The 51,961-nt window shown below is 63.7% G+C and carries 68 protein-coding genes (1 of these 68 cut by a window edge); 30 read left to right on the top strand and 38 right to left on the bottom strand.

Going from position 1 to position 51,961, the window contains the following annotated elements; translation table 11 throughout:
• The 3 genes in view from KUL97_RS08710 to KUL97_RS08700 are tightly spaced (at most 2 nt apart) and all read left to right on the top strand, a layout consistent with a single transcriptional unit that may run on beyond the window.
• Positions 1–131: the end of an amidohydrolase gene (locus KUL97_RS08710; protein ID WP_217796594.1), read on the top strand. Its footprint begins 1,564 nt before the window's first position; the window shows 131 of its 1,695 coding nt (coding positions 1,565–1,695); the start codon falls outside the window, past its left edge; the stop codon is at positions 129–131.
• Positions 128–1,000, top strand: coding sequence for a GTP-binding protein (locus tag KUL97_RS08705; RefSeq protein WP_217796593.1), 873 nt, complete (start codon positions 128–130; stop codon positions 998–1,000). Before KUL97_RS08710 ends, KUL97_RS08705 begins: the two co-directional genes overlap by 4 nt.
• Positions 1,001–1,002: 2 nt before the next feature.
• Positions 1,003–2,523, top strand: a complete 1,521-nt coding sequence (locus tag KUL97_RS08700) for an MFS transporter (RefSeq protein ID WP_368656128.1) — start codon at positions 1,003–1,005, stop codon at positions 2,521–2,523.
• Here the strand turns inward: KUL97_RS08700 and KUL97_RS08695 are convergent.
• On the bottom strand, positions 2,520–2,879 hold the full coding sequence (locus KUL97_RS08695; RefSeq protein WP_217796592.1) for a hypothetical protein: 360 nt from the start codon (positions 2,877–2,879) through the stop codon (positions 2,520–2,522). The two genes, KUL97_RS08700 and KUL97_RS08695, sit on opposite strands and share 4 nt — an antisense overlap.
• 62 nt (positions 2,880–2,941) lie before the next feature.
• Here KUL97_RS08695 and KUL97_RS08690 point away from each other — a divergent pair, with 62 nt between their 5' ends.
• Positions 2,942–3,334 (top strand): DCC1-like thiol-disulfide oxidoreductase family protein, encoded by a 393-nt coding sequence (locus tag KUL97_RS08690; RefSeq protein ID WP_217796591.1) that lies wholly within the window; start codon positions 2,942–2,944, stop codon positions 3,332–3,334.
• A 19-nt stretch (positions 3,335–3,353) separates the two neighbouring features.
• Here KUL97_RS08690 and KUL97_RS08685 read toward each other — a convergent pair whose 3' ends face one another.
• Positions 3,354–3,872 (bottom strand): phycocyanin subunit beta, encoded by a 519-nt coding sequence (locus tag KUL97_RS08685; protein ID WP_217796590.1) that lies wholly within the window; start codon positions 3,870–3,872, stop codon positions 3,354–3,356.
• Between the two features lie 65 nt (positions 3,873–3,937).
• Between KUL97_RS08685 and KUL97_RS08680 the strand changes: the two genes are divergently transcribed.
• Together KUL97_RS08680 and KUL97_RS08675 are read left to right on the top strand one after the other, a co-directional pair.
• Entirely contained in the window at positions 3,938–4,387 is a 450-nt protein-coding gene (locus KUL97_RS08680; protein ID WP_217796589.1) for a hypothetical protein, read from the top strand.
• Between the two features lie 28 nt (positions 4,388–4,415).
• Positions 4,416–5,498, top strand: a complete 1,083-nt coding sequence (locus tag KUL97_RS08675; protein ID WP_254896367.1) for a methyltransferase domain-containing protein — start codon at positions 4,416–4,418, stop codon at positions 5,496–5,498.
• Between the two features lie 21 nt (positions 5,499–5,519).
• Here the strand turns inward: KUL97_RS08675 and KUL97_RS08670 are convergent, their stop codons facing one another.
• From KUL97_RS08670 to KUL97_RS08655, 4 genes are all read right to left on the bottom strand, one after another.
• Positions 5,520–5,672 carry a hypothetical protein gene (locus KUL97_RS08670; protein WP_217796588.1) on the bottom strand — a complete coding sequence of 51 codons (153 nt, stop codon included), beginning with the start codon at positions 5,670–5,672 and terminating at the stop codon, positions 5,520–5,522.
• A gap of 20 nt (positions 5,673–5,692) precedes the next feature.
• Positions 5,693–6,364 (bottom strand): NAD(P)H-dependent oxidoreductase, encoded by a 672-nt coding sequence (locus KUL97_RS08665; RefSeq protein ID WP_217796587.1) that lies wholly within the window; start codon positions 6,362–6,364, stop codon positions 5,693–5,695.
• Between the two features lie 168 nt (positions 6,365–6,532).
• Entirely contained in the window at positions 6,533–7,042 is a 510-nt protein-coding gene (locus tag KUL97_RS08660; protein WP_217796586.1) for a L,D-transpeptidase, read from the bottom strand.
• Positions 7,043–7,132: 90 nt separating this feature from the next.
• On the bottom strand, positions 7,133–7,465 hold the full coding sequence (locus KUL97_RS08655) for a hypothetical protein (protein WP_217796585.1): 333 nt from the start codon (positions 7,463–7,465) through the stop codon (positions 7,133–7,135).
• Between the two features lie 87 nt (positions 7,466–7,552).
• Between KUL97_RS08655 and KUL97_RS08650 the strand changes: the two genes are divergently transcribed.
• Positions 7,553–8,440 carry a polyphosphate kinase 2 family protein gene (locus tag KUL97_RS08650; protein WP_217796584.1) on the top strand — a complete coding sequence of 296 codons (888 nt, stop codon included), beginning with the start codon at positions 7,553–7,555 and terminating at the stop codon, positions 8,438–8,440.
• A 22-nt stretch (positions 8,441–8,462) separates the two neighbouring features.
• On the opposite strand, the gene KUL97_RS08645 is transcribed toward KUL97_RS08650, so the two are convergent.
• On the bottom strand, positions 8,463–9,551 hold the full coding sequence (locus tag KUL97_RS08645; protein ID WP_217796583.1) for a hypothetical protein: 1,089 nt from the start codon (positions 9,549–9,551) through the stop codon (positions 8,463–8,465).
• 221 nt (positions 9,552–9,772) lie between these two features.
• Here KUL97_RS08645 and KUL97_RS08640 point away from each other — a divergent pair, with 221 nt between their 5' ends.
• On the top strand, positions 9,773–10,654 hold the full coding sequence (locus KUL97_RS08640; protein WP_217796582.1) for a DUF4912 domain-containing protein: 882 nt from the start codon (positions 9,773–9,775) through the stop codon (positions 10,652–10,654).
• A gap of 13 nt (positions 10,655–10,667) precedes the next feature.
• Here KUL97_RS08640 and rpaB read toward each other — a convergent pair whose 3' ends face one another.
• Both rpaB and KUL97_RS08630 read right to left on the bottom strand, forming a co-directional pair.
• Positions 10,668–11,432, bottom strand: coding sequence for a response regulator transcription factor RpaB (gene rpaB / locus KUL97_RS08635; RefSeq protein WP_217796580.1), 765 nt, complete (start codon positions 11,430–11,432; stop codon positions 10,668–10,670).
• 68 nt (positions 11,433–11,500) lie between these two features.
• Complete coding sequence (locus KUL97_RS08630) at positions 11,501–11,746, bottom strand: hypothetical protein (RefSeq protein ID WP_217796578.1); 246 nt, start codon at positions 11,744–11,746, stop codon at positions 11,501–11,503.
• A 322-nt stretch (positions 11,747–12,068) separates the two neighbouring features.
• On the opposite strand from KUL97_RS08630, the gene KUL97_RS08625 reads away from it, so the two are divergent.
• Positions 12,069–12,569 (top strand): hypothetical protein, encoded by a 501-nt coding sequence (locus KUL97_RS08625; RefSeq protein WP_217796577.1) that lies wholly within the window; start codon positions 12,069–12,071, stop codon positions 12,567–12,569.
• Between the two features lie 5 nt (positions 12,570–12,574).
• Entirely contained in the window at positions 12,575–13,243 is a 669-nt protein-coding gene (locus tag KUL97_RS08620) for a DUF1345 domain-containing protein (RefSeq protein ID WP_217796576.1), read from the top strand.
• Here KUL97_RS08620 and KUL97_RS08615 read toward each other — a convergent pair.
• The 4 genes from KUL97_RS08615 to KUL97_RS08600 are packed head-to-tail and all read right to left on the bottom strand — an operon-like array spanning position 13,240 to position 18,659.
• A complete protein-coding gene (locus KUL97_RS08615; RefSeq protein ID WP_217796575.1) occupies positions 13,240–15,270 on the bottom strand; it encodes a hypothetical protein in 2,031 nt (676 codons plus the stop codon). The genes KUL97_RS08620 and KUL97_RS08615 overlap by 4 nt on opposite strands.
• 7 nt (positions 15,271–15,277) lie before the next feature.
• Positions 15,278–15,799, bottom strand: coding sequence for a hypothetical protein (locus KUL97_RS08610; RefSeq protein ID WP_217796574.1), 522 nt, complete (start codon positions 15,797–15,799; stop codon positions 15,278–15,280).
• Between the two features lie 3 nt (positions 15,800–15,802).
• Positions 15,803–18,277, bottom strand: a complete 2,475-nt coding sequence (locus KUL97_RS08605) for a heavy metal translocating P-type ATPase (protein ID WP_368656126.1) — start codon at positions 18,275–18,277, stop codon at positions 15,803–15,805.
• 49 nt (positions 18,278–18,326) lie between these two features.
• Positions 18,327–18,659, bottom strand: coding sequence for a hypothetical protein (locus tag KUL97_RS08600; protein ID WP_217796573.1), 333 nt, complete (start codon positions 18,657–18,659; stop codon positions 18,327–18,329).
• A gap of 124 nt (positions 18,660–18,783) precedes the next feature.
• Between KUL97_RS08600 and KUL97_RS13900 the strand changes: the two genes are divergently transcribed.
• Positions 18,784–19,791 carry a hypothetical protein gene (locus tag KUL97_RS13900; protein ID WP_217796571.1) on the top strand — a complete coding sequence of 336 codons (1,008 nt, stop codon included), beginning with the start codon at positions 18,784–18,786 and terminating at the stop codon, positions 19,789–19,791.
• On the opposite strand, the gene KUL97_RS08590 is transcribed toward KUL97_RS13900, so the two are convergent.
• Positions 19,744–20,217: a hypothetical protein gene (locus KUL97_RS08590; RefSeq protein WP_217796570.1), complete on the bottom strand. Its 474-nt coding sequence runs from the start codon at positions 20,215–20,217 to the stop codon at positions 19,744–19,746. The genes KUL97_RS13900 and KUL97_RS08590 overlap by 48 nt on opposite strands.
• Complete coding sequence (locus KUL97_RS08585; RefSeq protein WP_217796569.1) at positions 20,214–20,504, bottom strand: hypothetical protein; 291 nt, start codon at positions 20,502–20,504, stop codon at positions 20,214–20,216. The genes KUL97_RS08590 and KUL97_RS08585 overlap by 4 nt, the downstream gene beginning before the upstream one ends.
• Before the next feature lie 142 nt (positions 20,505–20,646).
• Between KUL97_RS08585 and KUL97_RS08580 the strand changes: the two genes are divergently transcribed.
• Positions 20,647–21,531: a hypothetical protein gene (locus tag KUL97_RS08580; RefSeq protein WP_217796568.1), complete on the top strand. Its 885-nt coding sequence runs from the start codon at positions 20,647–20,649 to the stop codon at positions 21,529–21,531.
• Here KUL97_RS08580 and KUL97_RS08575 read toward each other — a convergent pair.
• The gene (locus KUL97_RS08575) at positions 21,500–22,111 is read right to left on the bottom strand and encodes a carbonic anhydrase (protein WP_217796566.1); all 612 of its coding nucleotides are present in this window, start codon (positions 22,109–22,111) and stop codon (positions 21,500–21,502) included. The two genes, KUL97_RS08580 and KUL97_RS08575, sit on opposite strands and share 32 nt — an antisense overlap.
• 104 nt (positions 22,112–22,215) lie before the next feature.
• Here KUL97_RS08575 and KUL97_RS08570 point away from each other — a divergent pair, with 104 nt between their 5' ends.
• Positions 22,216–22,818: a DUF1345 domain-containing protein gene (locus KUL97_RS08570; RefSeq protein WP_368656125.1), complete on the top strand. Its 603-nt coding sequence runs from the start codon at positions 22,216–22,218 to the stop codon at positions 22,816–22,818.
• 116 nt (positions 22,819–22,934) lie between these two features.
• Positions 22,935–23,483 (top strand): manganese efflux pump, encoded by a 549-nt coding sequence (locus tag KUL97_RS08565; RefSeq protein ID WP_217796565.1) that lies wholly within the window; start codon positions 22,935–22,937, stop codon positions 23,481–23,483.
• A 70-nt stretch (positions 23,484–23,553) separates the two neighbouring features.
• On the opposite strand, the gene KUL97_RS08560 is transcribed toward KUL97_RS08565, so the two are convergent.
• Positions 23,554–23,973, bottom strand: a complete 420-nt coding sequence (locus KUL97_RS08560; RefSeq protein ID WP_217796564.1) for a nuclear transport factor 2 family protein — start codon at positions 23,971–23,973, stop codon at positions 23,554–23,556.
• A gap of 77 nt (positions 23,974–24,050) precedes the next feature.
• Between KUL97_RS08560 and KUL97_RS08555 the strand changes: the two genes are divergently transcribed.
• Complete coding sequence (locus KUL97_RS08555; RefSeq protein ID WP_217796563.1) at positions 24,051–25,349, top strand: DUF2252 domain-containing protein; 1,299 nt, start codon at positions 24,051–24,053, stop codon at positions 25,347–25,349.
• A 49-nt stretch (positions 25,350–25,398) separates the two neighbouring features.
• Positions 25,399–25,626: a chlorophyll a/b-binding protein gene (locus tag KUL97_RS08550; protein ID WP_217796562.1), complete on the top strand. Its 228-nt coding sequence runs from the start codon at positions 25,399–25,401 to the stop codon at positions 25,624–25,626.
• Between the two features lie 62 nt (positions 25,627–25,688).
• Here the strand turns inward: KUL97_RS08550 and KUL97_RS08545 are convergent, their stop codons facing one another.
• From KUL97_RS08545 to KUL97_RS08525, 5 genes are all read right to left on the bottom strand, one after another.
• Positions 25,689–25,925, bottom strand: a complete 237-nt coding sequence (locus tag KUL97_RS08545) for a chlorophyll a/b-binding protein (RefSeq protein ID WP_217796561.1) — start codon at positions 25,923–25,925, stop codon at positions 25,689–25,691.
• Between the two features lie 4 nt (positions 25,926–25,929).
• Positions 25,930–26,073: a chlorophyll a/b-binding protein gene (locus KUL97_RS08540; RefSeq protein WP_217796560.1), complete on the bottom strand. Its 144-nt coding sequence runs from the start codon at positions 26,071–26,073 to the stop codon at positions 25,930–25,932.
• 344 nt (positions 26,074–26,417) lie between these two features.
• Positions 26,418–26,612, bottom strand: coding sequence for a hypothetical protein (locus tag KUL97_RS08535; RefSeq protein WP_217796559.1), 195 nt, complete (start codon positions 26,610–26,612; stop codon positions 26,418–26,420).
• Between the two features lie 96 nt (positions 26,613–26,708).
• A complete protein-coding gene (locus KUL97_RS08530) occupies positions 26,709–26,876 on the bottom strand; it encodes a hypothetical protein (protein ID WP_217796558.1) in 168 nt (55 codons plus the stop codon).
• A gap of 64 nt (positions 26,877–26,940) precedes the next feature.
• Positions 26,941–27,198 (bottom strand): hypothetical protein, encoded by a 258-nt coding sequence (locus KUL97_RS08525; RefSeq protein WP_217796556.1) that lies wholly within the window; start codon positions 27,196–27,198, stop codon positions 26,941–26,943.
• 84 nt (positions 27,199–27,282) lie between these two features.
• Here KUL97_RS08525 and KUL97_RS08520 point away from each other — a divergent pair, with 84 nt between their 5' ends.
• Entirely contained in the window at positions 27,283–27,486 is a 204-nt protein-coding gene (locus KUL97_RS08520; protein WP_217796555.1) for a hypothetical protein, read from the top strand.
• Here the strand turns inward: KUL97_RS08520 and KUL97_RS08515 are convergent, their stop codons facing one another.
• Entirely contained in the window at positions 27,487–28,008 is a 522-nt protein-coding gene (locus KUL97_RS08515) for a cytochrome b/b6 domain-containing protein (protein WP_217796554.1), read from the bottom strand.
• On the opposite strand from KUL97_RS08515, the gene KUL97_RS08510 reads away from it, so the two are divergent.
• The gene (locus tag KUL97_RS08510; RefSeq protein WP_217796553.1) at positions 28,007–28,255 is read left to right on the top strand and encodes a hypothetical protein; all 249 of its coding nucleotides are present in this window, start codon (positions 28,007–28,009) and stop codon (positions 28,253–28,255) included. The genes KUL97_RS08515 and KUL97_RS08510 overlap by 2 nt on opposite strands.
• A gap of 190 nt (positions 28,256–28,445) precedes the next feature.
• Here the strand turns inward: KUL97_RS08510 and KUL97_RS08505 are convergent, their stop codons facing one another.
• The 5 genes from KUL97_RS08505 to KUL97_RS08485 form a co-directional block, all read right to left on the bottom strand.
• On the bottom strand, positions 28,446–30,062 hold the full coding sequence (locus KUL97_RS08505) for a glycosyltransferase family 39 protein (protein ID WP_217796552.1): 1,617 nt from the start codon (positions 30,060–30,062) through the stop codon (positions 28,446–28,448).
• Positions 30,063–30,144: 82 nt separating this feature from the next.
• Positions 30,145–31,461, bottom strand: coding sequence for a HAMP domain-containing sensor histidine kinase (locus KUL97_RS08500; protein WP_217796550.1), 1,317 nt, complete (start codon positions 31,459–31,461; stop codon positions 30,145–30,147).
• A 17-nt stretch (positions 31,462–31,478) separates the two neighbouring features.
• Positions 31,479–32,162, bottom strand: coding sequence for a response regulator transcription factor (locus KUL97_RS08495; protein ID WP_217796549.1), 684 nt, complete (start codon positions 32,160–32,162; stop codon positions 31,479–31,481).
• 84 nt (positions 32,163–32,246) lie between these two features.
• The gene (locus KUL97_RS08490; protein WP_217796548.1) at positions 32,247–32,684 is read right to left on the bottom strand and encodes an EamA family transporter; all 438 of its coding nucleotides are present in this window, start codon (positions 32,682–32,684) and stop codon (positions 32,247–32,249) included.
• A 54-nt stretch (positions 32,685–32,738) separates the two neighbouring features.
• Positions 32,739–32,918, bottom strand: a complete 180-nt coding sequence (locus tag KUL97_RS08485; RefSeq protein ID WP_217796547.1) for a hypothetical protein — start codon at positions 32,916–32,918, stop codon at positions 32,739–32,741.
• A gap of 149 nt (positions 32,919–33,067) precedes the next feature.
• Between KUL97_RS08485 and KUL97_RS08480 the strand changes: the two genes are divergently transcribed.
• The gene (locus tag KUL97_RS08480) at positions 33,068–33,805 is read left to right on the top strand and encodes a 16S rRNA (uracil(1498)-N(3))-methyltransferase (protein ID WP_217796546.1); all 738 of its coding nucleotides are present in this window, start codon (positions 33,068–33,070) and stop codon (positions 33,803–33,805) included.
• Here KUL97_RS08480 and KUL97_RS08475 read toward each other — a convergent pair.
• Positions 33,802–34,053, bottom strand: coding sequence for a hypothetical protein (locus KUL97_RS08475; RefSeq protein ID WP_217796545.1), 252 nt, complete (start codon positions 34,051–34,053; stop codon positions 33,802–33,804). The genes KUL97_RS08480 and KUL97_RS08475 overlap by 4 nt on opposite strands.
• A gap of 214 nt (positions 34,054–34,267) precedes the next feature.
• Here KUL97_RS08475 and KUL97_RS08470 point away from each other — a divergent pair, with 214 nt between their 5' ends.
• Positions 34,268–34,834, top strand: coding sequence for a hypothetical protein (locus KUL97_RS08470; RefSeq protein ID WP_217796544.1), 567 nt, complete (start codon positions 34,268–34,270; stop codon positions 34,832–34,834).
• 81 nt (positions 34,835–34,915) lie between these two features.
• Here the strand turns inward: KUL97_RS08470 and KUL97_RS08465 are convergent, their stop codons facing one another.
• On the bottom strand, positions 34,916–35,854 hold the full coding sequence (locus tag KUL97_RS08465) for an alpha/beta fold hydrolase (RefSeq protein ID WP_217796543.1): 939 nt from the start codon (positions 35,852–35,854) through the stop codon (positions 34,916–34,918).
• Positions 35,855–36,525: 671 nt separating this feature from the next.
• Between KUL97_RS08465 and KUL97_RS08460 the strand changes: the two genes are divergently transcribed.
• A complete protein-coding gene (locus KUL97_RS08460) occupies positions 36,526–37,695 on the top strand; it encodes a site-specific integrase (protein WP_368656124.1) in 1,170 nt (389 codons plus the stop codon).
• Positions 37,696–37,699: 4 nt separating this feature from the next.
• Here the strand turns inward: KUL97_RS08460 and KUL97_RS13750 are convergent, their stop codons facing one another.
• The gene (locus KUL97_RS13750) at positions 37,700–37,891 is read right to left on the bottom strand and encodes a hypothetical protein (protein WP_254896365.1); all 192 of its coding nucleotides are present in this window, start codon (positions 37,889–37,891) and stop codon (positions 37,700–37,702) included.
• A 252-nt stretch (positions 37,892–38,143) separates the two neighbouring features.
• Between KUL97_RS13750 and KUL97_RS08450 the strand changes: the two genes are divergently transcribed.
• Positions 38,144–38,431, top strand: a complete 288-nt coding sequence (locus KUL97_RS08450; protein ID WP_217796540.1) for a galactose oxidase — start codon at positions 38,144–38,146, stop codon at positions 38,429–38,431.
• A gap of 17 nt (positions 38,432–38,448) precedes the next feature.
• Positions 38,449–38,745 carry a DUF1651 domain-containing protein gene (locus KUL97_RS08445; protein WP_217796539.1) on the top strand — a complete coding sequence of 99 codons (297 nt, stop codon included), beginning with the start codon at positions 38,449–38,451 and terminating at the stop codon, positions 38,743–38,745.
• Positions 38,746–39,168: 423 nt separating this feature from the next.
• On the opposite strand, the gene KUL97_RS08440 is transcribed toward KUL97_RS08445, so the two are convergent.
• The 5 genes from KUL97_RS08440 to KUL97_RS08420 all read right to left on the bottom strand — a co-directional run bounded on the left by KUL97_RS08440 (position 39,169) and on the right by KUL97_RS08420 (position 42,030).
• The gene (locus tag KUL97_RS08440; protein ID WP_217796537.1) at positions 39,169–39,330 is read right to left on the bottom strand and encodes a hypothetical protein; all 162 of its coding nucleotides are present in this window, start codon (positions 39,328–39,330) and stop codon (positions 39,169–39,171) included.
• A gap of 128 nt (positions 39,331–39,458) precedes the next feature.
• Entirely contained in the window at positions 39,459–39,935 is a 477-nt protein-coding gene (locus KUL97_RS08435; RefSeq protein ID WP_217796536.1) for a hypothetical protein, read from the bottom strand.
• A gap of 51 nt (positions 39,936–39,986) precedes the next feature.
• Complete coding sequence (locus tag KUL97_RS08430) at positions 39,987–40,352, bottom strand: hypothetical protein (RefSeq protein ID WP_254896364.1); 366 nt, start codon at positions 40,350–40,352, stop codon at positions 39,987–39,989.
• A complete protein-coding gene (locus tag KUL97_RS08425) occupies positions 40,352–41,419 on the bottom strand; it encodes a hypothetical protein (protein WP_217796535.1) in 1,068 nt (355 codons plus the stop codon). Before KUL97_RS08425 ends, KUL97_RS08430 begins: the two co-directional genes overlap by 1 nt.
• Positions 41,420–41,589: 170 nt before the next feature.
• Positions 41,590–42,030, bottom strand: coding sequence for a sigma factor (locus KUL97_RS08420; RefSeq protein WP_254896363.1), 441 nt, complete (start codon positions 42,028–42,030; stop codon positions 41,590–41,592).
• A gap of 483 nt (positions 42,031–42,513) precedes the next feature.
• On the opposite strand from KUL97_RS08420, the gene KUL97_RS08415 reads away from it, so the two are divergent.
• Positions 42,514–42,969 carry a hypothetical protein gene (locus tag KUL97_RS08415; protein ID WP_217796534.1) on the top strand — a complete coding sequence of 152 codons (456 nt, stop codon included), beginning with the start codon at positions 42,514–42,516 and terminating at the stop codon, positions 42,967–42,969.
• Here the strand turns inward: KUL97_RS08415 and KUL97_RS08410 are convergent.
• Together KUL97_RS08410 and KUL97_RS08405 are read right to left on the bottom strand one after the other, a co-directional pair.
• Positions 42,866–43,660 (bottom strand): DNA-binding response regulator, encoded by a 795-nt coding sequence (locus KUL97_RS08410; protein WP_217796533.1) that lies wholly within the window; start codon positions 43,658–43,660, stop codon positions 42,866–42,868. The genes KUL97_RS08415 and KUL97_RS08410 overlap by 104 nt on opposite strands.
• A 117-nt stretch (positions 43,661–43,777) precedes the next feature.
• A complete protein-coding gene (locus KUL97_RS08405; protein WP_217796532.1) occupies positions 43,778–44,716 on the bottom strand; it encodes a sigma-70 family RNA polymerase sigma factor in 939 nt (312 codons plus the stop codon).
• Positions 44,717–44,850: 134 nt separating this feature from the next.
• On the opposite strand from KUL97_RS08405, the gene KUL97_RS08400 reads away from it, so the two are divergent.
• The 6 genes from KUL97_RS08400 (at position 44,851) to KUL97_RS08375 (ending at position 50,292) form a co-directional block, all read left to right on the top strand.
• Positions 44,851–45,057, top strand: a complete 207-nt coding sequence (locus tag KUL97_RS08400) for a 2-oxoisovalerate dehydrogenase (RefSeq protein ID WP_217796530.1) — start codon at positions 44,851–44,853, stop codon at positions 45,055–45,057.
• On the top strand, positions 45,054–45,299 hold the full coding sequence (locus KUL97_RS08395; RefSeq protein ID WP_217796529.1) for a type II toxin-antitoxin system HicA family toxin: 246 nt from the start codon (positions 45,054–45,056) through the stop codon (positions 45,297–45,299). Before KUL97_RS08400 ends, KUL97_RS08395 begins: the two co-directional genes overlap by 4 nt.
• 3 nt (positions 45,300–45,302) lie before the next feature.
• Complete coding sequence (locus tag KUL97_RS08390; protein ID WP_217796527.1) at positions 45,303–45,497, top strand: DUF433 domain-containing protein; 195 nt, start codon at positions 45,303–45,305, stop codon at positions 45,495–45,497.
• A 354-nt stretch (positions 45,498–45,851) separates the two neighbouring features.
• Positions 45,852–46,898 (top strand): hypothetical protein, encoded by a 1,047-nt coding sequence (locus tag KUL97_RS08385; RefSeq protein WP_217796526.1) that lies wholly within the window; start codon positions 45,852–45,854, stop codon positions 46,896–46,898.
• 35 nt (positions 46,899–46,933) lie between these two features.
• Positions 46,934–48,643: a DnaB-like helicase C-terminal domain-containing protein gene (locus KUL97_RS08380; RefSeq protein WP_217796525.1), complete on the top strand. Its 1,710-nt coding sequence runs from the start codon at positions 46,934–46,936 to the stop codon at positions 48,641–48,643.
• Positions 48,640–50,292 (top strand): DNA primase, encoded by a 1,653-nt coding sequence (locus KUL97_RS08375; RefSeq protein WP_217796524.1) that lies wholly within the window; start codon positions 48,640–48,642, stop codon positions 50,290–50,292. The genes KUL97_RS08380 and KUL97_RS08375 overlap by 4 nt, the downstream gene beginning before the upstream one ends.
• The last annotated feature ends 1,669 nt before the right edge of the window (positions 50,293–51,961 follow it).

Here is a 51,961-nt window from a genome sequence, read left to right as displayed (position 1 = left end):
CTGATCTGGTGGTGCTGGATCACGACCCCACTGCCCTCACTCCCGAGGAGCTGCTCTCGATCAACGTGGTGGCCACCGTCAAGGACGGCGTCTGCGTGTATGGCGATCTCGCTGGAGCTGTCGCCGGATGAACGCCTCCTCTCCCCTGGCTGCGCTGAACGGTGTGCCCGCCACCGTGGTGGGCGGCTACCTCGGATCCGGTAAAACCACCCTGATCAATGGCTGGCTCCAGGATCCGGCCCACCGGCGCTGGGCGGTGCTCGTGAATGATCTCGGCAGCATCAACGTGGATGCCGAGCGGCTGCGCCGCGGTGACGGCCGCGTGCTCGAACTCACCGATGGCTGCGTCTGCTGCACCCTGCGTGATGGCCTGGGGGCAGCGCTGCTGGAGCTGGCGCGGCGGCCCGATCCCCCCGCTCACGTGCTGATCGAAACGAGCGGCATGGCGATTCCCGAGCGGGTGGCCGCCCAGCTGCAGCTGCATGGGCTCACGCTGGCGCGCACCCTGTTGGTGGTGGATCTGGAGCGGATCGAGGCCCTCTGGGCTGATCCCTGGGTGGGCGAACTGGTGCAGCAGCAGTTTGCGGGGGTGGATGTGCTGCAGTTCAGCAAGGGCGATCGGCTGGAGCCCTCCGTGGTGGCTGAGCGCCGCCGGTGGCTGGAGCAGCGCCTGGTGGAGCTCAGCGAGCACCCGCTGCCGCCCGTCCATGAGGAGCGCCAGCTGGCCCGCAGTGATCTGTGGCTGCAGCAGGTGCCGATCAGCCGCGCTCAGCTCCGGGCCTGGGCTTCGAACCTGCCGGCGGAGGTGCTGCGGGTGAAGGGGGAGGTGTGGCTGGCCGAAACCCCCGAGGGTCCTGTGCGTTTCGATCGCGTCGGCGATCGGATCGAGCTGGCGTCTGCCCCGCAGCGGCCCTGGCGCTCCGCCCTCCAGCGCCGCGGACAACTCGTGGCCATCAGCCGTGCCACGGCCCCTTCTCCTTCCTGGCCCCTCGCCGCCTGACTGTGAAACCCAGCAATCTCGTTGTTCCCTACCTGGGGGTGTTGGCCAGCCTGCAGCTGATCGACCCCACCGTGGCCAACACCGCCCTGGTGCAGGCCGGCCGCGCCCTCGACATGCACGGCTCCACCCTGGCCTTCGCCGCCAGCATCTCCACGCTGGCCCAGGCGGCCACGGTGCTGCTGATGGGCTTTCTGGGCGATCGCCTCGGCCGGCGCCGGGTGCTGGCGGCCTCGTTGCTGCTCACCATCGCCGGTGATCTGATCGCTCTGCTGGCGCCCACGGCTGGCCTGTTCCTGCTCGGCCGTGCCCTGGTGGGCATTGCCCTGGGCTCGATCCTCGCGGCGTCGTTTGCGGCGGTGCGTTTTGTCAGCCGCCCCGAGCAGCTGGGCCGGGCTCTGGGCCTGTGGAACCTGTTGATCGTGGCGGGCTTCATCCTCGGCTCGCTGCTGGGGGGCGTGTTGGCCGACAGCAGCTGGCGCCTGGCGCTTGGCCTGGTGCCCGTGATCGCGCTGCTCTGTCTACCGCTGCTGCCGGTTCTCGTGCCTGAGATGCCGGCCAACCGCGACCTCAAGGCCGATGTGCCGGGGCTGATCACGATCGCGGCGGCGATGGTGCTGGTGCTCACCGGTGTGAGCCATGCCGTCACCGGGTTCAAGGCGCCGGCCTTCTGGGCGCCCACCGGCGCTGGTTTGGTGATGTTCGCCGTGCATCTGGCGATTGAGCGCCGCCGCAGCGAACCGATCTTCCCGGTGGCCCTCTATAGCCGCGGCTGTTTCGCCGCCGCGATCGTGAGCGGCATCGCCTGGAACTTCGCCCAGGCCGTGGTGCAGCTGCAAACCAGCAACTTCTGGCAGCTGGTGCAGCACTACAGCACCAGTCAGGTGGCTCTGGCTCAGCTCCCACTGCTGATCTGTTTTGGTGCCGGCGGCGTTGTGGTGGGCCGGTTGATGGCGCCCGGTCGCCGCACCACGCAGCTGATGGCCGGCGGTTGCATCACCCTGGTGGTGGGTGTGATCTGGCTGGGCTGGATTCAGCCCGAGAGCACCTATCTGTCGCTGGTGCCTGGGCTGCTGCTGGTGGGGTTGGGGCTGGCGTTCGTGGCGGTGCCTCAATCGGCCCTGTTTGTGCAGGAGGCTCCTGCCCGCTATTTCGGTGCGGTCACCGCCTTCCGTACCACCTCCGGCCAGCTGGGGTTCGCCCTGGGCTTTGCCGCCAGCGGCGCCATGGTGAATGGCTTCGGTTTCGCCAGCCTGCGGGAGCGCTTGCTGAAGCTGGGGGCCAGCCCCGCTGAGATTCCGGCCTTGGAGGCCAAGGCCCGCGCGGCCCTGAGCAGCGGCGTGCTGAGCCACGGCAAGGCATCGGCTTCCACCGTGGAGAAGGTTCTCGCCGGTGCTTACGCCAACGGACTCACCGGAACCATGGTGGTGGTGGGTCTGCTGGTGGGATTGCTGGGGGCGATCAGCCTGTTGCTGCTCGTGATCGGCCACCAGCAGCAACGCGCAGAGCAGGAGCAGGCGGCCTAACGGGGCCGCTCGCAGCGATAGCTCTCCCAGTCGCCACGCCGCTGGGCGAAGTCGGGCTGGTCGGGATCGAGGGCCTGCCACCACCAGCGGCCATCGCTGTAGCTGGGTACGCCGGCGTTGTTGGTGCGCGGTAGCTGCAGGCTCACGCCGCGCCACTGCAGCACGATGAAGGCTCCCGGAACGGTGCCCCCGCTGCTGTTGGGAATGCCTGGGGCATCCACGGCACCGGCAACCACCTCCGCGCTGAGGGGATCACCGGCGCAGAGGTACTGCTCGGCGGCTTCGGCGCTCGCTGGGTGGAGCAGCGGTAGCAGGGGGATGAGCACGACCAGCAGCGCAGCCAGCAGTGTTTGCATGGCTGGCTGGAGCCGGGGCTGGCGGGTCACATCAGATCGGCGGCGACCGTCAGGATGGCGGAATGTCCCTGGTGCTCGTTTACGACGGCGGCTGTCCGTTCTGCCGCCACTTCGCGCTCCGCAGTGAGCTGGTGGGTGGTTTGCCGGAGCTGCAGATCTGCGATGGTCGCGCCGATCACAGCCTGCGGACCCAGCTGAAGGCGCGTGGTTTGGATCTGGCGCGCGGTGCGGTGCTGCTGGAGGGAGATCAGGCCTGGCATGGTGCCGAGGCGATTGCGGAGCTATGCCAGCGTCTGCAGCCCAGCGACCCATTGCTGGCGTTGCTCGGCCAGCTGTTTGCGGCGCCGCCGCGCTCCCGGCAGCTCTATCCGCTGTTGCTCTGGGCGCGGCGCACCGCTCTGCAATGGAAGGGCCTGCCGGAGGATCCCGATCAAACGGGACTCCGGCAGGCCTGAGGGGGCGTGTTGGCCTGAATCAGGCAACAGCGGCAGCAGCGCGATCGAAGTAGGTGCCGATCTCGCTCATCAGAGCGGAGCAGTCGCCGGGGGTGATGCCGTTGCGGTCGTTGGCGATCGCGATGGCGGCGTCCTTCATCTTGCGCACGCCTTCAGCCACGGAAGCGCCAGGCACGCCCAGGGCCAGATAGGTCTCACGCAGGCCGTTCAGGCAGCGGTCTTCCAGCACGGACGCATCGCCGGTGAACACGGCGTAGGTCACGTAGCGGAGGATGATCTCCATGTCGCGCAGGCAGGCAGCCATGCGGCGGTGGGTGTAGGCGTTGCCGCCGGGGGCGATCAGGGCGGGCTGCTGATCGAAGAGATCACGGGCTGCGCCAGTGACGATCTTGGACGCATTGGAGGTGATGCGGTTCACGGCATCCATGCGCTTGTTGCTCTCGGCCACCATGGCGGCGAGGGCATCGATCTGACCAGCGTTCAGGAATTCGCCGCGGGCGTCGGCCTGGGCAACAACCTTGGTAAAGGCGTCGAACATGAAGAACTGTGTTCTCGAGGTTATGAATCTAGGAACCGGCATGCTGACCCCGCGAGCGTGTGGTGATGAACGCACCTCGCTTGCCGCTGCTGCCCGTCTTGGGCGCCATCGCCCTGGGCTGGTTGCCCAGCGCTCACGCTGAGCTGCCCCCCTGGGTGTATGGCCAGGAGCAGCGCCAGGCGCCTTACGTGTTGGAGCTGCTGGTGCGCAGCGTGCACACCATGGCCGCCGGCGCTGAGCCCGAGCAGCTGCGGGCCCAGGCCCAGGTGCTGGAGGTGAAGCGGCAGCCGGCCGCGTCCCGGCTCCGGGCCGGTGACGCGATCACGCTGCGTTACGCCCTACCTGTCAGCCGTCCCGCCGGCTGGGCTGGCCCCGCCCCGCTGCCATTGCTGAAGGCGGGTGAGCGCCTGCCCGCCTGGCTGGCTCCCGATCCGTCGTTGCCTGGCGTTTATCAACCGGCCGCGGGTGGGCGCTCCTTTGGGCCTTCCCTCGAAAGCGTGCAGGATCCCGGCTGATCCCTTCGCACAGCCCCTTTCCCTACGGTTGAGCCAAAGCCCCGATCAGCCTCAGGAACCGATGCAGGAGTTGGTGCAGGCCTACTACGGCCAGGAGCTGCAGAGCAGTGCCGATCTCAAAACCAGCGCCTGCTGTGATGCCGATGCGGTGCCTGCTTGGCTGAAGCCACTGCTGGCCCGGGTGCATCCGGAGGTGAGCAGCCGCTATTACGGCTGTGGCCTGGTGTGCCCGCCCCTGTTGGAGGGCTGCCGGATCCTCGATCTCGGCAGCGGCAGCGGCCGTGATGTGTATCTGCTGGCCCAGCTGGTGGGCGGAAGCGGCGAGGTGGTGGGTGTCGATATGACGCCGGAGCAGTTGGAGGTGGCGCGCCGGCACGAAGCGTTTCATGCCGAACAGTTCGGCTACGCCAACGTGCGTTTCCTGGAGGGGCGCATCGAAGCGTTGGAGGCGCTGGATCTGGAGCCCGCCAGCTTCGATGTGATCGTGAGCAACTGTGTGCTCAATCTCTCCACCGACAAGCCTGCGGTGCTGCGGGGTGCCCAGCGGCTGCTCAAGCCCGGTGGAGAGTTCTATTTCTCCGATGTGTATGCCGATCGACGCCTACCGGCGGCGGTGCAGAGCCATCCGGTGCTCTACGGCGAGTGCCTGGGCGGCGCGCTCTATTGGAACGACTTCCTGCGCATGGCCCGCGCCGCCGGCTTTGCCGATCCGCGCCTGGTGAGCGACCGGCCGCTGGAGATCACTGAGCCCGAGCTGGCCGCCCTTGTGGGCGAAGCACGCTTTTATTCCGCCACCTACCGCCTGTTCAACATCTCCGAACTCGAAGATGCCTGCGAAGACCATGGCCAGGCCGTGATCTACCGGGGTTCCATTGGCGAATCACCCACGCGGCTGGAGTTCGACAAACACCACAGCATCGAGGCCGGCCGGGTATTTCCGGTGTGCGGTAACACTTATCGAATGTTGCAGCAAACGCGGTTTGCCTCGCACTTCGAGTTCATTGGTGATTTCGATCGCCACTACGGCCTGTTTGAAGGCTGCGGAAGCGTGATTCCGTTTGATCGCAGCTTGGTGACAGCAGCTGCCGCAGAATCCGGCGGCTGCTGTTGAGCGTTTCGGGCTGATTCGCCGTTAATTGAAGAACCCTTTGCTGTTGAGCCAGATCCCCAGCGCCAGCATCGGCACAAACACGGTGGCGGCGATCTGCAGCTTGATTTGGGCGCCTTCGCTGAGCACAGGCTTCGCCACCGGTGCCTTGGTTGGGGTTTTGGATTTGCTTGCCATGGCTTTGTGGGGATGGGGGATCAGCGGTGTTCGATCAGATCGCTGGCGGCGTAGCGCACCTTGGCGAGGCTGGCGTATTTGTCGTCGGCGCTGCGATAGCCGCAGGCGCACACCACGCAGCTCTGGTAGTCGCTGGTCTCCAGGCCAAGGATGCGGTCGTAGTCGGCGGGGCTGAAGCCTTCGATCGCGCAGGTGTCCACGCCCAGCAGGGCGGCGCTGGTGAGCAGGTTGCCCAGGGAGATGTACACCTGGTTGGCGGCCCACTGGCTGATGATCTGGCTGCGGGGGCCATCGATCAGATCCACCTGGATCATCTGGCGGTAGCCATCGAGCACGCTGGCCTCGATGCCGCGGGTGCTTGCGGTGGCCTGGATCAGGCGATCGGCATCGGAGGCGGTGATCGTGCGCTTCTTCAGCAGCACCACCAGATGGGAGCAATCGGTGATCTGGCTCTGGTTCCAGGAGTGGGGGCGGAGCTCGGCGCGGATCGCTGCATCGGTGATCACCAGGAACGTCCAGGGCTGCAGGCCGTAGCTGGAGGCGGTGAGCACCAGCGCCTCCTCCAGGGCGCTCCAGGTGGGGGCATCAATCTGCCGGTTGGCGTCAAACGCTTTGGTGGCGTACCGCCAACGCAGGGCTTCGAGCAGGGTGGTGGAGTCGGCGGGCATGCCATCGGGCCAGATGGCCTGCATTCTCCGTGTTGGCCTCGCTCCATGCGAAAAGCCCCGGCTTGCGCCGGGGCGGGTGGTGTGAGGAATGGTGCATCTCAGTGAGGTGCCCATTGCCGCCGGCTTGGAGCAGTGGGGCGCTGGTGGCCGCGCCGTCACCTCGGCGGTACCCCATCGCTAGCAACGCTGGCTCTACTGCGCCACAACCAGGGTGTTGGTGCCGCTGCGGCGCACCAGCTCGGCGAGGGCAACCATGTCGTTGGAGCGGATCAGGCCGATGCAGCCGGCGGTGCCGCTATTCCAGTTGCGGCCCGCGCTGGGGTCAAGGTGGATGCCCAGCACACGCCGGCCGGTGCTGAATTCCGGTTCGATGCCGATCCAGATCGGGCCCAGCTCCTTGGGGTCGCGGGGTCCCAGGGGTTCGATCGCACCCAGGCGATAGCGGCCTACGGGGAGAGGGGCTTCGCTGCCCATCTGATCGCGGTTGGCGCCTTGGCGGTCGGCCCGGCCACTCACGGCATCGAAATGGCGCACGGGCTCACCGGGAATGTCGAGCCGCAGATCCCAGATCGGGTCCCCAGTGCGTGGCAGCCGCCGTGCGGTGCGCTCCAGGGTGAGCAGTGGCCTCGGCTGCAGCGTTGCCGGCGGTGAGGCCATGCCCAACTCCAGCGTTGTGGCAGCAAGCAGCATCGGCAGGGGCATCCAGTGTCATCAGCGCAGAGCTGATGACAACTAGGCGGCATTGTTTTTCGCTGGTGAACCGAAATCCGGTTGCCTGGCTGGCACCCGCCCTCAGAAGCCGTATGGCAGGCAGGCCTGCTGCACGTCAGCCACTGAGGCCATCACCTCGGTGGGCACGGCATCGCGCATCGGCAGCAGCTTGATCAGCTCTTCCAGTTCGCTGATTTCTTCCTTGCAGAGGTGGGAGCTGCGGCTGTAGGCGGGGTTGCTCTTGAGCGAACTCACCCGTGCTTCGGCTTGCCGGCAGGCCTGGGCGCTGCTGGTTTCAATGCACGACTGCACACCCGTCTCCAGGGTCCAGAGGCTTTGGCCCGCCACGGCGGAGCCGGCGCTGAGCACCATCAGGGCCATGAGGGTGCGATGCAGGGGGCGGCGGAGGAACATCGATCGGGTCCGTTCGCCACCGATTGTGGCGCCGCTGCTGACAACCCTCCAGGTTCTCGCCAGCTTGTTGACAGCGCCTGTGTGTCGATGGCCGACTCCCGTCATCAGATCAGCCGTCAGTTCCGCGTCTGCAATGGCGACGGTTTTGCGCTCAAACACATCGATCCCGGCAGCACCGACCACGCTCAGCCGGGTGGCAAGCAGATGGCTGCCGAGGCTTTGGCGCAGGGGGTGGAGCGCATGGCGGAGCTGCAAGACAAGCTCTATGCCCAGGACCGCTGGGCGTTGTTGCTCATCTTTCAAGCCATGGATGCCGCCGGTAAGGACGGCACGATCAAGCATGTGATGAGTGGGGTGAATCCCCAGGGCTGTCAGGTGAGCTCCTTCAAAGCGCCTTCAGCCATCGATCTCGATCACGATTACCTCTGGCGCGCCAACCAGTGCCTGCCGGAGCGCGGACGCATCGGCATCTTCAACCGCAGCTACTACGAGGAAACCCTGGTGGTGCGCGTGCACCCAGACATCCTGGCCCGGCAACCCATTCCCCCCGAGCTGGTGGGCGACGACATCTGGCAGCAGCGCTACCGCGACATTCGCCACTACGAGGATTACCTGGGCCGCAATGGCGTGGTGGTGCGCAAGTTTTTTTTGCATGTGTCGAAGAAAGAGCAGAAGAGGCGCTTTCTCGAACGGTTGGACAACCCGGAGAAGAACTGGAAATTTTCGGCGGCGGATATCCGTGAGCGGGCCCACTGGGACGCCTACATGGACAGCTACCAGCAGATGATTCGCCACACCGCCACGGAACAGGCCCCTTGGTATGTGGTGCCCGCCGACCACAAGTGGTTCACCCGCCAAGTGGTGGCCGATGCTGTGATTGACGCGCTTGAATCCCTCAACCTCGCCTATCCAACGGTGAGTGACGACGCACGACATGCCTTGGCCGACGCCCGCAAGCAGTTGCTGGAGGAGTGAAGCGCGGAGTTGAGGTGCTGAGTTAGCCGCCGCTGCCCAGTCGCCCCAGGATCAGCAGGCAGACGGCGCCGGCGATGGTCGTGATCTGGTAAGTGAGGTCAACGCGATTGATGCGTTGCATCACGGCGGCATGATCGCTTTCTTGGGCGCGGCTGATCAGGTTGGTGCTCCACACGAACAGCCAGAATTCAGCCGTGGCCATCAGGTAGCCAAACAAATAGAGCTTGTCGAGAAAAGTGAGGTAGTCGAGCGCAGGAAGTTCCGCATGGGCGCCCTCCTGCAGGAACACCAACGTGAGCAGTGCGGTTGAGGGAATCGCGAGGCGAAGGTCGTTGAGATCGCCTTCAAGATTGGGTGCCAGCAGCAGGATCACCATCACGGCCATCCAGGGCAGCACAAACCGATAAAAGGCCGCCCAGCCGTTGGTGCGATAGGTGATTTCAAAGGTTGCCATGCTGTAGTCGCCGGCATTGGCAACACCTTCTTCGCCGAAGCTGGTGGTGTAGGTGTGAATCCCACTGGAAACACGGCTTGCCTCCGTGCTGTAGCCATTCAGGTTGATCGAATCGCCTTTGATTTCGTTGAGATCGGGATTGGGAACCAGGATGATTCCCTCCGATCCCATCGAAAACACCGAGGGACGTGTTTCCACTGAGATGGGCAGCTCCAGGGATTCGAAGGGGAAGTCGCGCAGGTTCTGTTGGTCGTCGTAAAACTTGCTGGAGAATTTGAAGGCCTGAAGGTAGCGATTGCCGGGTAGCCGCTCAGGCTCGCTGCTGTCGGGCTCAATTTGTGAGTCGAAGCCCTCCACCTGATTCACGAGCTCCACCAATTCGGTGATGGGGATCTGGTTGGTTTCGATGATCGTCTGCACGGATTCTGGCCATTTCAGCCAGAACCATCCTTCTGCATTGAACGTTTTATCTTTCAGCGACAGGTTGTAGATATTTTTGATGTGCATGCCCGTCTCGATCTGTCGAGCCGGGCTCACGGCAGGGGCCGGTTTAAGGGTTGGGGCTGGCTCGTCGTTCACCCCCAGCGTGGTGAGGCTGAAGATCCCAACGGCCAGGAAGCTGATCAGGCCTGCCAGCCAAGACCGCTTCAGCTTCATCTGTTGCCTCCATCGTTCGGCAACCGTACCGCTCGTAGGCATGTGCTGACACGGGCGCTCCCCGACCCGGGGATCCGGCGACGATTGAGCGATGTAAATGGAGCAACGGGATGACCGAGGCCAAGCGACCGCTGAGCTGGCTGAAGAAGTTGGTCCCCTCAGCCCTGCGCTCGAGCACAACGAAGTCTGTTGCGCCTGCCTCAACCTCGCCAGTGCCCGCCATGGCGCCCGCACCGGCTCCTGTGAACACCCACGTGGTGTTTCTGCCCCGCGATCCCCAGTGGGCTTACTGCTTCTGGGCGATTAGCGACAGCGACCGCGAGAAGGCCCGTCAGGCCGGTGCCACCAGCCTGTGTCTGCGGGTGGCCGATGTGACTGGCTTGGCCGCGGATCAATCCCACCCCCATGCGCTCCAGGAGTTGGTGGTGGACAACCACGCCAGCGAGTGGTTCCTGCCGGTGCCCGTGGATGGGCGCGACTACCGGGTGGAGCTCGGCTTCCGCCTCCGCAATGGTGGTTGGTATTCCCTGGCGTTTTCAGCCGTGGCTCAGGTGCCGGCCCTCGAGCCGAGCCAGCGGGTGGCCGATGCGTTTGTGCCCTTCAGCCTCGACCAACCCCAGCAGTTCGCCATGCCGGAGCAAGGCGGTGGGGGCGGCGTGCAGCACGAGCAGGTGTATCAGATCGCCACGGCGGCAGGGCTGCGCAGCCGCCGGGTGGGTTCCGAGGTGCTGCATGAAGGCGATGCTGGCCAGCAGGGCCTCCTCAACGACTCGGGCGCCGGCGTGTGGGCCAGCGGCCGCAGTGAATCCGGCAGTGGCCTGGTGCGTCAGCGCTCCTTCTGGCTCGTTGCCGACGCGGAATTGATTGTGTATGGCGCCACCGACCCCAGCGCCAGCCTGTTCATCGGTGATCAGCAGGTGGCGCTGTCGGCTGACGGCACTTTCCGGGTGCACGTGCCGTTCCGCGATGGCCAGCAGCTCTATCCGATCCGTGCGGTTGCTGCCGATGGCGAGCAGGAGCGTTCGATTCGCCTCGAGTTTGAGCGCCGCACCCCCGAAGCGCGTGTGAACACCCGCGAAGACGCCGTGGCCGAGTGGTTCTGAGGAGCGCCGCTCCTCAGCCCACCTTCACCGCCTGGGCAATGCGCTGGAACATGTATCCCATTCCCCGGGCGGTGAGGATCAGCTCAGGGTTTTCGGGATCGTGTTCCAGCTTGGCCCGCAGCCGTGAGATGTGCACATCCACCACCCGGCTGTCGGAGGAGCGCTCTGGCTTGTAGCCCCACACCTTCTCGAGCATGTCGAGACGGCTGATTGGCTCGCCGGAGCGGCTGATTAACAGCTCCAGCAGGTTGAATTCCATGCCGGTGAGGCGGATGCGTTCCTCGGCGCGGAAGGCCTGACGGCGGTTGAAATCCACACTCAGATCACCCACCACCACCACATTGGCGGCTGAACCACCACCGCTGCCACCGCCGGCTTGGCTGGTGCTGGCGCGGCGCATCACGCAGCGAATCCGGGCCTCCAGTTCCTTCGGGCTGAAGGGCTTCACCATGTAATCGTCGGCGCCCAGCTGCAGCCCGGTGATTCGATCGGCCACATCGCCCAGGGCGGTGAGCAGGATGATCGGCACCTCCGATTGGGCCCGGATCCGCTCCACCACGGCGAAGCCGTCCAGTTCCGGCATCATCACGTCGAGCACCACCAGGTCGGGCTCGGAGCCGCGGAACAGCTCGAGCGCTTCGGCGCCATTGCTGGCCATCAGCACCTCGTGGCCCTGCATCGTCAGGCGGGTTTCGAGGATGCGGCGGATGTTGGCCTCATCGTCGGCAACCAGGATCTTGAGCCCTTCGGGACGGCTTCCATCACTGGTTTGACTCATCATCACGACCACTACTTCTGGCAGTTTCACCCTCGAGTGGCGGATGTTCGCCTGTTTCGGGGCGACTGTTACAAGCCCAGGGAGAACGGTTTTCCGTCGTCTGCGGCACCCGCCACGGGCCTGCATCCCAGCCAGGCTGGTTTCAGGACGCGGGAGTTGAGATGCAAGACGTGGTGTTTGAGCTGATCCGTGATCAGCCGGGCCAGCTGGTGGCCACCGCTCGCGCCCAGCACCTGCAGATCCAGGCCACCAACCTCGAGGATCTCCAGCACGAAGCCCGCGATGCGTTGATGGGGCACTACGGGCCCAGTCATGTGGCCTATCGCGTGCGATTAAGGCGGCGGGTTCAGTTTGCGAGAGGTTGCGCACCGGCTGCCGCACCCCTGAAGCGGTGCTAACAACAGGTCGCCTCTGATGCACAGGTCATGCATGCCCTGCTGTTTGCCTCAGCCGTAGCCCCCAAGGGCCTGCCGGTGATTCTTCCTGCGCTCGCCGGTGCCGGGATTCTGATTTTCCTGTCACAGTTGTTTGTGCCCAAAACCTGATCACCACAGGGCCCAAGCGGCCCAACGTGATCTCTGTTGCGGCGGATTTGGGCTGATCCGGTCACAATGCGCCCGCATCCTGTGATCCGTTGTGGCCCAGCCTGACCTGGTTCCCCTCTCCCAGCTTGAGCAGGAGCTGGGAATCAGCCGCGTTGATCTGCTCTTGCTGCTGCGCCGGCTTGGGATCCAGCCAGTCCGGCGTGGCATGCGCACGCTGCTCAGCGTTGATCAGGCCGAACAGCTGGCGGCGCATGTGGGCTCCGGTGCGCCGCTGGAGCCGATCACAGCGGAGTTGGTTTTTGATGAACCCGGCCAGGAGGCTCTGCCGGTTCCGATGGTGGATAGCTGGGGTGAGGCGGCCCGCTATGCCCAGCTGCGGTTGTTGCGCGAGCGCCTGGAGATTCTGGAGACGCTGATGCGCAGCGGCATCGAGCTCGATAGTCGCCCGTTGTGCGATCTATTGGAGGTGCGTCGCTTGCCCGCAGCTCAGCCTTTAGAGGATGGCTCGATTGGCTTCATTCGGCTGGGCCTGCAGTTTTCCCGCATGCAGCGGCCTGGCCAGCGCAGCAGCTGGCGGATCAGCCGAGCCTGAACCGGATGGCTAAGCATCCTGTTGCCTTTGAGGATCTGGCTCGTTGCCTGCGAGCCTTTGCCTTCGGAACCGCGGTGATGGTGGTGGGTCTTGTGGCCCGCTTTCACCCGGCTGAGGCGCTCACCCTGGCGATTCTCGCCACCACCTTGGCCGATCTGCTGCGCATGGTGCGGACCTCGCTGCGGTTGGATGCCGCGCGGACCCGCGAGATCTTCTCCACCTGGCGCCCCAATGGAGCCCGCCTGTTGCAGCGCACGGTGTTGCTGGCCTTCCTGAGCGTGTTGGTGCTGAGCTTCTGTGTGCACGATGTGAAATCGGGGCAGGGGTTGCTGCCTGCTCCCTTGCGCATCAGCTTGTTTTTTGCGGCGCTGTTCACCACCTGGTTGGAATTGCACCTCAGCTTCGCTGTGTACTACGCCAAGGTGTATTTCGCGGGCAATCCCCAGCCATCAGCTGATGGCGATGGGGCGCAGGTGTTTATCTTTCCTGGAACTGATGAGCCATTGTTTACAGACTTCCTGTATGTGGCCTATTCCGTGGCGCTCACCTTTGCGATGAGCGATGTGGATCTGGAAGATGGCTTGGCTCGGCGGATTGTATTGCTGCAGGCGATTGTGAGCTTCCTCTTTTATTCCACCATCTTCAGTATGGTCACCAACTTGATGGTGAGTTAGCTCGAGGCCTGGCGGGTGTGGCTGCGGAAGCTGTTGATGTTGCGCAGCTCCGCCAGCAGCAAGGGGATGTCGGCCAGGAGCACCGTTTGCAGGGGGCTGATTGCCAGCCCTGCGGTGGCCACCGATGAGAGCACATGGGTGAGGCCGATCATCACGGCATTGCCATCGGCGGTGCGTTGGAGGCTGCGGCTCAGCACCACCAGCCGTGGCAGCCACTGGGGATCACGGCTCAAGGAGAGATCACACAGCTTGTTGGTGAGCATTCCGGCTTCATCGAAATCGAGGCCGATGGCCACATCGGCTCGGGCCAGGGCTGGGAGGTCGTGGATCACATCACCGAGGTAGCCCACCCGTTCTCCTTCGGCCTGGTAAGCCTCCAGCCGCTGCAACCGTTGGCTGGCCTCCGCTGGATCATCCACCGAGCGGCCCACGATGGTTACAGCGATACCGAGCTCCTCGAGCTGCTGGCGCACCTGCATCCAACCTTGATTCGGGGTGCGTTTGAGCTTCACCCAGCCCAGGCATTGCTCCCCCTCGCGAAATTCCAGGGGCTCCACCACCACACTTCTGCTCAATCCCGAGGGGTTGCGCTCGCCGCCGTTCCGCACCTGGAGGCGGCGACCGTCTTCAAGCTCAACCTGCCATCCTTCCTGGTTGAGATCGTGCAGCTGTAGCCGCTTCACCGGCATTGGATCGATCACGTTCTCCAACTGTGCGTTGCACAGCGCCACGGTGCTGTCCTGCGCCAGGAAGGCCTGCACGCCGGCGAGGATGCGGACCAGGTCGCCGTGGTGAACCGTGCTCTCGGGCGCGAGTTCTTCGCTGAGCTGGATCTGATTCAGCCGCTCTGCGCAGCTGTGGCTGATCAACAGCCGCTGGATGCGCCCCAGATCGCTCAACACGTTGGGGTTGGCGATGTTGATGCCATGCAGGCGAAGCTCGGCGGCTGCCGCCAGGCGGTTGGCATTGCGGCTGGTTTCCCAGTCGTTGATGGGATTGAACTGGAAGGCGGCCAGGGCTTGCTCGCTGGAACCGCGTAGGGCCCAGAAGCTGCCCAGGGCGAAGAGCAGCGGATTGATCAAGCGCTGGCCCGCCATCCGTGTCAACGCATTTCCATGCTCTGGCGGCGGTGGCGGCAGTTGGAAGAGGGGGCAGTCGGCGAAGGCCTGCAGCACCTCCAGCTCAGCGGAGCCGGAGAGCACCAGGCAACCCGGCTCCAGCGCATCGCCTTGGTTGTATTGCCGCGGATGCCAGTCGCCCGTGAGTTGGCGATTGATGGCCACCAGTTCACCTTGGATGATCCGGCAGGGAACGAAGAGCGGATCACCGCTCTGCAACTGGATGCGTGCTCCCTGGTGGAGCTCGCCGATCGGTTGCTCCATCCCATCGGGTGCCGTGCGCACCGTTTCCTGCTCGGCGAGCCTGCTGATCAGATTGCGGTAGTCAGCCCGGCTCAGTTCGTGGTGGCTCACCTCCTGCAGGATCTTGCTGCCGTCGTCGAGGGCGAGATCCATCAGTGCCTCGCGCGGCAGCCCTTGCTGCAGCAACACAGCGCTGAAGCCGAGATCCAATGCCTCCACAGGCACGATGCGCCGTTGCCGCAAGGTGCGAAGCAGCTCCAGCACCACGGGCAGCATCAAGAGGGCTGTCGCCCCCTGCAATGCCAGCAGTGGCACCCCCACCAACCAATCCACCCCCAGAACACCAGCGCAGAAGGCCGCGTGGCGCAGAGTTCGGTGGCTGCGGGGGGCGCGCTGGCTGATGTCTTGAAGCGCCGTGAAGCCATGGGGCAGGTTGAGCGCCAGCTGCAGGAGCGCGTCCAGCCCCCCTCGACGTTTGGCCGGGAAGCGCAGGCTGAGGCTTCCGGCCATGGGGTTGATGCGGAAGCCTTCCAGCCAGTGACAGCCCGTGAGCACGGTGCGGCAGTGGCGTCGCAGCGCCTCTGAGTCACCGAGCCCGCTGCAGCGCAGCCTGACCCGGCCCGGCAGATCGCTGCGGATCTCCCAGATCGGAGACGGTGCGATCACTCCCACCTCAGGCTGCCGTGGCCGTGGTGAAGGGGCGCCGCAGCTTGAACGCTGTTTCCACCAGCACAAAGGCCAGGAGCAGCAGGGGCAAGCCAGGGGCCAGCGGCAGGATTAACCCCACAATTCCCCCCAGCAGAAGCACCGCGGCCAGGCTGAGCAATCCGCTGGCCATCAGAAAGCTGATCAGATTGGCCGGTGCGAGCAGCCAACGCTTCACGCAGGAGGGCTGATCGCGCACCACCTGCACCTTCACCTGCACCACCTCGGGCTCAGGTGGGGTGGCCCCACTGCGCGCCAGGGCGGCCACCAGCGTTTGCCAGCCCTCTTGCTGTTGATCGTGGTCTGCGGCTTTGGCTTCGAGCAGCAGCGTGCTGCAGTGGCGATTGAGGCGCCAGCGCCAGGCTGAAGATTGCAGGGCCGCTTCCAGTTCCCGCTGCAGTTGATCCCACTGAATCGGTGTGGCGCTGCGCAGGCGGTAGCGCCACCGCCCCGGCAGGGAATGCACCAGTTCAGCGCAGCTGGCCAGCATCGATCAAGCGCTGGCTTGGCGGTAGGTGTTGGAGCGGTCGCAATACGACCAGGCAATGCCTGCTGGATCGAGCGATTGAATCCAGCTGCCGAAATCGCCGCGCTTGCGCCGTGCGGTGATGCTCTGGTGGGCAACACCCAGTCGCTTGGAGAGCGCCGCCAGGCTGATGGCTTGGGGGTGTTCCACGGTGGGTTGTTGAACAGCCACCGGCTTTACAACCGCTGGGGCTTTGTCTTGCGCGGCGGGTGCAGGGTTGGCAGCGGCTGGGGCCAGTTGCTTGCCTTTGAACCCCAGCACGCGCATGGCGTTGGCGGCAGCCACCAGGCAGGAGCCGTTGTTGAGCAACACGGCGGCGATCGGGCTCACCGGCAGGAAGGTGCCCAGCACGAGGGCGGACAGGTTCGGCACACCCACGATGCCGATGTTCTGCTTCACAAGGCCGAAGGTTTCGCGGGCCAAATCCTGGGCCACGATCAGATCCGACACCTTGTCGTTGGTGAGCACGATGTCGGCCGTTTCGCGGGCCAGATCGCTTCCGGAGGCAAACGAAATCGACACATCGGCGTAGGCAAGGGCTGCGGAGTCGTTGATGCCGTCGCCCACGAAGGCCACCTTGTGGCCCTGCTGGCTCAGTTGTTGCACCAGCTTCGCCTTCTCATCGGGGAGGGCATCGGCGTGCACTTCCTCAGGCCGGAGGCCCAGGCGCTTGGCTACGGCGTGGGCCACGCTGCTCACATCACCGGTGAGCATGTGGGCCTGAATGCCGCGGCGGTGCAGCTCAGCCACCATCGCCTGGCTGTCGGGCCGCAGCGCATCGGCGGCGTAGATCACCGCCACCACGGTGCCATCCACCGCCAGATACACCGGGGTAGCGGTTTCCAGCTCGGGATCCACGCTCGGCGTGGCGGGCTCGAGGTTTTCTTCGCGCAGGAGCTTGGCGTTGCCCACCAGCACCTGGTGGCCATGGATCGTGGCGGCGACGCCCCGACCGATGCGGTAATCCCAGGCCTCGCATTCATCGGCACTCACGCCGAGCTCTTCGGCGTGCTTCACGATCGCCTCGGCCACCGGGTGGTTGAGGCCCTGCTCCGCTGAGGCAGCAAGCTGCACCAGCTTGTTGATCGAGTGGGCGCCGCTCACCACTTCTACATGCACCACGGAGGGGTGGCCCTGGGTGAGGGTGCCGGTCTTATCGAACACCACCACATCGATATCCACCAGCTGCTCGAGGGAGCGGCCGCTGCGGATCAAGAGGCCCTGGCTGCCGGCGCGGGTGAGGGCGGCCATGATCGCCGTGGGCACGGACACGCGCAGGCCGGTGCCCAGATCGAACATGAGCAGCGAGGCGGCTTGGGCGATGTTGCCGCCGCTCAGCAGCAGCGACAGGCCAGCCAGCGCCAACGTGGGCAACACGAAGCGGTTGGCTACCTTGCCGGCCACGTTGCCCACGCGGGTGTCGTACACGGGGGCCGATTCGATCATCGCGGTGATCTGACCCACCCGGGTGGCTTCGCCCACGGCCTGGGTTTCCACCACGAGGTTGCCCTCCAGCAGGATGAAGCCCGCCAGCACTTCATCGCCGGGGCCGGCGTGGCGGGGGACGGATTCACCGGTGAGCTTCACCACATCCAGTGAACCCTCGCCGCTGTCGATGCGGCCGTCCACCGGTATCTGATCGCCGGGGAAGAGGGCGATGCGATCGCCCGCCTGCAGGCTTGTGCTGGGCACGATCACCTCGGCGCCATCCACCAGCAGGCGCACATCGGTCTGCAGGCTGGCGAGCAGATCGGTGTTCGCCGAGTGGGCGATGCGCTGGGTGGCGTCGCGCACCGCTTCACCGCCCTCGATCATGGTGATCATCATCGCCGGGCCCACCAGGAAGCCCTCCAGGCTGTGGAGGGTCACCGCTAGGGCATCGAGGAAGTCAACGTTGATCTTCCGTTCTTCCTTCAGGCCTTGCCAGGCGCGCTTGAAGCTCAGGTGGGCCGATACAAGGATGAAGCCGGCCACCGCCAACGGCGGCAGGGCGAGCGGGCCGGCCAGCAGGGCCAGGGCCAGGGAGCTCACCGGCAGGATGATGCGGCTCGGAACGAAGCTGTCGTCGTCCTCGCCTTCAGCATTGTTGGCCGCTGGTTTGCTGGCCGCTTGGCCGCTGGGTTGGGCGGCCAGCTTTTCAAGGGCTGGCAGCGCTCCAGGCAGCTGTTTCAGCCATTGCAGGGGATCAATCCCGGCCTGACGCTCGAATTCCACCACGCAGCATCCAGCCACGCTGTTGAGGCGGACATGCTTCACCTCGCTGGCCTGGCCCAAGGCCTGCTCCAACTGGGGCCAGCTGCTGCTGCTGCCGCCCACGCGGAAGCGCACCCGCCGTGGGCTGTGGTGCAGCACCTGCTCCACGGTGTAACCCACAGCCGATTGGCCGCCCCGCGCCACGGGTACAACCGAGAGGTGAGTGGGACGATGCGTTTCAGCGAGCACGGCAGCAGGGGGAGAAGGGATCAGCGACAGGCAGGGAGCGTTGGCGCGCTCAGTCGACCTTCACCTTCGTGATGGCCTTCTCGCTGGCTGCAGGGCTGGCGTCGGTGTCCGTGGCGGTGTCGTCCATCTCGGATTTCGCTTCAGCCACCAGATCCACGAGCGACTCGGCTGCTTCCGCTGCGGTGCGGGCCACGTTGCGGGCGGCGGTGCCAGCCACCCCAGCCACGGTGACGCCCACCTTGATGCCGTTCTTGGCCATGGATTTGCCCACGCTGCTCATCGAGTCGCCGAGCTGGTGATTGCCCATGCGACGCACCATGGGAGCGAGTGCAACGAGACTGGCGCCAACCCCAAAGGCGAGGACGGTTTCGAACTCGAACATGGGGAGGCGCCTTGCCAGAATTCGACGCACTGTAAAGCGAATCTGCAGGTCTGACGCTGCACCGCGGCACACATCAGCAAACAAGTAGTTATCAATGGATTTACCGGGATTGGGTTTGCACTTTGTGAGCGCTGACCTGCCCTCCCTGGCCTGTGCGGTTGTCGCCGCACAGCCCCGCGGTGCGGTGCTCGATCTCAGTGGCGAGCAGTGGCTCTCGCAGCTTGCCGGGGTAGAGCCTGCGCTTGAGCTGCGCACCTACAGCGCCGTTCCTGATGCGCTCGCGCTTTGGCAGCAGCTCGAGCCGCGTTTGGCCGATTGGTTGCAATTGCTGGAGCTGCAGGCCGTGCAGCCTTTGTTGATTCCGCCTCTACCCGGGGTTGACATGCTTCTGCGCTGTTTGGTGCTCGCAGAAGCGCTGGAGAAGGCTGCTGAGCTCACGGTGCTGCTGCCCGCGCCGGCTGAGGCCCTGGCTTTGCTGGAGCTGGCTCGCACCGGGCCCTCCCTGGTGGAAACCCTGCTGGAGCCCCTGTTGAGTTGGTGGGATCAGACCCGCCAATCCCTGGCCAGCCTGGAGTTGGTGCTGCGCCTGCGTTTGCCATCCTCCGCAAGCTTGCGATTGGATCAGCGCTGGCGCAGCCGGCTGGAGCACATGGCGGCTTTGCTCGCCCCCGGGGGGCCTTGGCAACTGAGCCTGGCGCTGGAGTGTGCTGGCCCCAAGGCCGAGCTGCTGCGGCAGCGGATGAGCTGCTACAGCTTGCGCGGTTTCATGCCCACGCGCCTGGGCTTGCATGGCCCGGCGGCCGCAACGGTGTTGGCACAACGGCCCGATTGGTGGCCCGAGCAACTGCCCGGCGTGGAGCTCGCCCATCCCTTTGCTCCAGATGCTGTGGCAGCCCTGTTGCAAGTGGAGGCGTTTGGGCTGGAGGGGGCTGTGGATGCCGCCGCAGGCACGCTGAGGCTGCCCCTGCCTGGTGTGATCAAGGCCGAGCTCGACGTGCAGCAGAGCGGCACCACAGTGGTGTTGCTGGTGGGAGGGCAGCGGCGCCTGGTGGATGTTCCGGCAAGCCTTGCGGGCAAAACCTGCTCAGGTGCCCGGCTGGAGAGCGGCTGGCTCGAGTTGCGCTTCCTCTGACTTCTCGGGCCGCCAACCCAGCCACCACGCCATCAGAAAAAACGGAGTGCCAGGCAGGATGGGCAGGGCCCAACCGGCGATCGCCAACGCCATCAACACCTTGATGGATCCCTGCCGCGTCTCGCCCAACCAGAGCTCCAGCGGGGTGGGTGGCGTCGCCGGACCATGCAGCTGTTGGGCATCCAAGGCCGCCTGAAGCAGATCCGCAGCCAAAGCTGGGCAGACCACCCGGTCGGGATGATGGCTGATCACCACGCCGTGGCGGTGAGCTGTAGCCCTCACCTCCACACCAGGGTGGATCCGCTCCAGCTGGTTGCGGATCAGCTCCAGCTGAGCGGCGCTGATTTCAGTGGTGCAGTGGATCCGGAGCCGATGGGGCAGCTGATGACGAATCACCAGTGCGCTCAAGGCTCCGGATCGACTCACTTGGCCGCTTTGCTGGGCTGAGCCAGATCGGCGCGGGCTTCGGCGAGCACATCGGTGAAGCTCTCGCCCACCTCAGCGAGGCCACGGCCGATGCCCTTCACGGCGCTGGAGGTTTTGTCGGCCACCACCAGACCAAGTTTCAGTCCTTGCTTGGTAATGCTGCGACCGGTGCCGCTCACGGCGCCAGTGATCTTGCTGTCCTTTCCAGCCACGGCTGCCACCACGGGGGCCAGAGCCATCAATCCGGCACCGAGACCGAAGGCCAGCAGAGTCTCGAGCTCCAGCATGACGAATCAGAGTGGATGTTGCGCCCGAAGAGTAACGCTCGCTGGCGGCTCTCGCTTCCATTCCGCTCGGGATTGAGCAGCATGGTGTGCGTGTCGGCACATCGATCGGGAGCCCCAGGTGCACGCCTTGCCTTGTCAGTTGATGCACGCCACAGCGCAGAGACTGCGCCTGCGCTACCCGGCTGACCAGCCGGCCTCGGTTGTGGAGGATCTGGTGGCAGCCCTTTCGGCTCAGGCCTGGGTGCGGGACGTGCAATGGCGGCAGGCCAGCCGCAGTGTGGTGATTGAGCTGGCCAGCGGCTGTTCTGAGCTGCGCTGGCAGCTGGCGCTCACGGATCTCGGCTGCGCGCTGGTGGATCAGCGCCGCCACGACCCCATAACCGATTCGCCCTGGGAACGCATGACCCGCCAGATCGGCGGAAACATCGTGGGAGCCGCGGTGGGCCAGGTGGTGCTGGGTACAGGGGCTGGACTGGTGGGGGCTTGGTTGCTTGGACCGCGCGCCGGCTTGATGGCTGGAGCGGCTGGGGCTGTGGTGGGGTCGGTGGTGGGATCCGTGGCTGGAGGCGAGCTGGCCGATGGCGAGAGCCCGTTGCGCAAGGGCGATCTGGGGGCCATCTCCATCCGCAAGATCGGCGGCAAGCTCGGCGAGGAGGCTGGTTGGAGCACCGGTGGCGCCATTGGTGCGGCCTTGGCTGGGCCCGCCGGAGCCGTGGCGGGAATGACCCTGGGCTCCATCGTGGCCGGCCAAGCCGTGGAAGATCTGATTCAGAACCATGGCCGTGCCAAGGGGGTTGGCCGGCTGAGTTGGCTGGTCGCGCTTGGTGAGGATCAAGCCGGTGAGCGCGTCACCGAAACGGTGATGGGTGGATTAGGCCGAGGTCTCAGTGGTGGCCAGGAGTGGGGCGCTCGCCTGGGCACCCGATTGGGCGCTTCGGTGGGCCGCAAGATTGATTGGGCCAGCAGTTGGAGCCGCCGTCAACTGGTGAGCCGGATCAAGCCCCGGTCTCCACTCCCAGCCACGTAACGGCGAGGGTGTGGAGCTCAAAACAGGCCGCATGCACCTCAAGCTGCCCGCTCTCAATGCGCTCGCGCAGCAAGGCACTGGTGTTGATCAGCTCGCGTGCTGTGATTTTCGAATGGATGTTGTACGCCGCGGATAGATCAACCGGAGGTACAAGCGCTAATCCACCGGCCTTGAGCCCGTTGCGAATGTGCCCCACGTGATCCATCAGCGTGGGTGTGAGCAGGTGCTCGGGAGCGCAGGCGGCCCCCACCGCTCCGCAACCGGAGTGGCTCATCACCACCACCACCGGCACATTCAGGGCCTCCACGGCGTATTCCACGGAAGCGAGGCTGCCGGGTGTGGAGGCGTTACCGGCGTTGCGGATCACGAATAAATCACCGAAGCCGCTGTCGAATAACAGTTCAACGGCCACGCGCGAGTCCGAGCAGGTGAGCACGGCGGCCTGAGGTGTTTGGCCCGTCTCCAGCTCGTGCAACCGAGCTTGGCTGGCATGGGGGTGGATCGATCGCGCCTCGCGGAAGCGTTCATTGCCCTGCTGCAGGGCTTGGATCACTTCAGAGGGGCTGGCAGGAGAGGTCATGCTGGTTAGTGTGCCGCTCGCGAGGCGATTGTGCCGTGAGTGCATCTCATCCAGCCTGTTTCCGCGATAGCAGTCGCTTCCTGCGCGCCTTGTCCGTGGGGATCGTGGTCACCCTCGTGCTGATGGAGCCAATCCGTTTGCGAGAGGCCTTCCCGATTGGGTTTCTGGCGGCAATCGTGTTTGACCAAACGATCTATTTTCTAGAGTCGTTTCGTGTGAACGCACGCGAAACGCGCGAGATCTTTGGCCGTTGGCTGCCGAGCCGGGCTCTGCTGCTCGAGCGCACCGTGATCTTCACGTTTATCAGCGTGGGCCTCCTCAGCCTCTGCGTGCGTGATGTGCATAGCGGCGACTCAGTGTTGCCGCAGGAATGGCGCACGCTGGTCTATTTCGCCTCATTGTTTGCGGTTTGGCTGCAAATGCATAATGGCTTCGCCATTTATTACGCTAAAAAATATTTTAGTCTCAATCCGCTGCCGTCTGCTGATGGCCCCAATCCTCAGGGTTTCGTGTTTGCAGGCTCGGATGAACCGGAATTTACTGATTTCCTGTACGTTTCTTACGCTGTTGGCCTCACCTATGCGATGAGTGATACCAACCTCGAAGACAGCTCCGTCAGGCGTGTGGTGTTGTTTCACTCGGTTGTCAGTTTTTTGTTTTATTCCACTGTTATCTCGGCGGTGGTTAACCTCATCACATCGGGCTGACGTTCTGGATCGATCCGGCTTGTACTGTCTGCCTTGCAGCGTTGCAGTGTGCTAAGCGCGACAGCAAGATTTTCTGGTATCGCTAACACTGTTGGCGACGCCGTGTCGGGCCTTCGATGTTTGAGTTGATTGCTTTTGCCTGCGTCTTGAATATCGATACCTTTTGTGCGGCCTTCGCCATGGGCGCCAGGCGCTTCTCGCGGCGGCGGGCTTTGTCCTATGGGGCTTCTGCGGCGTTGTCTGGAGCCTTGGCTATTGCTCTTGGATTTATTCTGGGCGATCTCACGAAAAGTTATGTCGGCGCCTATCAGCACTGGGCCATCTTCTTGGTGCTGGGTTGCATCGGTGCGCGCATGATCAGTAATGGCCTATCCGTGGATCCGCAGGTCTCTACTGAAGTGGCGAAAAAGAAGAAGCAGCGCTTCTTGAAAATCCTGCTTGTTTCGATTGCCACGAGCATCGATAATGCGGCCGTCGGCGTGACCCTCTCACTGGCTGGAAAGTCGTTGCTTCCTTACGCTTTTGTGATCGGATCGAGCGCGTTTCTCTTTGTGCTGCTGGGGTTGCTGGTTGCCAAGAACTTTCCTGTTCGCTATTCCGCTCATCTCGAGACCCTGGGCGGCATTCTGCTGGTGGGGCTTGGGCTCAAGTACGCCATCTTTTGATGGCGTTTAATGCCGTGTTGTGGTAGGTGCTGGTGCAGGTTGATCTGGCCCAGGGAACGTCGATCTGGGTTCAGTTCACAAAACGTTTATAGAGCCAGCGCACAAACCCCCCGATCACGGGTACGGGTTCAAACGTGGGACCCACGAAATCGAAATAGTCACGGTGATCGATGATCAATCCGGCCTCGTTGAACAGTAGGCGGGTGGTGCCGGGGTAGATGAACTCAATGCCTTTGATCTTCAGCCCCATCTCCCACTCCACAAAAGCGGTGTTGCCCTCCATCGCGATCGCGCCAGGTGTGAGATACACGTCATCGCAGCGGCGCAGCAAGCCCTCCTGGGCCGCCAGGTAGGCCTCGATCCCCTGCTGTTTCTGGGTGGGGTCTTCAAACACCACCTCCTGGCTGTAGGCCGCCCGCCATTGCTCTGGGCTCGGGCCTGGGGTGCCATAGGGCTTGGTGAACAGGGCGCGCAGGCTGGAGGTGTCCACGGTGATTGGCGGCGGCGTTCATTGTGGCCAAGTTGCTGCGGCCGTTGCCATGCTGAATTCAGCTGAAGCAGCCGTGGATGGTGGGTTCCGTGGGCGTGGAGCGCGACCCGCTGAAGCTGTTGCTGGATCAGGAAAGCCAGCGCCTGCAGTGGTTGCTGCCGGTGCGCCACAGCCGCATGGCGGAAAGCGCGTTTGCTTACTTCCGCGGCGCGGCGGCAGTGATGGCGGCTGATCTAGCTCGCCAGAACCACTCCGGCCTGATGGTGCAGCTCTGTGGTGATGCCCACTTGCTGAATTTTGGCTTCTTTGGCTCGCCGGAACGGCAGCTGTTGTTTGGCATCAATGATTTCGATGAAACCTTCCCGGGCCCCTACGAGTGGGATGTGATGCGCCTGGCCACCAGTTTTCTGCTGGCGGCCCGCAGCAATGGCCTGGCTGAGGCGGAGCAGGAGGCCATCTGTTGCCGGGTCCTGCGCAGCTACGCCAAAGCCATGCATCAGTTTGCGGCCATGCCATTCATCCCGATGTGGGTGGCCCGTTTGCCGCTGGAGCTCTGGATCAAGGAGCGCGGCAGCCGGTCGTTCCGGGAGCACCTGCGCCGCGTGGTGGCTTCTGCATTGCATCGCGACAGCCGCCAGGCCGTGCGCAAGCTGTGCGAAACCGACGCCAATGGCGGGCTTCGCTTTCGCCACGATCCGCCCTTGCTTTGGCGGCATGGGGAATTGCCTCCAGATTTACTGGGTGGACTGCATTGGCGGGAGTGGGCGGAGCATTTGTTTGAGAGCTACAAAGACACGCTGCGGGCTGAGATGCAGCATCTGCTCTCGCGCTATCGCCTCGTGGATGCAGCGCTCAAGGCCGTGGGGGTGGGGTCGGTGGGTACCCGCTGTGCAGTGGGGTTGTTTCTGGGCGAATGCCCCGATGATGTGCTTGTGCTCCAGAGCAAGCAAGCCGTGCCATCGGTGCTGGCTCCCTACTTACCAGGGCCAGCACCGGAGCATCAAGGCGAGCGGGTGGTGCAAGGCCAGCGCTTGTTGCAAACCGCCAGCGATGCGTTCCTCGGTTGGACCCGATCGCTGCTCCACCACGACTTCTACTGGCGCCATTTTCGCGATTGGAAAGGCTCTGTGGAGGTGGAGTGCCTGGATGCCGATGGCCTGAAGGATTACGCGAGAATTTGCGGCTGGACCTTGGCCAAGGCTCATGCTCGCTCGGGTGATCGCCGAGCGATTGCCGCCGATGTTGGAGCGCCGAAACGTTTTGCACAGCGGCTCCTGCCTGGGGCGCTCGAGCATGCCCAGTGGGCCCAGGATGATCACGCCCTGCTGTTGGAGGGCATTGCCCGCGGCCAGATTTCATCCAGCCCCGTTGTTTAAGCGCCTGGTGAGCTAGCTACCTAAGTTGGGAGGCCGGTCGTTTTTGACGATGTCCAAGCCAGACTCGCAACCGCAATACCTCTACGAACCGCACGAAGCCTTCGGCGAAGGCCTCACCACCCGCCGGCCCTGGAACACCACAGCTCTGGCTGGGGTTGAGCGGTTGAACGGTCGTGTGGCGATGCTCGGCTTTGCGGCAGCTCTGGTGGGTGAATGGATCACGGGCCATGGCCCGGCCGGTCAGGTGTTGGATTTGCTGCGCTGGTATCTCTCCTAAGCACAAAAAAAGCCCCGGGCAAACGCCTGGGGCTGATCGATTCGGCTCCAGGAGCTAGAGCTTCAGAAGCAGAAGGGCAGGAACTGGGTGCGGCAGGCGGCATAGCCATCAACCAGTGGGCCCAGGCCAATCTGGTGCGCAATGCCCGCGCCAGTGATGGCTTCCGTGAGGATGCCGATCACAATGCCGAGCATGGCGGCGCGGCCATTGAACAGCTCAACGCGCTTCAGCTGTTCCATGTGGATCTGCTGGGTGGCGCGATCCCAATACCACTTGTCGTTGGCGGGGCTGTTGGTCATGGCTTCAGCCCAGACCGATCTGGGAGAGGATGCCCTGGCCGGTGAGCAGCTCGGTGCCGAGGCCGATCACGAAGCCGAGCATGGCGAGGCGACCGTTCCAGGTTTCGGCGAAGCCGACGAAACCGAAGCGGGAGGTGGAGTCGGACATGAGACGTAACGGAACGTTTCAACAACCGTAACGGATCGTGAAGGCTTTTGGGCTATGGGTGGGCAAATCCCGGTGAGGGGTCCAACACGCAGGCGCCCGGCCGATGGGTTAGGGCTGTTGGAGCGGTTCTGGCTGGACAGTGCCTTCCAGGCCGCCTCGCTAGAAGGGCGTTTTGCGGATGAGCCCGATCTTTCCCTGCAAGGGTTGCGGCACGTTCATCGAGCGCTCAACCCAGCACTACCGGCGGGTGAAGGGGCAGGTGCTCTGTTCCAGCTGCTCGGATGCAAGGCAGGCTGAGGCGGCTCAGGCACGGCCCGGGTTCTGGCGTCGCCTGCTTCAGCGCGTCAGCCGGCGGCGCGAAGGCGCGTGCTGATGCCAAGGCCCACCTCGATCGGCACCGTTCCATCAGGCCGTAGGGCCTGAGGGGTGGAGTGCAGGGCCTGCAGCAGTTGGGCCCGCTGTTCGGGGCTCAATTGGAGCAGCTCGGCGAGGGCGTGAGGGTCGATGCAGCCCAGGCGGGCGCTGGCGAGATCCGTCACGGGGGGCTCTACCACTGGGGATGTGGCGGACGCTAGTCGCCACATCTAGTGGTGTCATCGCTTTGTTGTCGGCTCGGAATCAACCCGCTTGGGCGCTCACCGGCGAGGGGTGATGCGCTCCCAGGCCAGGTCGAACAGGACGTAGATCAGGGTGAGGCCGATGTGGATTTCGAGCGACTGCTGGATGCCGGTGAACAGGGCCGTAAAGGCAATGGCGACCACCCTGTAGGCCAGGGCTTTCCAGATCAACGGGCGCTGGATCAAGGGCCTGCCTTCGGCATCAGATCGCGAACCTTCACTATGCCGTGGCTTGCCGGCGTCTTCTGCTTTAGAGGCCTTCGCAGTGCTGCACAGCCTTGAGGTAGATGAGTTTTCCGGGGCCGCTCTGCCCCTGCAGCGCTTTGTTCTCGCGCAGCTGGATCTGGGCATCCACGCAGCGGTTGTAGCGATGCGCTTTCACGGCCTGGGGGATCTGAAGCAGGGCGATCGCTGCGAGGCTGAGGCTGCTGATGGCAGCCAGCACGGGGTAGGCGTGGGCGCGCACCATCTCGCGCGGCGTGAGCTGTTGCGCGGTGTGATCGCTCATCGCGGTCTGACGACTGCGCTGATGATGCCCCGTTGACAGCGCGCTGCGGCGTGGCTAGTACAGGTGTACTTCGCTCCTGGGGTGATGGCTGTTGCGTCCCCGTATGCCGTGTTCCGCGCTGTTGATGTGATCTGGCCGCCCCAGGCGCCGTCGGTGGAGGCAGTGGCTCACCATGTGCCCACCGCCGCCGCTCCCGTGCGCCGGCCTCGCAAGCGCCGCGTGAAGGGCGCTGTGCAAGGAGAGCTGTTCCCTGTGGTGGCTGGGATGCCGGGTGGCTTGTGGGTTTGATCAGCGGCGGCGCAGCAGTTGCTTGGGCCAGCTGCGTGGGCCGTCATTGTCGCGCACCTGCAGTTGCGCCATGGAGCATGCCAAGCGCAAGCCACCGCGGCGCAGCACGTCTGCCCCATGCCAGAGCACTGCACCGCTGAGGAGTAGCCAGGCCAGCAGGTGCAGGTGATACGGAAAGGCATCGAGTTGGCCTGTGCGTAGCCAGTCTTCCTGCATCAACTTGCCGCTGCCGATCGCCAGCAGCAGGCCGATCAGTGCGGCGGCATTGGCCGGTTGGCGGAGCCGTGCCCGCCCAGCACTCAGGGCATAGAGCGCAAATAGCAGCGCCACCGGCCAGAGCAAAACGCCCACCGTGCCGTGGATGTCAATCCAGTCGCCGGGCAGTGCCGGCAGGCTGAACCACCGGCCATCGTGATTGGCGAACACCACCAGCCCGCTCAGCCAGGCCAGGGGCATGAGCAGGGCGGTGCATCCGTGCAGCAGTCGCAGCAGCGAGGGTTGGTAGGGGATGGGGCGGTTCATGTCGCCTGCCGGCCGCGGTGAGGGTGATCTTTTAAGCCAAGGGATCAGGGGCTGCCATCAAGCTGAAGTGATCGCGATCGTGATCATCGCTGTCGTGCCCATCGCTGCTTCCGAGGGAATGCTCGCCGTCGTCGTGATACACAACGCCGCCAACGCTGCGAACATCGTCATCGTGATGATCCTCGCGGCCGCCGTCGTGGCGTTCATGGGAATGATCTCTCTCGTGGTAGCCGGAGTCGCCACCTGAAATGATCGGGTCGTCGCTGAATGCCGTTGAAGCTGTCGTGAGCGAATCGTGGTTGCGCTCACGGTTGCGGTCACGATGGTTGCGGCGGTGATCTCGATCACGCCGATTGCGTTTGTGGTCGCGAGACATGGGCTGATCCCGGAGAACGTTTTCACCGTATGCAGCCTCCCGTGAGGAACTCGTGAGGCCCTCAGCGTGGCTGGCAGCTGTAGAGATCAGGCCCTTGTGGCGTGATCTCGGAAGCCTTCTCTTCCAGCCGGCAGCTGAGCTTGGGGCTGGATGGATCCTGATCGCTCAGCACCCACTGCTGCTGCTCGCTGTGGCGCAGTTGGCGGCGCGCTTTGGCTCCTGTGATCAGCTCTCGATCCAGATACCAGTTGAGGCTGGGCCGCTCATCACCTTGCAGCAGCAGGGGGGCTGACCCATCCGCGCCCAGCCGTGGCTGCATCCAGGCCGCCACCGGCGGCACGCTCCAGCTCTCCGCCAACTCCCACAGCCAGATCCGGCTGGCAAAGAGATCAAACAAGGCCAACCAGAGCAGCGCCACGAGCACAGCGGCGCCCCACTGGCGCCAGCGCCGCTGACTGCTGATCAGCAAGCTTCCCCCCAGCAGCAGGGCGAATGCCACGGGCAGGCTCACCCCAACGGGCAGCGGCAGTTGCCTATGGGCCACCAGAAACCCAGCCCCCGCCACGATCCAGAGCCAGGGCACCCATGGCAGCACGCGCCTGCAGAGCCACAACTTGGAGCTGTGGCGTTGGATCAGTTGAGCCAACAGCGGACCCACGCTGATCACAAACGACGGCCAAAGCAAATGGCTGTACCAGGGCAGCTGGGTGCGCAGCGGCAGCACGGCCGCGGCGGTGATCACGGTGAGGCCAATACTCCAGAACCCCCAGCGCGTGCCGCGCTCTTGCAGGGCCACCACCATGGCCAGCGGCCAGAGTGAGAGCCAGGGCCAGCCGCCCTCCAGCACTTCCGTTACGGGCACCAGCCAGCCACCGCTGTGGCCCTCCAGCGAGCTCACCACCCGTGCCAGGCCTTGGCTGCCCCACATGGTGAGGCCTTCAGGCCCTCGCGCCAGGAGGTGCCAGCCATGCCAAAGGATCCCAGGCAGGAGCCCGATGGCGATCCAGCTGAGTAAGGGCAGCCATTGCCGAGGCCGCCAGCGCCGCTCCAAGCCCAGCATCAGGCAAGCCCCCGCGAGCAACGGCAGGCTGGCGGGGGCTTTCAACAGCATGATCGCTGAAGCAGCCCCGCCGGCGATCAGCCCCCAGCGGCACTGGTCAGCGGGCTTCGGATCCGGCGGCAGGCTCAGCAGGGCCCACCATTGCAGAGCCACGGCGCTGATCAGGCTGCCATCGAGCATCGCGAGGCGCCCATGACGCATCAGGGGCAGCAAGGTGAGGGCGATGGCTGCGCTGCAAACGGCTGCCAGACGATCCCCCGGTCGCAGGCGCCATTGCACCAGGGCCAGCAAGGGCACGATCAAGCTGGAGCCCAGAGCTGGAATCGCCCGCACCACCCATTCGGGTGGCACCGCCGCCGCGGCCTCAACCCCAGCCACGCTGCGCCAGAGCCCAATGGCTGCGGCGATCAGGGTGTGCAGTAAGGGCGGCTTGTTGAGGTAGGGCTCGCCCCAGAGCGTGGGCAACAAGTTGGCGGGGAAGGGGCGGAGGCTGATTTCCTGCGCTACCCGAGCCACGAGGGCCTCGTCCCAATCCCGCAGGGGGAGATCACCGAGGTGGCTGAACAACAGCAGGATTGCCCCAAGCCAGAGCAGACCAACCCACCAACGCCACACCATGGAGGCGGCGCCGCGGCGCCCAAAAACTCACCCTTTCAGGGTTGGGTGAAGAACTCGTGAAGGAGCGGTGAAGATTGGATCCTCAGGCCGCCGCTGGCAGTTGCACCACCATGCGGCAGCCACCGCTGCTGGCGGTCTTCGCTTCGATTGCGCCCCCATGCACCCGTGCGATCCCGCGGGCAATCGAGAGCCCAAGCCCTGCGTTCGGCCCGCTGCGGGCCGCATCGGCTTGCCAGAACCGCTCAAACACCAGCCGGCGTTGCGCGGCGGGAATGCCTGGACCCTGGTCGTCCACCACCACCATCACCTGATGGCCGTGGGGGTGGATCCGCACATCCACGCCCTTACCCGGCGGGGTGAATTGCATGGCATTCACCAGCAGATTGCTGAGCAAGCGCCGGAGCTGGTCGGGGTTGCCGTGAATCAGGGCCGGCCGTTGTAGGGCCGCCTTCAACTGGAGCTGTTGGCTGGTGGCTCGATCCTGGTACAACGCCACCAAATCCTCCGCGAGATCGCAGATGTCAAAGCGCTGCCAGTGCTGCTGATCCGGTGCGGAGCGATCCAGGCGCGTGAGCAGCAGTAGATCATCCACCAGGCTGCTCATCTCCGCTGTGGCCTGGTCGATGCGAGCGATTTTGTCGGCCAGTTCCGGGTCAGCACGCTCCAGTTGCCCCCGTTCCCGGGCCGCACCAATCACCGCGCGAATGGCGGTGAGGGGATGGCGCAGTTCATGGGAGGCATCGCTGGTGAAGCGCATCAAGCGGCGCAGTTGATCGCGAATCGGTTTGAGTGAACTGCCCACCATCCATTGGCTCAGCACCGCTGCGGCCAGGGCGCCCACGGCACCACCCACCACCAGGCCATTGCGCAGGCGCAACATCTCACGGTCGGTTTGGGTTGTGGAGATTGATGTGAACACGTAGCCCTCCAGCTCACGGTTGGAGGCGGTGCTCTCCCGCAAATACACCGGCCGCCAATAGGCCACGCCGTTGGGCACGGTGATGAACTGGCGCTCCTCTGGCTGGGCCAAGGCCTCTAGCGCCTTGAGATCGGCAGGCATGGCACCGAATTGGCTGAGGATCGTGCGGTCTTTATCGAAAAGAACAATCTTCTTGTGCTGCAACGTGGAAGCCTGCGATTCCAAGCGTGCGGTATGGCCTGATTCACGCAGCAGCTGTTGATGGGGCAGCTGGTTGTACTCCTCCATTTCATGCAGGATCAGCGGCATTTGCGAGGCCGCCGTGGAGGCCAGCTGCTGCACCTGTTCGCGCAACAAAGCGGTGCGGGCGCGGCTCACCTCCAAAAACACAGCGATGCCAAACATCACCAGCACAAAGCTGGAGATCACCACGTATCGCCCGGTGAGCTTCCAGCGGATCCGGCTGAGATCGGGCTCCATGGCGGCAGATCGACTGGTTACGCGTGGCTGGCGTTAAGGCGGAAGCCCACGCCATAGACAGTTTCGATCAGGTCGGCTGGTGCGCCCGCTTGGTTGAGTTTGGCTCGGATGTTTTTCACATGGGTTTTCACGCTTTCATCCCCCGGCACATCCGCCCAGGCCCAGGCGGCTTCAATCAATTGGTCTTTGGAGCAGGTTCGGCCTCCGGCCTTCAGCAGTGCCTCGAGCAGCGCGTGTTCCTTGGGCGTTAATCGCAGGTCTTGGCTGCCGAAGTTGGCGGTGCGGCCATCGAGGCTGAGTGTGAGTCCGCCCCAGCACCAGTTCTCTTGCAGCGGGCGTGAGGCGCGGCGTAGCAGCGCCTGGATGCGCGCCTTGAGCAGTGCGGGCTCGAACGGCTTCACCAGATAGTCGTCAGCGCCCTGGTCCAATCCGAGAACGTTGTCGTCGAGGCTGTCGCGAGCCGTGAGCATCAGCACCAGGGGCTGATTGCCCGGGAGGCGCCTGAGCCGGCGGCACACCTCGAGCCCATCGAGGCCTGGCAGGTTGAGATCGAGCAGCACGAGGTCAAACGGGCTGGCTTCCAGCAACGCCAACGCTTCCAGGCCATTGCCCGTGGCTTCAGCCACCAGACCCCAGTGCTGCAGGAGTTCAGCCACCGCGTCACGGATGACGGGATCGTCTTCCACGATCAACACCTTCATGCCAAAGGCAGGCCCCGTGCAGGCTTCATGCTCCCTGCATCGTGCGGCCCTGGCTGTGAAGAAGTCGTGAAGCCCATGGCGGGGTTACGCCCAGGCCACCAGGGCGGCACCGAGGGCCATGAACACCACCCCAATCCAGGCTTTAAGCCCCAGCGGTTCCGCCAGCAGCAGCCAGGCCAGAAGCGCCACGAGCACCACACTCAACTTGTCGAGGGCGGCCACCGCTGCCACAGGCCCAAGCTGCAGGGCGCGGTTGTAGCAGAACCAGGAGAGTCCGGTGGCTACACCGGAGAGCACCAGGGTGAATAAGCCCAGGCGGGGCAGCGCCAGCAGCGGAGCCCAGCGCAGTTGTCCGCTGCTGGCGAGCACCAGGGTGAAGGCAACGCCAACAACCAGGGTTCGCACCCATGTGGCCAGACCCGCCTCGATGCCTTGAACACCAAGCTTGGTGAGCAGGGCGGTGAAGGCGGCAAACACTGCCGCAGCGGCGGCCCAGAGCTGCCAGGTCTGCACAGAGGTCACGCTTGTGATGGGTGGTTTGAGGCTATGGGGCCTGTGGGTTGCCGTTGGCTGGCGTCAGAGGATGTCGTTGCTGTCCCAGTCCATCCGGATCAACAGATCCATGGCTTGGCGTTGGATTTCAATTTGTTGGAGCAGCAGGTGTGCTGCGCGTTTGGCTTCCTCAAGCGAGGTGATCGCATCGATTTCGCGCCTCACCAGCTCGGTGCTGAAGGCGCGCCCCAGTTGTTGATCCATGGGTTTGCCCGCTGCGGCAGAGCATGGCGAGTGCCTCGGAGACATGCCCGCAATCTCAAGAGTTGATTTCGATTTCTCGGGCTGAGCTCACCAACCTCCCTGTTTGAGGGTGCTGCTTTTGTATCCTTTTGGAGAGGAGAGCTGATTTGATGAACCTGGTTCTTCTGCGTGATCGTGATTGGCTCTCCACCGATCTTGTGCTTTTGCAGGATCATCGCGCCGATCATCTTCGTCATCTTCTGAATGTTCAGTTGGGTGATCGGGTTCGAGTTGGGCAGATTGGCGGCCTGCGGGGTGAGGGTGTGGTGGTGGAGATCACGACCACTGCAGTGCAGCTCAAGGTTGACCTGCATCAACCGCCGCCGCCACGGCATCGCTACGACGTGGTTTTAGCCCTGCCTCGGCCGAAGATGTTGCGCCGCATTCTGCGCACGGTTGCTGAATTCGGTGTGGCTCACGTGCACCTGATCAACACCGCACGGGTGGAGAAGAGCTATTGGCAAAGCCCGCTGCTACGGCCAGACAAGATCGAAGAAGCGCTGTTGGCTGGGATGGAGCGGTCCAGCGACACGGTGGCACCCTTGATTCATGTTCACAAGCGATTTCGTCCCTTTGTGGAAGACGAGCTGGTGCCGCTTTGCGCCGGCAGACCCTGCTGGATCGCCCACATGGGCGGCGCCCGATCCCTGGCTGACGTGCCTCCGGTGCCCGCCGTGGTGATGATCGGTCCAGAAGGAGGTTTTGTTCCGTTTGAGGTGGCGTTGGCCGAGCAGGTGATCGCCCAACGGGTTCACCTGGGTGATCGCGTCTTGAGTGTGGATACAGCCCTGCCAACGGCCTTGGCGCAAGCCCTTGCCCCGTCTGCCTGCCTTGATGCATTGCGTTAGTCGTCGAGCCACACCTTCTCCACGATGCAGCTGCCGTTCTGCACCATCAGCTTCACCTCGTCTCCTGCTCGCCTGGCCTCGTAGACCGAGGCATGGGCGCTGGTGGTATCCAATTCAACCCGGGAGTATCCCAGGCTCTGGAGTCGGCCGCTGCAGGGGCCAGGACGATGGGGAGACGCTGGGGCCGGCAGCGTGAACGCGGCGATGGCGAGTCCGCCCAGGCTGCTGATGAGCGCTCGATGGGTCATCGTTTCGAACCGGTCGCTCTCTTCAAATTGAGCTTTAGACAGGCAGCAGGGGAAAAGCCGTGAAGATGATGAGATGTGGGATGCGCCTGAAGCCAATGCTGCCAAGGCGTCACCCAATGCTTGCAAATAGATTTGCATGGCGGCCGACTCTTGGCTTCACGAGTTCTCCCCAAGTGCTTGCTTACGGTTAAGAACGTGAAGCAGGAGTTCCCTCATGTCTCGTGATGATCGCGATCGCGGTGACGACCGTGATGATGCCCTGAAGATCCGCACCCGAGGTTCTCGTGTGGTGAAGGTGAAGGAGTGGGACGACGGTCGCTGGAAGCGGGAGGACATCGACCGCAATGAGCGCTACTACCTCCAAGATGACCTTCTTGTGCACAAGGAGCGCAACAGAACCCGCTACTACGAAGACACGAACGGTGATGGGATTTGGCGTCGCACGAGCAAGCCTGGATCTAGCAGTCTGACTGCCGATGTGAACAGCGATCCGGTGATTGCAGGTGGTCTGCCTGCTGCATCATCCCGAAGCGACGACTCCTGGGATCGCGATGACGCCCATCGCTTTGATTGGGTCAACGGCCGGGTAACCAACCTTCAGGAGTTCGATGATAGCCGCTGGACAAGCGAGCGGATCGACTCCAACGAAACCTGGACGTTTGATGGCATGAGCCTGATCAAGACCGAGCGTGAGCGCTATGGGAGTGAAATCAGCACCTTCACGGATCCTGATGGGGATGGAATCTTCACGAAGATCAGCGAGATTTATGCCGCTGTATAGCTGCTGCGGCGCTGGTTGAGACCCTCCGGGACGGCATGTCCTTGGCCGATTCGTGGAGATCTTCCCCGGCGCCGCCACAGCTCAGTCCGAGGTCTGCCTCATCCAGGAGATGGCCAGCTCTTGGGCTTCTGCAGCGCCGGGTGCAATCCAGAAGGCCAGATGCGAGCCGCCTGGGATGGTGTGAAGCCTGGAGTGTTGGATTTGCTGATGAGCCCATTGGGCGTCATCGGCTGGAACGTCAGCGTCAGCATCGCCGTGAATGATCAGTGTTGGGCAGCGAATCGCATCCAGTTGAAGCTTCGTGATCGCTGCCAGTTTGCTGAGGTCATTCCTGAGTCCCTGCTGACGCTGCTTGAACTGCTCAGTCATGGTGCGCATCATCATGTGCACGAATGACAATTTCTCGGGATCCTGCACAACCTCCTGCACGCGCTCAGCGAGAGCGTCTTCCCTGAGTGTGCTTTCTGTCGTTAGAAGCCCCTTAACGACAGAGGCTGGGAAGTGACGGCCCATCCAATCCATCAACCACAACCCAGGTTGGCTCAGAAAAATGGCTTCCTCTAACACTGATAATTGCTCTTCCTTGCTGTACGTCTGGGTCACACCATCAATGACCACGAGTGCCTGTACGCGTTTTGAATGGCGCTGAGCAAGCAGGTAGGCCACAGGCCCTCCTGCAGAAGCGCCCACAACGGGCAAGGAGTCGAAGCCCAAAGCATCCATCAGAGAGGCCAGCAGGTTGGCTTGATCGTTAAAGCTCATGCCGCTTTCAAGCGGTGTTCCGAGATAGCCCGGGCGCGAGACCGAAATCACGTGAAAGCTGGCCCTTACAAATGGCATGGCAAGCACCAGGCCCTGGTCACAGCCGCCAGGACCTCCATGGATGGTTAGAAGAGGTGCTCCTTCACCCATGCAGGCAATTTCAATCGGCCCTGCTTTTGTTTCGATCCGCTCGCGCTTTGCCTTGAAGCACGCCTCAAGAGGCCAAGCCTGTGCATCAGTGGCAGCCTTCGAAGACATGTCCGCCATGGTGTCTCTTGAGCCCGAGGCTTTGACGCTAGGGGGGGCTTTGTTGTTGTGGCTCATTGGGGACAAGGCTTAATGGATCTATCTCCTCGAGAGATGCCCGGCGAAATACCAAGCTGCCGACCAAAATCAGTCCATGACACAGCCGCAACCTGAGCTGACCTCAGGCGATTGGCGCCACATCTGCGACGCCCTCTACTAACTCGGCCGTGATCTGCGCCACCGCTCCTTCTCCGTGACGCTGGTGGATTCGTCACCCGTGGCGTGAGGTCGCCGTTGGTCGGGTCGGGTCGTGAGGTCGGGGCTCCAGACTTCGCTGCTAGAACCCCACGGCTACTGCAGGGCTACGCAAGCCAATGCAGGGAACTCCCGTGCAAATCGAGCTGCCCCACTGGAGGGGGCTGCACGAAATCTGCACGGAGGGGTGGTGCTCGGTCTGTGAGAAGTCAATCGGGGCGACAGGATTCGAACCTGCGACCTAGTGCTCCCAAAGCAGATCGTGGGTTGAGTCCAGAACTGCGATCTCAGTCACTGCAATGGTTTTGGCGGAGGCTGTCATGGCCTGTCTGGCCCGAATTGGCTAGTTTTGAGCGGGATTTGAGCGGAAGTCTTCGGTGCCAGAAGTCAGACGGCAACAGGCCTGGGAGGTTCTCTTCCGTGAGGAGGTGAGCGGAATTGCCACCGGCTGGACCGTGCGTGAAGACTATGGAAAGGTGCGACTGACGGTCAGGCGCCGTGGCGAGACCCCGGAGAGCATCACGCTCCCGTTTGCCTGGGACCGCGCTACCCGCGGCGACGCTTACACGCGCATCCGCAACATCTATGTCCACTGGAGCGACGGGCACACCCTCCGCGCGGCTGCGGAGCTGGCTGACGGCAAGTCGCCGAGCACCGTTCTGAACTGGTGCCAGGCGGCAGCCGGTTTTCAGGAGCAGAAGCGCAACCACGGGAACCACATCAAGGAGGCCACCTGGAACCACGCCTATGAGCCGGTGGTTTCGATGGCCGTTGAGCTCCTCAACGGGCGTAAGCCCCCAGGGAACCCGGCCGATCTTCTGGATGCCTGCATCCGCGACTGGGCACCGGGCAGTCGGATGCGCCAGATCCGTGCACAGTCCCTTGCCCAGTTCCTGAACCACTGCGTTCAGCGGGAACGCTTTCCCGACCTGTGGCTCCCACCGGCGGATCTGAAGCGTCATGTCGGCCGCAAGGACGCGACCGTGAACCGCATCCAAAAGGGTGATCCATTCACCACAGATCAACAGATCCTTGATCTCCTGGAGGCCCTGCCCACTGATGACGCTGGCAAGCGTTGGTGCGATGCCCTGAAGCTGCTGGCGGAACTCGGGCTGCGACCGATCGAGTTGCTTCACCTGTCGGTTCGAATGGACGGCGCAACGGGAGAGGCTTACTGGTGGTGCAGCTACCAGAAACGATCAGGCGGCGGAGATACCGCTGCGCGTCGGGTGTTCCCTTTGCCCCTCGATGGCATGGGGGGCCTGAGCGACTGGCAGCTTCTGAGTCGTTGGCAGGAAGGGGAGATCGAGCTTCCTCCGCTCCGAAGCGGCAACGGTGCCGGTGACTCGTTCGGGACCTACCTGAATCGCCAGTCTGCCTGGGCGCAGGTTCGTGACGCCGCAAGCCTGGAAGGTCGCAGGCTTGTTCCTTACAGCTTCCGGCACACCTACAGCCTGCGCGGCCACCGCCGCGGGATTGATGCAGGCGCGATGGCCCACAGCATGGGCCATTCGCTTGAGGTTCATTTGCGCAGTTACCCGTGGGCTTCGGCGAGCAATACAGCGGCCGCTTTTGCTCGTGCCAGTGCCGCGCTCTGAGAAATCAGAACTCCTCCTCCCAGAGCCCCATGCGCTCAAGCCAGGCATCGGATTGCTCAAAGCTCCAGCCGTGATCGCTCTCGAGCACGTCGGCGATGGCAAACATCAGATCAAAGGAGCGGCCGTCGTAACCACCGCGGGTGATGGCGGTGCGCTGCAGAGCGTTGGCGAGCTGGAGGAGTTCGAGCTCCGCCAACCAGTCGCCCTGCTCAAAGGCCGCGAGGGCATGGTCTTGCTGGTAAGGAGGGAGCTCGGCGGTTGGACAGGTCAGCGCCGCGGAAGAAGCTGAGGCGGCAGCGGGCCTGAACCAGCTGACTATTGGCAGCAGGGAGGGCAGAAAGGGCAGACAGAAACGGAAGAAGGCGAGCAAAAGGAATCGCGTGAGGCCCTGAAGGGTTCCGACGTCACTCCATCGCTGCTAGTACTGGTGTACGCATGAAGGAGTGTGATGGCGCTATCTCGAACCAGGGCAAACCGCTCGGGGACGCCTGCGGCGCAGGGCGACTGCGAGGCCTGGTCGTATCTCGATCTGGGCGTGCTGCGTCCGAGCCGTAGCCGCAAGGTCTGCATGACCTGCCACTGGTTCAGGCATCACGCTGGGCCGGAGTGCATCCCCGTGCTCACCTGCCAGCTGCACCAGGGCTTGATTGCCCAGGGCGAGCACCTGATTCGCCGCTGCCAGGGCTGGACGGACGACATGGTGCGCCAACGGGGTTGGGCACCGGAGGTGGGCTGAGGCTGGGGCGGCGGTCCGTGCACGTCAGTCAGCGCAAAACCAAGATCCCGGCCTGTCCGGCCGAGGGCTGGCTGAGCGACGGCCAGCGGGTGTTGCACTTCAAGCCGGTGATTTGGGACCAGTGGCAGCAGGAGCTGGAGGTGACCAGTGGGGAATGGCTGACTGATCAGGAAGCGCCACTTCTCAAGCGGCGTCAACAGCTCAGCCGTGAGCAGGCCCTGGAGCTGTGGCGTCAACGCCGCGCTGAGGGCTGGGCACCATGTGCGCCGCAGTGGCAGCCGCCGCAACCACCGCGGATGGTGTTTCTGCGCTGAGAGGCCGCGCCAAACCAACCAATCTCGTCGCCCTTGGCGGCCAAGGCAATGCGTGTAAATCCCGATTGCACAAGCCCTCGTGGAGTGGCGATGCTGCAGCCATCAACCAAGGAGGCGCCCGGATGGACGACACGCCACCCCGCTACCTGCCAGAAGCACGCTGACTGCAGGCCCCTGCTCCAACAGTCTTCACCCAACCGTGGGCAGGTCGTCAGTTCGGACACTGACTAGGGACGTCTGAACCGTCGACACTCCGCATGCACCGCCACAGGTGCCCCAGGAGAACCAATCGCTCACACCTAGAACGTTCGGCCCCAGGTGCCAACGCCAGCAGCTTCGATCACCACTTGCCATTGGAATGTTGATTAACCCTTGACCCTCGTGCGCTGCTCGGGGGTTTTTGGTGTGCGCGCCTGGTTGGGCTCAGCCGTTCTGCTCCCCCGGTTCGGGGTTCACCAAGGCCAGGCGGCAGCCGGGGTAGAGCTCTTGGCCGTTCTCCAGCGCCTCCTCCTTGCTGTTGGCTTCGATCTGGATGGTGCTGGTGCCGGCTTCGGTGTCGACGATCAGTTCGTAGAGGAGCCCCATGGCCAGTGAACGGCTGCCTCTGTCGTAGCGACGGTTGGCTGTGGCGAGGAGGTGCGGCGACGGTTCACAGCAAAAAGCCCCGGGCCATGACCCAGGGCTCTTGATCGCGTGATCCGTGTTGTGGCGCGTCAGCCCTTCCCAGCCCGCACCTCCCAGAACGCAGCCCCCACGGAGTAGCTGGCTAGGCCGCTCTGCTGCTCGTAGCTCTGGCGTGCCTTGAGCTGGCACTCGATCTCTTTGCAGTCGATCGAATAGCTCCACTGCTTGCGGCCGGGGCGCCGGTTGAGCACCAGGTCGGGGGTGATCTGATAACCATTCCCGTCTTTGCCGGCGGGCAGGAGTGTGAGCAGATCGCCGCGTAGGTGCGCCAGACGCAGCTGTTCGTTCAGTTCTTTCTGCTCGCTGGCGAGGAGCTCCTGCTGTTGCTTCACCTCGAGCAGCCGAGAGACGCAGGTGGTGATGGCGTCAGCGGTGAAACGCGGATCCTCTGTGCCTGAGCTGGCTGGGAGAACTCCGGCATTCGCCAGAAGCAGCAGGGCTTCTGGTGATCCAGGGGTGGGTTCGCCAAGGGCGGTGGGATTGGTGGTGGTGAGGGTTGTGGTCATACGCGTCGCAGTTGTGTGTGGAGTGGGTGGGATCTGAATCGCAAGGGCGCCTCACATGGTCATTGCCTGGATCTGGTTGAGGGCTTCGATGAGTTCGGACCGGCGCAGGCGCTCGATCGCGGCGGGCAGGGAGGTGCGATCGATCGGGTAGCTGCGCAGCAGTGAGCGCAGTTCCACAACGGAGAGCTCATCCCACAGGGGGCTGAGGTTGGGAACGCAGCGTGGTGAACGGGTTTCCTCTCCAGTGGTGCCCTGCTCCTCCATCCAGGGCTCTGCTGCCGGAATGGCGGCTTGGCTGATGGGGAACTGGCTTGCCAGTTGGCTCACCAGTTGGGAGAGGCCGGTGATCGCCTGGAGCAGGGCGGCTTGGATCTCAGCGCTCTGCTTGGCGCTGCAGCTGGAAGTGGAGATGCACATCAGACGACAACCTGATAAACGACAGAAGGGGTGTGGAGTTTGCGCTCGCTCTTGGGGCAGTAGGCCTCCCATTCGGCGGCAAAGGGATAGGGCTCGATGCCGGTCACGTCCTGCAGGTCGACCTTCACGCCATCAATGGCGCCCGTGCCTTTCGCACCGGTCACGATGTGGACGTTCTGGGCGGCCTTGCTGCAGAAGTTCAGTCCCGCCTCGGAGTACGCGTTGCTGCCCACCAGCGAGGCATTGCGCGCGTGGTAGTCGCCGATGGCGCTGGCGTGCAGGTGGCCGAACAGCGTGTAGTCCACTGTGATGCCTTGGGCGGCGTACTTGCCGGCGATTTCCTGCACGGACTTCTGCACGTTCGCGCCGATCTGGTGGCCGTGCAGGCACAGGAACGTCCGCCCCATTACCTCAAACAACAGCTCATTCGCCCGGAAGCCGCAGAAGGCGATGCCATCGGTGCCGGCAAAGCCGCGCTTGAGGATCTCGTAGATCATCAGGTCGTAGCTGTCGGTGGCGAGTTCATCGCTCCAGCCGAGCTCTTTGTTCACGCGGCTTTCATTGCCGGTGATTCCGTACACCTCGACCTGGAACTGCTCGCGTAGATCGAGCAGAAACGCCCGCAGGATGTCCGCCGCCAGGAGTGTGGCCTTGGAGCGGTTGGTGCTGTTGCTGAGCAACTCGTCGAGACGGCGATCGCTGTTGAGGAAATCCCCCAAACAGGCAACGACCACCTTGCGGGCGCCGTAGCTCTTGCCCAGCTGCTTTACACGCTGAGCCAGCTTGGCCAGGCGCTGCGCCGCGACGGTGAAGTCGTAGCGGTTGGAGGGGAGTTCAACGCGCTCGTTGAAGTGCAAGTCACTGAGCTGCACGATCAACACGGACTCACCGCCCTCCGGGATGCGGGAGAGCTGGACGCCCTGAGTGAATCCCCGCTCATCCAGGAGAGAACACAGTTCGCGGGTGTAGGCAGCCACGGCGTTTTCCACGCGGGCGTGCTCGCGAAAGGCCTTGCGTTCGATCCGGTTGGTGTCGGCCTGGGCCTGACGGGCCTTGGCCAGACGCACGTTGAACCGCAGCAGTTCGCGGTCTTGTTCGTTATTTGTAACCGGTTGATGTCCACTGCCAGGGAGATGACGGGATGGTTGGTGGCGGTGTTTGGCTGAACCCATAAGCAAGGGCGACTAACGAGAGGCTATGGGGGACGTCTGTAAAAACCGGCTGAATGCCTTGCAGCTCAATCGCGCTGGAGTTCATGCAGCGGAATTGGACGTTGTCCGCAGGCGCGGCGGCACTCCAGCCAACGCTCAAGCGGCACCTGGAGCTGATCGGCGATCTGCTGATCACTGAGGCCCTGAGCCACCGATCGACGGGCCTTGATCCACAGCTCCCGCAGCCGGTGGCTGATGCGCAACGAAAAACCGGTGTCGCGCATGTAATGCAGCAACTCGCCCTTCACCTTGGGGACGAGATAGCTGGATGGGCGATGCCCAAGCTCTGGATCAAAGCCGATTGCGCCCTTGCACAGACCCTCATAAGCAGGGCCGAGCAGGTCATCAACCGACATCGACCAGCGTCGAGCAAAGCGGTGCGCCTGTTGATGCGCCAGGCCCAGATGTTGACAGGCAAAGGCTCGCTGTTCACTGGTCATCGGCCGGCGCAGACAGCGTCGTGGCATGGAGAAAATGGCAGGGACTGGAGGCTATGGAGGTCCGTCTGGATTTCTGTCACTGCAGTCGATTGGCTGGCCTGAATCGGTTGCATCAACGTCCCACGCACCACTGCCCCGAGCGGTGTGGGCCCGCACACCTGCACCACCAGAGCCAACACGCCGCCGATGGCGGCCCCGCGCAACACAACAGGCATGAACAGCTCGCAACTCCCCAAGGGTTCCGAGGGGGGCGTGGCCCCCTTTTGGGTGGGATTGGGGCTTCGCTGGAGGGTGTGGCACTGGAAGAAAGGCTGAGGGAATGGCGCGCTTGAGCCACACCCCGTTCCGTGAAATCGCCCATCGCGACTTGATGTCGCCAACTGATCGCCCACACTCATCCCACATCTGTGACGCGCTGATCCCACACCTGTGGGGTAGGTGAGCCCACAGCTGTGGGCGGTGCAAACCGCGGCCTCAAAGCCAGAACCGGTGCAGTGATTCCTCGCTGCCATGACCACAAAGGTTCTGCTCACCCACCACCACCGCGATGCCCTGGAGAACGCCGCCGATCGCGGCTTCTGGATGCCGCTTCCCCTTGAGGCCGAGCAACTCAAGGACGTGATGTATCTCACCTCGCTCAGCTACGGCGAAACCACGCTCAAGCAGCTGGTGGAGGTGGCCAGCTTTGAGCCCTGGCGTGAGGCCGATGGCCTCGAGCGCTGGTTGCCGTTCCTCGGCCAACGGCTCGATCTCCCCAAGCCGCTGCCCCTTGGTGATCGCGGCCTGCTCGCCGGTTGGTTGCCCCGTCAGCGTGAGGCAGTGCAAATCATCGAGCTCGATGCCCTGCTTGCGGCTGAACGACTCAGCGATGTGTTGCCCGGCTCTGGCGCTTGCTGCCACCTCCCGCGGCGGCTCTCCCTTTCGGCCGTGGCGTGCGCAGCTGAGAGGCGAGATCTTGCTGCTTGAGCACCCCATGCTCCAGGCCCCAGATCAGCAAGGCGCTTCTACCGGAGGCGCCTGTTTTGTCGTAGAGGTCGCAGAACACCTTGCGCACCGAATCAGCCCGCATCACCAGTTGTGCGCCGATCTCGCGGCTACTGCGGCCGCCCGCCACCATCCGCACGATGCGCTCCTCTTTGAGGGTCAGCCCGACGCCTTCACTGGCGGGCGTGACATCAGCAAACAGCTGCCGCAGGCGATCGGAGAGGTGAGGGTCTTCGTAGCGGCCGTTGCGCAGGAGAACGGCAATGCACTGCAAGAGGCGGCCACTGCCGCAGCGCTCACGGCAGCTGAGGCCATCGGGGCGCAGACGCCAGAGGTGCACCAGGCGTGAGGCGGCGACGTCTGCGTCGAGGCAGAGGAGAAAGCGACAGCGTTCTGCACCATGGCGCTCGCGCATTTGTGCGATCAATTCCACGGCCCCGCCATCGGCGCCGTCGTCATCACAGAGCACCAGCAACTTGCCGTCGCTGGGCAGGGCCAACGCCAAGCATTCGGCTGTGGAATGGGAGGTGAACCGCAACGCCGGTAAGAGCAACGCTGCGGTGTCCACAAAGCGTTGATGACTGGAGCAAACCACCAGAGTCCAGCCCTCCAGAAGGTGCTCAATCGTCTGCTGCAACGTCTGGATCTGGCAGCGCAAGTCGTCCGGGGTCATCACCCTTCGCCGATCACCCCGCTGTAGCAACACAACCACGAGTTGCACCACAGCAGCAAAATCCCCAGGGGTGACTTACCCCTGGGGGTTGTTCTCCGCGCATTCTCCGGTGGTGAATCAGCGGGTGAACTCGTGTTTGCGCTCTTCTGCGGCATGGCGCAGTTTGGCGAGAGCGCGCTCCTCCATCTCTTCGATTTGCTCCTGCTTGAGGCCGCCCATGGACCTGCGCATCTGGCAGGGGCTCAGGGGCGGGCGGCGCAGGTAGCGATTGCGGATCAGCCGCTGCTCTTGTTCGTCCAGCTGTTGCACCAGCTCACCCACCATGCGGAACTCGCGCTTGTTCTGATCCTCCAGCTGCTGCTGAGCCTCGCGGTAGAGGGACGCTTGATCCACGAGGCTGAGCTCTGTGCGTTCCTCGTTGCTCTGCTCCCCCGCATCCAGCGAGTCAGCGCGGGTCAACTGCCACTGGTCGAACAGCTCGTTGAACTTCTCCAGGCTGAGTGGTTGACGATCCACTTTCAGCTGCGAGGCCACCCAGGTCAGGGATGGTGGTTCACCGGTGCGCAGCGTGTGCTGTCCGATCAACCGCTCAGCCTTCATCATCGCAGCGGCACGATCGGCCGGGAAGCGGATCGAGCGCATGCAGCGCTGCTGATAGTCGTTGAGACCTCGTTGCACCCAGAAGGTGGCGTAGGTGGAGAAGCGATAACCCCTCGCGGGATCGAATTTCTCGGCAGCCCGCACCAGGTTGAAAGCGGCTTCCTGCAGGGCATCGACGGTGCCTTCCTCACGGGCTGGCAAGGAGGCGCTGTTGCATTGGCGCTGCCAAGTGTGAGCCACCAGGCGCAGGTTGTGATTCACCAGCTGGTCACGGGCGCGCAGGGCACTGCGACGCACGGGCTTGGGTGCGTGGCTTGGACCAGCGGGGTGTTGCTGCCAGCGCTGCACGCGGCGGGAGAGCTCCAGAACAGCGCGTTCGCACAGCGGTTGACGGCTGGAGCTGTGATCGATCCAGGTTCTGACGGCTGAGCCAGGCGCGGAAGGACGGTGGGTCATGGGGAGGGGCGCAACTGCGTGGAGCATTCCCCGTGGTTTCACCCTTGCGCCGTTCGCTGGAGTTGGGTTATGGCGATGGCAAGCAGCCCAGGAGACGTTGCGGGCGCCAGAGTGGATGCACTGGCCAGGCGGTGATGAACGAGCTGCTCTTTCTGGTAGAGGAAGCCGACGACGGTTCTTTCCGCGCTCAGGCGGTCGGGGAGGCCATCCATACCGAGGCCGACACGCTGGAGGATCTCCGCCGTGAGATCCGCGATGCCGTGCAGTGTCATTTCGAGGAGGGGGCGACGCCGTCGCTTCTGCGCCTCCACCTCGTCAGGCAGGAACTGCTGGCTCTGTGAAACTGCCCAGTGATCTCAACGGGGTTGAGCTGGCCAGACGCCTGCAGCGCCTGGGTTACGCAGTGACGCGCCAGAGTGGCAGTCACATGCGGCTGACGCGCCAGGGACCGCATGGGCAGCAGCACATCACCATTCCTGCGCACAAGCCCTTACGGGTCGGCACGCTCCGTCAGATCCTGAAAGATGTGGCCAGCCAGTGCCTGATCGAACTCAGTGATCTGCTGGCTCAGCTGGAGGGTTGAGCGATGGAGCTGATCACCACCAACCCTCAGCAATGCGGCGGTCAGCCGTGCATCCGTGGGATGCGCATCCGTGTGGCTGACATCCTTGAGCTCGATGCCGCTGGCTTGAGCAGCGCCCAGATCCTGGCGGACGATCCGGATCTGGAGGCCGAGGACCTGGAGGCTGCCCTGCGCTACGCGGCCCATCGCCGCATGTGATCTGGCAGCGCAGCGCAGCGGACAACCCTGGGTGGAGATTCGACCCCGTTGATGCTCACCCAGGTGTGGCACCCGGTGCCTCACCCTGGAGTACCCCATGCCTCACCGGTGGAGCACTGGATGCCTCACGGGTGGAGCACCCCATGCCTCAGGGGTGGGGCACCCTGTGCCTCACATCTAAATATCTGAAAAGCTTTTTAGAAACAACAGCCCAAAGAACACAGCCGGCTCCCTGGATCGGGTGGATTCGGGATGCTCTGGCCAGCGCTGAGCCAGCCAAATCTGAGCACGTTCACCAGACGCCCCCCATAGCCTCTGGTGTGTCGCCAGGAGCTGGTTCTCCTGATCTGCCCCATGCGCTTCTACGCCACGCGCACAGAAGCGATCCAGAAGACCTACAGCGCGCTGCAGCTGCTCAATCAGCGCCGCAAAGGCTCATTGAATCCCAGCCGAGCGATTCGCGTGGCCACGCTCTATGGCCACCTGCAATGCAGAGCTGATCCCGGTGGTTGTGTGCAACTGGCCCTGCGGGAGCTGGCCACCGCCTGGCATCTACAGCCGCGTCTGTTGCGCGAGGACCTTGCGGATCTGCAAGCGATCGGCTGGCTCACCTACAGCGGCGATGCCTTTGGCACGCAGGTGCAGCTCCTGGAGGTTGTTGAGCCTCAGGCGCACAACCTGGAACTACTCCAGGGCACCAGAGAGCAGGCGGGGCAGACCAGCGCTGACGCTCCGTCTTCCGAGCAGGAGCTTGCACAGCTTCTCCCGTTGCAAGCAGAGCCAAGCGGGAGGGAACCCTCCCCGGAACCCTCCGTTGCGCCCGAGAGCACTCCCCCGCAAAGCAAGTTGATTGCACAGTTCGCTGCCATCTACAACCAACACAAACCGGGGTCTTGGCCGACTTACACACCCACAGGCACGGTGTTGGGCAGTCGCCTACGCCAGGCGATCCGTCACGCCGGTGGCGCAGAGGCGTTTGAGGCAGCACTGATTCAGGCACTTCGGGGGATGCCCGAGTTCTGGCGAACGGAGTACCCCATCGACCGCAACGGCTCCGACTGTGCTCGCGCTTTGCTCCAGGTGGATCGCGCCTCAGAAGGGCGGGGGGTGGAGCACTGGCACGTTTTTGCCTGGGGCGCTTACACCGGACGGCCCTCATGCGGCATCGGTGGGAACACTCCAGGAGTGGGCCATCACCGCCCGGCTGCCACCTACCACCCCGAACACCGCCGTGCCTGCGAACTACTCGCCTGGGACGGCCACCAGTGGACGGGGCGCGGTATGGAGGCCGCCTCACTCCCGGCAAGCGAACTGCAACGTCTGGCGGAAATCCTGGAGGCCGCCGGTTTCGGCAAACCCGGCACAGCCGCTGAACAGTTCGCCCAGGAGGCCAGGTGCTGAATCCAGGGTCCACACGTCCCATCGCTGTGTACGCCATGACCACCACCCCAAACGCCAACTCCGGAGCCGGCAACGCTGGAGCTGACCACAACGGCAACGAGGAGCTCAAGACCACCATCCCCGGCGCCTTTGACCCGGCGCTGATCCAACGGATGATCGACCAGGGGCTGTTCATCGAGACCGCCGCAGGCCTGATGGCGGCCGAGGTGCCGGAGGTTCCCGCGGATCACTCACTCGCCGAGCACGAAAAAAATCTGCTGGCGGCTGTGTTGGTTGGAACCGATGACCAACGCGAACGCTGGGGCCTTTTCCGCCGCGCCATCGGGCTGCGGTTTGACGAGGTGGTGCCGGGCTCGATCTGGACCCAACCGGGCCTCAGGGCCCTGGCACTGGAGATCGATGAGCTGTTCCGCGGCCGCCGCGACATCGATGTGCTCAACGCCTACGCGATCCGGGAGGACGTGCGCCAGCGAGCCCTGGACGGCCGTTTCCGCGGCTCGCTGCTGCAGATCGAAGAAGCTCTCTCGGAGGTGATCGCCTGGGGTGATGACGGGCTGATTCACCCCGAGCTGGACTTCAAAATTGCCTGCCGTCTTTTCCAGAGCGCTAAGGCCAGGGCTGTGTTTTATCCAGGGCTGCGCAAGCTCCTGGCGCGGGAGCAGATCGACTGCGGCATCGACGGCGAACTGGAGAGCTGCCGCCAACTGCTCAATGACGCCACTTCGATCACCGCAGGGCGTTATAGCCAGAGCTTCCAGGTCTGCAGGGCGAGCGATGCAGGCCGCAAATGTCTCACGCTGGCGTCGTTGCCCGCCGACCAACGCCCCAAGCCCATTTCGACGGGGATCCCCTCGCTGGACATCGACATGCGTGGTGGCGTGATCCCTGGGACCGGCGACAGCACTTGGGTGCTCGCAGCCCGTTCGGGCGTGGGCAAGACCACCGTGGGCATCGCCGCAGCGATGGGGCTGGCCTACAACGGCGCCTCAGTGTTGGTGCTTTCTTGCGAATTGAGCCGCCAGGCGATTGGTGCTCGCCTGTTTGCCAACTACTGCCGCAAGGCCAGCGGGGTGTTTTCCTCGCGCTACTCCGCCAATGAACTCGAGGGCCGCGGAGAGGTGATTGAGGGCCGCGATCTGGAGCGTCTCCAGCAACTTGAGGCTCAGTTCTCCGCCGGCATCGCCCCCAATGGCGAGCGCATGGGCGAGGTGCTGTACCAGAGCAAATTTGCGGCCACTGTTGAGGCGCTGGCCGCGCTGGTGGAGGACTGCAAGAGCGCCAACCCCAACCTCTCGGCGGTGTTCCTCGATCACTTTCACGCCATGGGGCCCACCCCCGGCTTTGGCAGCAACACCACTGCTGAACTGGCGGCCCGGGCCACGACGATCAAAGCGATTGCCGGCCGCTGTGAACTCGACATGTTCGTGGTGGCGCAGCTCAACCGCGGCGCCTACGGCAACCCCACCGGCCCTGATGTCTCCCATCTGGCGGGGACGTCTGAGCTGGAGCGTTATGCCTCAGCGGTGTGGCTGATCGATCGCCCCAAGCTTGATGAGTTCACACCGGCCCAGCCGGGATTGCTGGAGGTGCACCACGGCAAGTTCCGCCACGGCCAGATGGCCAGCGGCAACGAGCTGAGTAAAACCACCATCCGCCTGGACCGCAGCCACTGCTACCTGGAAGGCGATGAGGCTCGAAAGCTGTTCACCGGCAGCGACCTCTACCCCGGCGTGGAGTGCCTATGAGCAACGGCAAAGCCGGCGGCATGGCCGCCTCTCACCGGGTGGTTGCAGGTGCGGGCCGGCGCGCCCCAAGTGGGCACCCCACCGGACGCCCGGCTGGTCTGCTCACACCGGCGGTGTTGGAGAGCGTGCGTGAACGGGCCCAGATCACCGATCTCTTTGGGCCCGCTGAACTCAAGAAGACTGGCCGGGAGTTCGTGACCCGCTGCCCCTGGCACGACGATCGCCATCCCTCGCTATCCGTCAGCCCGACGCGCAACCGGGTGCACTGCTTTGTCTGCGGCAAGGGCACCGATGCCATCGGCTGGCTGCAGGACAGGCAGGGATTGAGCTTTCAGGAAGCGGTGCTCGAGCTGGCGCGCCGCACCGGCGTGAGTGTGGCTGAGGGTGACCCTGAGGCGCAGGCGCGTTTTGAGCAGGAGTGGCGAGAGCGCCGTCAGTTGATGGCTCAGCGCAGCGAGCAACGCCAGCAATTCCACCAGGCCCTATTGCAACAGCTGGAGCAGGGCGGCGCTGGCGCTGACTACCTCCGCTCCCGGGGCATCAGCCCCGAGATCGCTACCACCTGGCAGCTCGGGTTTGCCTCTGGCCGGCTGGTGATCCCCCTCAACGACGCCTCCGGCCAGACCGTGGGCTTCTGCGGCCGCGCCACTGGCAACCAAGAGCCCAAGTACCGCAACAGCACAGGAGACCTGCTCTTCCAACGCAATGGGTTGGTGTTCGGCCTGGATCAAGCCGCAGAGGCGATCCGTAAGCAAGGCACCGCGCTGTTGGTGGAAGGCCCGCTGGATGTAATCCAGCTTCACCAGGCGGGGTTCACCCATGCGGTGGCTTGCCTGGGCACGAGCGTGTCGGAGTTGCAGCTGCAGCTCCTCAGGCGCCAGGGGATGAAGCACCTGCTGATCGCCCTCGATGGCGACAGCGCAGGTCAGGCCGCCACCGAACGCCTGATTGAACAGTTGCAGTCGCAGTTGGTGGCTGGTGGTTTGAGTGCATCGGTAGTGCAATTGCCCGAGGGCCAGGACGCCGATGGCTTGATTCGCAGCCAGGGTCCAACCTCTGTTGAGGGCTTGATTGCCTCAGCCAGGCATTGGCTGGAGTGGCGCCTGGACCGGCTTCTGGCTCCGCTGGCCGCAGGCAGTGCTTCCCCATCACTGGAGACTCTCCAAGCGGTGGAGCAGGCCGGTCAGGCCCTGATTGAGCAGCTGCCCGATGGGGTGTTGCGCCACTCGGCGGAGCAGCGCTTGAACACGGCTCTCCAGGGCCAGTGCGACGCGCCGGCTTCAACCCAGGCCAAGGCCCCGGGCAACGCTGCGCTCATCGAGCCCTCCGCATCCACCGCTCGCCAGCGGGCCGAGCACCGCGCCCTGCGGCTCTTTCTGTATGCAGCAGAGTGCCGCGAACTGCTGCAGTGCATCGCGTTCAAGAACCCCGTCTGCCGAACCGCCATGGAGTGGCTGAGCAATCTGGCCTTGGTCACCGTTGACGGGGAGATCACAGCGATGGGATTGCAGCTGGCGGATCAGTTGCCTGGTGCCATTGGCGCTGCCATCGCTCAGGCCGCTGCCACCAGCCCTGATGTGATCGCCGTGTTGCAGCGAGATCCGCAGACGGAACTGCAGGCCCTGCTCGATGCTCTCGAGCCAATCTGAAAACAACCCGGGTCTCAACCCTCACCCTCGCCTGTTGTTGCTGGAATCCAGTCGATGCGTGGAGCACGCGGTCATGTCGTCAGGAGCAGCCTCCAGTCGATGGTGCGGGCCTCTTGTCAGGCAACATCGAAAACTGGAGCCATAGCCGCACTAGCTCTGACGCAGGCTCTCCGATCCGATGGCTACTCCGCCGGAGCTCCTGCGTTGGCGGTCAACGAACCGATCGCAGTGGTGAATGCCCATCTTCTTGCTGCTGGCTGGTCACCGCAGCCAGAGCAGGAGCCGCTGCCGTTTGAGCGAGAACGCGCCGGGTACAACCTGGTGAGCCTGAGCGCCCGCTCCGGAACGGGGATGGGCTTTAAGCTAGATGAACAAATAATCTTTATCCAAATCCGAGTGTCTACGCGTCGGGGCTCACCATCGTTGAATACGGTGAACTTCCGCTAGATGCACGATGGGGGCGGAATCGGTCGTCGCGATCCGAACGTACTTGCACCGGATGAAGTTGTCTTGACCCGTGTGGTATGCGCCCCGTGATTCCCAGTATGCACCCAGTGAATAATCCCCTGCGCCCTGGCCACTCTGCTGGTTCAATGCGCAAAAGTGCAATTAGAACATGCGACGGGATAGAAAATCTGGATTCACCCTTTACCGGCTTATTGTCAGTCTCGTAGTCGTGGTCATCTCGATCAGTCTCGGGATGGCTTATCAGTTGAGCCAGCGCCCTCGACTGACTCCACTAAGAAGCGCTGTCTCCAATGGATGAGGCTATACGGTGCTATTGGGAGCAGGTGGCTGACCAATGTTTTGATCGGGCGTACAATGCGGCTCTACAGGCAGTCTCTCAAAGAGCTACGGATGAGGCGCCGACTAATAGGCGTGCTCTAATTGAGGTCCTTCCGCATAGGCCGCGCAAGCCATTGCTCGTTGATGAGAGTCGTTTCTTGAGCTGATAGTTCTTGGTTCAAGATCGAAGTGAGAGTAATTTAATACTTCCCAGTGCAGCGCCGACGCTGCAACGATCAGATGATGGTTGTCGCTACGTCCGGTGCAGAAGATGAAGGCGTGGTGCACAGATGGTTGATTCCCAACTGAGCTCTGCACCACCGATCCGCAGAGACACTTCCTTCTTGCGGCGCTGATCCTGGCCGCCTGGCTTTAGTAGTCAACCTTCGCCCTGCAGCTATGGAGGAAAGTCCTGTACAGCGGCGCAGGCACCGGTGGGACTGCGGAATGTGCGCAAGGGGTATCGGATCCTTCGCTCCCAATGGCTGGCGAAGACCAACGAGGAACCGGATGTGCCTGCCATCGGAATCCGGGCTGAGTGGGCGCCTGTTGTGGAGCGGGAGTGAATGGACCAGCCTCAACGGCTGACAATCCAACATGTCTTTTGCACCATCGTGGTGTTGCAGGTTCACGACACGTGCTCGCAGGAAGTCTGGCTCTGCTGATCGGGCTGAGTGGTGCCCAGATCCAAGGGGTCTGTGCTCGATGGAGCAATCGCCGTATCACCGGACCCGAGGCCTATGGGATCCTTCAGCTCAAGCAGTTGCCTCCAGCGCCATACCCCGGCGCAACGCAGGCTGACCGTATGGATGCTGCCGTGGCGCAAGTATGCAGGTCTCGGCTACAGCTTCCGGGAACCTGAATTTTCAGCAAGCGCATGCCG

Origin of the sequence: Synechococcus sp. HK05, assembly GCF_019104765.1 — a bacterium.
GTDB lineage: Bacteria > Cyanobacteriota > Cyanobacteriia > PCC-6307 > Cyanobiaceae > Vulcanococcus.
The sequence above is the reverse complement of the archived record's forward strand: the minus strand, read 5'-3'. Positions and strand labels throughout refer to the sequence as shown.

What these genes read in the sequence shown, in the direction of transcription:
- KUL97_RS08620 (WP_217796576.1), top strand. Translation starts at nt 12,575, where the DNA reads ATGGCTAAGCATCCTGTTGCCTTTGAGGATCTGGCTCGTTGCCTGCGA.
- rpaB (WP_217796580.1), bottom strand. Translation starts at nt 11,432, where the DNA reads ATGAGTCAAACCAGTGATGGAAGCCGTCCCGAAGGGCTCAAGATCCTG.
- KUL97_RS08400 (WP_217796530.1), top strand. Translation starts at nt 44,851, where the DNA reads ATGAACGAGCTGCTCTTTCTGGTAGAGGAAGCCGACGACGGTTCTTTC.
- KUL97_RS08525 (WP_217796556.1), bottom strand. Translation starts at nt 27,198, where the DNA reads ATGAGCGATCACACCGCGCAACAGCTCACGCCGCGCGAGATGGTGCGC.
- KUL97_RS08405 (WP_217796532.1), bottom strand. Translation starts at nt 44,716, where the DNA reads ATGACCCACCGTCCTTCCGCGCCTGGCTCAGCCGTCAGAACCTGGATC.
- KUL97_RS08585 (WP_217796569.1), bottom strand. Translation starts at nt 20,504, where the DNA reads ATGCTGGAGCTCGAGACTCTGCTGGCCTTCGGTCTCGGTGCCGGATTG.
- KUL97_RS08640 (WP_217796582.1), top strand. Translation starts at nt 9,773, where the DNA reads ATGGCGCCCGCACCGGCTCCTGTGAACACCCACGTGGTGTTTCTGCCC.
- KUL97_RS08465 (WP_217796543.1), bottom strand. Translation starts at nt 35,854, where the DNA reads ATGTCTTCGAAGGCTGCCACTGATGCACAGGCTTGGCCTCTTGAGGCG.
- KUL97_RS08450 (WP_217796540.1), top strand. Translation starts at nt 38,144, where the DNA reads ATGGCGCTATCTCGAACCAGGGCAAACCGCTCGGGGACGCCTGCGGCG.
- KUL97_RS08430 (WP_254896364.1), bottom strand. Translation starts at nt 40,352, where the DNA reads ATGTGCATCTCCACTTCCAGCTGCAGCGCCAAGCAGAGCGCTGAGATC.
- KUL97_RS08520 (WP_217796555.1), top strand. Translation starts at nt 27,283, where the DNA reads ATGGCTGTTGCGTCCCCGTATGCCGTGTTCCGCGCTGTTGATGTGATC.
- KUL97_RS08660 (WP_217796586.1), bottom strand. Translation starts at nt 7,042, where the DNA reads ATGCCCCTGCCGATGCTGCTTGCTGCCACAACGCTGGAGTTGGGCATG.
- KUL97_RS08540 (WP_217796560.1), bottom strand. Translation starts at nt 26,073, where the DNA reads ATGTCCGACTCCACCTCCCGCTTCGGTTTCGTCGGCTTCGCCGAAACC.
- KUL97_RS08375 (WP_217796524.1), top strand. Translation starts at nt 48,640, where the DNA reads ATGAGCAACGGCAAAGCCGGCGGCATGGCCGCCTCTCACCGGGTGGTT.
- KUL97_RS08440 (WP_217796537.1), bottom strand. Translation starts at nt 39,330, where the DNA reads ATGGGGCTCCTCTACGAACTGATCGTCGACACCGAAGCCGGCACCAGC.
- KUL97_RS08685 (WP_217796590.1), bottom strand. Translation starts at nt 3,872, where the DNA reads ATGTTCGACGCCTTTACCAAGGTTGTTGCCCAGGCCGACGCCCGCGGC.
- KUL97_RS08410 (WP_217796533.1), bottom strand. Translation starts at nt 43,660, where the DNA reads ATGACCCCGGACGACTTGCGCTGCCAGATCCAGACGTTGCAGCAGACG.
- KUL97_RS08575 (WP_217796566.1), bottom strand. Translation starts at nt 22,111, where the DNA reads ATGACCTCTCCTGCCAGCCCCTCTGAAGTGATCCAAGCCCTGCAGCAG.
- KUL97_RS08505 (WP_217796552.1), bottom strand. Translation starts at nt 30,062, where the DNA reads ATGGTGTGGCGTTGGTGGGTTGGTCTGCTCTGGCTTGGGGCAATCCTG.
- KUL97_RS08680 (WP_217796589.1), top strand. Translation starts at nt 3,938, where the DNA reads ATGAACGCACCTCGCTTGCCGCTGCTGCCCGTCTTGGGCGCCATCGCC.
- KUL97_RS08485 (WP_217796547.1), bottom strand. Translation starts at nt 32,918, where the DNA reads ATGGATCAACAACTGGGGCGCGCCTTCAGCACCGAGCTGGTGAGGCGC.
- KUL97_RS08600 (WP_217796573.1), bottom strand. Translation starts at nt 18,659, where the DNA reads ATGTTCGAGTTCGAAACCGTCCTCGCCTTTGGGGTTGGCGCCAGTCTC.
- KUL97_RS08550 (WP_217796562.1), top strand. Translation starts at nt 25,399, where the DNA reads ATGTCCAAGCCAGACTCGCAACCGCAATACCTCTACGAACCGCACGAA.
- KUL97_RS08630 (WP_217796578.1), bottom strand. Translation starts at nt 11,746, where the DNA reads ATGACTGGGCCCGTAGTGCCCCATCAACGCATCGCGGGCTTCGTGCTG.
- KUL97_RS08555 (WP_217796563.1), top strand. Translation starts at nt 24,051, where the DNA reads ATGGTGGGTTCCGTGGGCGTGGAGCGCGACCCGCTGAAGCTGTTGCTG.
- KUL97_RS08690 (WP_217796591.1), top strand. Translation starts at nt 2,942, where the DNA reads ATGTCCCTGGTGCTCGTTTACGACGGCGGCTGTCCGTTCTGCCGCCAC.
- KUL97_RS08645 (WP_217796583.1), bottom strand. Translation starts at nt 9,551, where the DNA reads ATGAAGCTGAAGCGGTCTTGGCTGGCAGGCCTGATCAGCTTCCTGGCC.
- KUL97_RS08665 (WP_217796587.1), bottom strand. Translation starts at nt 6,364, where the DNA reads ATGCAGGCCATCTGGCCCGATGGCATGCCCGCCGACTCCACCACCCTG.
- KUL97_RS08695 (WP_217796592.1), bottom strand. Translation starts at nt 2,879, where the DNA reads ATGCAAACACTGCTGGCTGCGCTGCTGGTCGTGCTCATCCCCCTGCTA.
- KUL97_RS08415 (WP_217796534.1), top strand. Translation starts at nt 42,514, where the DNA reads ATGACCACAAAGGTTCTGCTCACCCACCACCACCGCGATGCCCTGGAG.
- KUL97_RS08545 (WP_217796561.1), bottom strand. Translation starts at nt 25,925, where the DNA reads ATGACCAACAGCCCCGCCAACGACAAGTGGTATTGGGATCGCGCCACC.
- KUL97_RS08580 (WP_217796568.1), top strand. Translation starts at nt 20,647, where the DNA reads ATGCACGCCACAGCGCAGAGACTGCGCCTGCGCTACCCGGCTGACCAG.
- KUL97_RS08470 (WP_217796544.1), top strand. Translation starts at nt 34,268, where the DNA reads ATGTCTCGTGATGATCGCGATCGCGGTGACGACCGTGATGATGCCCTG.
- KUL97_RS08565 (WP_217796565.1), top strand. Translation starts at nt 22,935, where the DNA reads ATGTTTGAGTTGATTGCTTTTGCCTGCGTCTTGAATATCGATACCTTT.
- KUL97_RS08510 (WP_217796553.1), top strand. Translation starts at nt 28,007, where the DNA reads ATGTCGCCTGCCGGCCGCGGTGAGGGTGATCTTTTAAGCCAAGGGATC.
- KUL97_RS08670 (WP_217796588.1), bottom strand. Translation starts at nt 5,672, where the DNA reads ATGGCAAGCAAATCCAAAACCCCAACCAAGGCACCGGTGGCGAAGCCT.
- KUL97_RS08420 (WP_254896363.1), bottom strand. Translation starts at nt 42,030, where the DNA reads ATGCCACGACGCTGTCTGCGCCGGCCGATGACCAGTGAACAGCGAGCC.
- KUL97_RS08385 (WP_217796526.1), top strand. Translation starts at nt 45,852, where the DNA reads ATGCGCTTCTACGCCACGCGCACAGAAGCGATCCAGAAGACCTACAGC.
- KUL97_RS08515 (WP_217796554.1), bottom strand. Translation starts at nt 28,008, where the DNA reads ATGAACCGCCCCATCCCCTACCAACCCTCGCTGCTGCGACTGCTGCAC.
- KUL97_RS08495 (WP_217796549.1), bottom strand. Translation starts at nt 32,162, where the DNA reads ATGAAGGTGTTGATCGTGGAAGACGATCCCGTCATCCGTGACGCGGTG.
- KUL97_RS08480 (WP_217796546.1), top strand. Translation starts at nt 33,068, where the DNA reads ATGAACCTGGTTCTTCTGCGTGATCGTGATTGGCTCTCCACCGATCTT.
- KUL97_RS08655 (WP_217796585.1), bottom strand. Translation starts at nt 7,465, where the DNA reads ATGTTCCTCCGCCGCCCCCTGCATCGCACCCTCATGGCCCTGATGGTG.
- KUL97_RS08500 (WP_217796550.1), bottom strand. Translation starts at nt 31,461, where the DNA reads ATGGAGCCCGATCTCAGCCGGATCCGCTGGAAGCTCACCGGGCGATAC.
- KUL97_RS08380 (WP_217796525.1), top strand. Translation starts at nt 46,934, where the DNA reads ATGACCACCACCCCAAACGCCAACTCCGGAGCCGGCAACGCTGGAGCT.
- KUL97_RS08475 (WP_217796545.1), bottom strand. Translation starts at nt 34,053, where the DNA reads ATGACCCATCGAGCGCTCATCAGCAGCCTGGGCGGACTCGCCATCGCC.
- KUL97_RS08435 (WP_217796536.1), bottom strand. Translation starts at nt 39,935, where the DNA reads ATGACCACAACCCTCACCACCACCAATCCCACCGCCCTTGGCGAACCC.
- KUL97_RS08705 (WP_217796593.1), top strand. Translation starts at nt 128, where the DNA reads ATGAACGCCTCCTCTCCCCTGGCTGCGCTGAACGGTGTGCCCGCCACC.
- KUL97_RS08610 (WP_217796574.1), bottom strand. Translation starts at nt 15,799, where the DNA reads ATGCTGGCCAGCTGCGCTGAACTGGTGCATTCCCTGCCGGGGCGGTGG.
- KUL97_RS08650 (WP_217796584.1), top strand. Translation starts at nt 7,553, where the DNA reads ATGGCCGACTCCCGTCATCAGATCAGCCGTCAGTTCCGCGTCTGCAAT.
- KUL97_RS08390 (WP_217796527.1), top strand. Translation starts at nt 45,303, where the DNA reads ATGGAGCTGATCACCACCAACCCTCAGCAATGCGGCGGTCAGCCGTGC.